Here is a 57,671-nt window from a genome sequence, read left to right as displayed (position 1 = left end):
CGCTTTTCGCCTTGTTGGCACTGGCCTGCCAGCGATTCCAGCCTTTTTTGCCTGTTCCTCTGCCTGTACCGCTTTTCCCTTTTGCTTTACTCATAAATTCACTCCGTTATTCTTTGTATCTGTTTTATCAATCCATACCACTTATTCGCCTTGTATAATCCCTAGCTACTATTTATTTAATCGCCTTGCTTACCTTCAGCTTTTTGCCTTTAATCGTTGTATTCTCCATAGCCTGCAGTACCAGTGAGCCTTTTCCATTCAAAATATCCACATAAGACATAGTGTCATGAATGGTTATGATGCCAATGTCATCAGCTGATACACCTGGAATATTCGAGATTGTTCCGACAAAATCTACTGCCCGTATCTTCTTCTTTTTGCCGCCGCTGAAATGGAGCTTCATAATATCTTGGTTGATCCGTGCTGTTTTGTTATTTCTTACGACTCGTCGGCCGCTGATTTTTTCATCAAAAGCTGCTTTTTCTCTTGTTACTTCCTCTTGAGAAGGAGCTTCCATTTCGGGAATGTCAAACCCAATATATCTTTCAATCGATTTTATAAATTTACCTTCATACTGTGTTGCAAACGTGATTGCTTTCCCTTTATTCCCAGCACGCCCGGTTCTGCCTGTTCGGTGGACATAGCCCTCTTTTTCCATCGGAACATCATAGTTGATGACAAGGGAAACATTGTCCACATCTATTCCTCTTGCAGCCACATCGGTTGCCACTAGATAACGGAAATTGCCCATTTTAAATCCGTCCATAACCGCAAACCTATCTTCCTGTTCCAAACCGCCATGGAGTTTTTCGCAGGAATAATTGGATTCGTCCAGTTCAGTAAACACTTTGTCTACATTTTCCTTCGTTCTGCAAAAAATGATACAGCTGTCCGGGTTCTCCACAACCGTGACATCTTTTAGAAGTGGTAGCTTTACTTCCTCGCTTGCTTCTATTAAAAAATGTTCAATCGTTTCTGTCGTAATCCCCGCAGCTTCAATTTCAATGTTAACGGGATCCATCATATATTTATGGCAGAGATTTTCAACATCAGTTGGCAGAGTTGCAGAAAATACCATCGTCACCCGGTCGGCTGGAAGTTCTTTGATAATTGCTTCTACTGTGTCGATAAAACCCATATTAAGCATTTCATCTGCTTCATCTATAATGAGATATTTTACTTGGTCCAGTACCAGCGTTCCTCTTTCTATATGATCCATCATTCGTCCAGGTGTTCCGACAACAAAATGAGTTTTTTGCTTCAACTCATCCTTTTGTTTCGCGAAGGGTTCTTTGCCATAAACGGCCATCGCTTTTATCCGTTTGAACCTGCCAATATTCGTTATATCTTCCCTTACCTGAACAGCAAGCTCCCTTGTTGGTGTGAGAATTAATGCCTGCGGGTTCTTTTCCTCCCATTCCACCATTTCACAAAGGGGAATCGCATAGGCTGCTGTCTTGCCGCTGCCAGTTTGAGATTTAACTACAAGATCTTTATTTTCCAATGCTGCTGGTATTACCTCACTCTGCACCTCAGTGGGTGTTTCATACTTTAACACAGCAAGCGCTCTTTTGATGTCTTCACTTATTCGATAATCCTCAAATCTTCTTTCACTCATAAAATAGTACCTCGTTTTTCTATATTAATCCGACTTCTTTATAGGATTCTCTGGAAGAAATATCTTATGCAAAATCTGACTATTGTCCATTATACTCGATATATCGCATGAAACGGCTTTTATTATAAATGTCATAAAAATCTTGTTACTATCACAGACACAAAAAAACCTCCAGAATCATTGCAGTCACTTGATCCTAGAGGGTTTATTATTGACCTTGCAAGTCTTTTTTTCAGACTATTCTTTCTTTGCGGACGTGAAAAACAAGGATTTACGGTAATCATCATCGTTCATTTTTTCTTCGTTTGTATAACTTGTTCTTTTACCGTGGTTTGGAAGGATTTTAGTGCCTTTCGGAAAGCGTTATCGTTCATGCTGGAATCAAACCGGTTTTCAGCACTTTCCTTGTTTTCTAGTTGAGTTTCCGCTGTATTGTCCGATTTACTGGTTCCTTGCCGGTTATCTCTAGAGTCTTCCTGTTTAATGATATTTCCTTGTTGATGATCTCCAGAGTCTTCCTGTTTTATGGTATTCGCAGTTGATTATCCATGGACTCTCCCTTTAACCAATGTTCTTTTTATTCCTTCAATCCCACCGGAAATTCATTTACTAATGACTCAGCTTCAGTTTTCTTATCAGAGGAAGATGCATTCATGTTAAAGATAGCTCCTATGCAATAGCCTCCGGGACTCTTTTCACTACCTGATAATTTTTATGATTTACCACTGTTCTGTCACTTAAAAATTCTACATTATCAGGATTGCTGGTAATCACAACAATCACAGAGTTTTCATTTACCTTTTCAACTGTGCCTTTAACGGTTTTCTTAAACACTATTTCCTCACCAATATTAGCCATTTTCAGCATCACCTATATTCCTCCTGTACGAGTTAAAGTATGTATATTGCTAACTTTATTCCCCGTTTAAATGGCATTAAAACATGCAGGATATGGATTAGTATTAGATGTTTTTTTAAGTCTCGTAGATAAGGGCTAATCATGATGTCATTGTATTATTCTTCATTTATCAGAGAAATAATGCAGGCGGATTTTTCTATTTATCGTTGGTACACTTATATCATTAAAATTTCCCGAATATCTTCATCAGTAAGAGCTGTGGGCACTTTATCTTCTGAGTGAATGATTTCATCTATCAGCTGCCTCTTTTTTTCCTGCAGTTCGTTCATTTTATCCTCAATCGTCCCCCGTGCCACAAGCTTGATAACCTGTACTGCATTCTTTTGACCCATCCGGTGGGCACGGTCAGCTGCCTGCTCCTCCACCGCCGGATTCCACCAAAGATCATAAAGAATTACTGTATCAGCGCCGGTCAGATTTAGGCCTGTACCTCCTGCTTTTAAGGAAATTAGGAACAAATCCCGTTCACCGCTGTTGAATCGATTGCAGAGCTCTAATCGTTCTTCTGATGCCGTTTGTCCATCAAGGTAGAAAAAAGGCAGGCCTTGAACTGCTAATTCCCTGCCAATCAGTGCAAGCATTTTTGTAAATTGCGAAAAAATCAGTACTCTCCTTCCAGAAAGTCTTGATTCTTCAATAATCTGTTTTAGCTGTTCAAATTTTGCTGAACTTCCCTTGTACCCGTCCACAAACAGTGCCGGATGGCAGCATATCTGCCTCAGTCGGGTTAGACCCGCAAGAATCTTAATCTTATTTTTTCGCAGGGTATCTTTATCAAGATGTTTCAGCGTATCATGCCGCAGTTTGGCCAAATAGGCAGCGTACAGCTTCTTTTGATCAGGCAGAAGCTCCGCGGATTCTATCACTTCAACTTTTTCCGGAATCTCACCCAGGACATCCTCTTTTAATCTTCGCAACAAAAATGGCCGGGTCCTCCGGGCAATTGATTCCCTGGAAAGGAAGCTATATTCTCTTAAACCCTGGAAAAGTTCAGGAAAAACTACGTGGAAAATGGACCACAGTTCCTCTATCGAATTTTCCACAGGTGTCCCGGTAAGGGCAAACCGGTGACTTGCCTGGATTTTCTTCACAGCGCGTGCTGTTTGTGTGACTGGATTTTTAAACGCCTGTGCCTCATCAAAAAATACCGTATGGAATTCCTGCTTTTCATACCACTTAATATCTTTCCGCAGCAGCGGATACGAGGTAATCAGTACATCCATTTCCTTGATATCACGCAGCAGCTTTGTTCTCTCTGGTTTAACTCCATCGACGACTACAGCTTGTACATCAGGCGCAAATTTCATCATTTCACTAAGCCAGTTGTAGGTTAAGGATGATGGGGAAACAATCAGTACGGGCAGCTTCTTTTTTCGAATGTCTGTTAGTACTGAAAGGACATAAGCTATGCTCTGCAGTGTTTTGCCAAGTCCCATATCATCTGCCAGAATACCTCCAAAGCCATAGCTGGCAAGGGATCTCATCCAATTAAAGCCGTGTATTTGATAGTCTCGCAAAATCGTCCCAAGGCTCGACGGTATTTCAAACTTCAAGCTGCTTGGATTACGGATTTCTTCAAGAAACTGACGGAACGATTCCTCTAAAGTGAGGACATCGCTGCCTTCAATTGAATCTAGGACTTGCAGACCGCGAACGATTGGCATATTTAAGCCGCTCTCCAGATCTTCCTTTTGATCTGGCACGGCATTCAGGAAACGCTGGATTTCTTTAAACTCCCTTGTCTCCAGTGATAGCAGGGAACCATTCCTCAGCCGAAAATACTTCCGCTTTTCTTCCAGTGCCGATAAAATCTCACGAATTGATTTGTCGGGAATCCCGTCCATTTCAAACTTGAATTCAAGCCAGTTTGTTCGCTCTCTTTTAATCTTCACTCTTATTTGCGGCTTGGCGTTTTCTCTAAAAATCCGGTTTCTCACTGCTGTAGTAGCATAAACTTGTACAAGCTTTTGGAGTTTCGGAACTATATAAGCCAAAAATTCATACTCCAGCTCTTCATTTTGCAGAACATATCCCCCGTCCGTCTTGGCAAACGAACCTTCCTCCATCAACTCCAGAATTATATCCTCTTTAGCCGCATCTCTTATAAGCATAAAGCCTGCCTTAGGTTCCCTGCCTTCAAGAGGATTAATTACAATCTGCTCATAGTGAAACTCCAGCCCGGCAAGAAGCCGGTCTTTCACACGGTCCAGGTAGAGCTTTGCCACCAATGGTGTGTTTAAATATTGCTCGGTAATAGACCTGGAAATGTGGACAGTGCCAAGTTTCTTCAAACCAGGAATTACTTTCTCCATGAAAAAATCTAATTGATCATGATGAATCGGAATTTGATCTGTCCCTGAAGAATCAAGCATCTGCTTTAATTCGGAAAGGCGTTTGAAATCTTCCTTTTTCAGCTGGGCTATTTTTCCATCGGATAGAACAAAACCATATCCCTCCATGACAATCATACCGCTTAACCCTTTGATCCTTAGGTTATAGCCATTTCCATCCCTCACTGTAAAATCAAATTGCAAAGGAAGAGTCTGTTCAGACAAATGAAGACCAGTAAAGCTGCGGCCGTTATACTCCAGCTTAACTAAAGGCGTTCTTGTGAGGTTAGGTAAAAGCTTTTCCCACGAAGAAGGCGGGATCAGTATAATGTCTTTGCCGATGTTTTGCTTGTCCTGCAGCGAATCAGCATACAGTTTTTCATCTTCAATCACCTGAATCAGCTGCTGAATGACATGATCAGCTTTTTTTTCAAAACAATGCAGTTTTGGGTCATATGTAAATGATATGGAAATCCTGCTAGTCTTCCTATCCTTCACATTCTCCAAAAACTCCCGGATGTTTTGGACTGGGATGGAGTCAATCTGCAGCTGGATACCGAACATATAATCCATATTGCCTGAGAGGAACGGTTTACAGATAAAAGCTGCCTCCAACACTTTTCTGTTCTCAAAATGCAGCTGATGGCCGCTCGACCTTTTTGGCTGATCAGTGAAAATTGTCAAAAGACCTTCAGTAAGGTCGTCATTTGCTGAAAAATTTGATGTAACCGGAACGTTTCCCTGGCGCTGCTGCTCATAAATAGCCAAAAGCACTGCTGCAATGTGCTGGCAATCATTTGGAACCGAAGCTAGCTTCGGACAGCTGCATTGTGAGCGTAATTTACCGCTTTCATCCTTTTCGATTATTACATGGAAATCCTCCGAAGCAGCAACGGCGGCTTCACAAAAAACATTATTATATGTTTTAATTGTTACTTTTTTGGAACGATTAAAAGCATCTCCCCTCTTGAACGAGACCGTGCCGCACATTTCTTTAATCATTTTATGATTTAAACCTATATCCAACTGCCCTCCTCCTTCCTGGTGAGATTCCGCTTCCATTATCAAGTCTTTATTAATAATTTTTTCCGTATATGATTACCATACTATAAATCGATTTAGCAGGATTGTAAATAATGATGTCGGCTGGACGGTAATTAAAGTAGAATTCAATTAACATGATCTATAACAAGGAGAAAATGATGGAGAATCAAATAGAACTTTTCATGAAGAAGATCTTTGAAAAATATTGTGAATTAAAAATTCCAAACAGGTACACTCTGGACGAAGCAGATTCCACTTTAAAAGAGAAGTATTTGGCATATGAAGAGGATATTAATCGAGCAGATGCAGAAACTGAGAACTTAGCTGCTGTTCGTAAATATTATGTTATTGAAAACCCTTTAGTCTTGCAGAGGATTTTTACAGATACCGAGAAAATAGACTTATATAATATGATTCAACTTCTAAAAGAGGAACTATATGATTTCCAAAATGAGCTCGAAAAAATGTGGAATGGTATTCAGACCGGCCAAAGGATAAACATAATCTTAGAAAGCGAAAATCTCAAGCATATCAGTGGCTTTACACTACAAGGAATAAGCGAAAAACTATTTAACGAATTGTGCATATTTGAAGGAATAGATTCTATGAAGTGCCATTTGGGGAATGAGGAGTTTCATGAATACCTTAAAAGACTGGTAAGGGCAGGGTTTATAAAGTTTTAAAAAACCTCTTAAGACCTCTGAATATCCAAAATCATTTATATTTTAATCAACAAATTATAATGTTCATATAATGTTAAAGAATAGTTCCATTTGGACAGGTCAGGTTACTTAGAGAAGGAAAAAATTGATTTTTTGAGAATGTCTTATTAATAGAGTGTGTGCGGAAATGAAGAAATTATTCCGATGGCAACTGCAATATAATAATTCCAGATATTTTCATTGGTTATTGAGATAACCATCATGAATTTATTTTACAGTTAAATTTAGTGATTCCCTGCTTTCTTTTCTCTTTTTCTTGTATTAAAGCTGCTTGATGAGATATCCAGAAAGCTCCTCGGCATCATAATAAGGAAATAAGTAAAGGGTATTATTCAATTTTTATAACAATAATGGCTTGATAATCTAAAGAAACCTTCGGTCGGGTCAATTCGAAGGTTTACATTTCTTCCATTCGCTCTTATTGAGACTGTTATGATTTTTTATTTGTTTATGATCTGAGAGCGAATTATATATTCTAGCGAGGTTTCCGGTTAAATAAAAAATTCCATTTAGCTGCAAAAAACCTATCAGATTAGCTGATAGGTCAATTGTCCAGTATGAATGGCGTTGATTTTTCCATATATTTACACAGCTTAACAAAGGAAGCGATTTGATTTTTTGGTAGGAGCAATAGTCTTCTACATCATTTATACGTTTTCATTTCTCATAAGTATCATTTGCACCTAATAAATTTGGGAAAAACCAATAATTACAATGATCGAGTTTGGATGGCTATGACTTATTATTTTTCAAAATAAAGCCTCCTCGATCTTGCTAATTGCATCTGCTGTTGAGCCTTGTATTGTTCCAGCGATATCAGCTGTTCTGAAAGATGTTTGTTCAAGTTAATCTGTCTTATATTTACTTGCTCAGAATTCCTTTGAGGATATTGGCAAAAAGAGTTTTACTCCGCGCTTATTGAATGGCAAAATACGCAAATCAGCTGCAAGATGGCTGATGTAACCTGCCATGCAGGCAGAAAAGACCCCATTTACTCCGACTGCATCCTGAAATTGTGCAGAAATGACGCCGAAAAAGATAATTCCTATTATGGAATGTGTGTAGCTTCGATGAGGAACAAATGAAGCTATGATAATAAAAATAGCTAATAGCAATAACCAGTTTTCCTCCAGTGACAGTCCTCCGGCCAAAACTCCAATTCCTGTTACGGTCAGCATGCGTCTTTGTGTAATATACATTGAAATTGCGATAATCCCTATACCTGCACCAATCCCAAGCCATTTTTCCGCCCCATCGCCTGAAAAATAGCTATAGACCATCATCAAAAGGCCAATTACCTGGGCGATGGAACGAATGACTTTATGAGAAAATGTAATTTTATTGCTTAATTTGCCATCTATATCTATATCAGGCATCAGGCCTGTGACAGCCCCTATTATAATCAACAAGCCTGTCGAAGCAGGATCAGACTGAACTGCATTTGCGACAATATATCCTGATCCTGCTCCGATGGCTAAATGTGCTGAACCATTCAACCGTATTCCCTGCTTTCCGTTGTTTAATTCAGTAAACAATTATTAGGTATGTAAGTTTGAGAATTCCATCATAATCTATTAATCTGCCAGGGTTTTACGGAAATCACTTATTTTTCCTTCTCTAGCATAAACTTAATTATCCAGTCATACCGCGTTGCTCATTAATTGTCGAAATATCATCATACCAAACCGCTGACATAGCATGCAATAAGAAAAAAGCCTGCATTCCTAATAAAAATTGAGTTTGATGCTTGAATTATTCGGCTCCCTTCTCTGCAGAGAACTATCTTTTATTACAGCAGTATTATTAATTCGCTATAACATAAAGCTTAATTCGCTATAACATAAAGCTGATTTATCCGCTGGATTATGGGTATGAAAATTATAAAAAAAACTCTTTTGTTCTTCTCCCATAATAATCCACTTTGAAACAGGGAATAATGAAAGGACTACTTCGGAGATGGAGGATATAAAAATGAGTACTAATAATGCGTTATCCATTTTTGCCTTAGGCGGCATAAATGAAATCGGCAAAAATATGTATGTGCTCCAATATGCAGATGACATCTTTATCATTGACTGCGGCGGCAAATTCCCTGATGAAAGTTTGCTGGGAATTGATTTGATTATTCCAGATATGAGATACCTCGAAGAAAATAAGGATAAAATCCGGGCTTTAATTGTAACACATGGTCACGAGGACCATATAGGCGGAGTTCCTTACCTGTTAAGAGAGATGAATGTGCCGATCTATGCAACTAATTTTACACTTGGGCTAATAGAATTAAAATTAGACGAGCATCGGCTTAGAGCGGAAACAAAACTTCATTCCATTGACTCTGAATCCAAGTTGGATTTTGGAGATGTGAAGCTTTCTTTTTTCAAAGTCAGCCACAGCATTCCAGATTGCCTTGGCATTGTTTTTGAGACCCCTGAAGGAAAAGTAGTCCATACTGGAGACTTCAAATTTGACTTAACTCCTGCACATGACCAAGCTTCGGATATTCATAAAATGGCTCAAATCGGCAGCGAGGGAGTTTTGGTTTTGATATCCGAAAGTACCAATGCAGAACGTACCGGCCTAACACCGTCCGAACAAATGGTGGGCGGACATATGGATGAGGCCTTCATGAAAGCACAGGGGAAAATCTTCGTTTCTACCTTCGCTTCTAACGTAAACCGTGTACAGCAAGTTGTGGAAGCAGCGATCAAGACTAATCGAAAGCTGTTATTGCTTGGCCGAAGTATGGTCAATGTAGTTTCAGTTGCGATCGAGCGCGGTTACTTAAATGTACCGGAGGGCATGCTGATTGACGCCCGCACAGCCGATCGGCTGGCACCTGAAAAGGTCGCAATATTATGTACCGGTAGCCAGGGAGAACCAATGGCTGCCCTTGCCCGCCTTGCAAGCGGAAATTATCGGGATGTTTCCATTTATCCTGGAGATACTGTTATTCTGGCAGCTTCCCCAATACCAGGGAATGAACGGGATGTTTCCAAAATCATCGACAACCTGTTCCAGCAGGGTGCCAAAGTGATTTACGGTTCGGGAAGCACAACAGGAATGCATGTTTCCGGGCATGGATATCAGGAAGACTTAAAGCTGATGCTGACATTAATGAAACCTACCTATTTCATTCCAATCCACGGGGAATACCGAATGCTCCACCATCACCGTTTGCTGGCCGAATCCGTCGGCGTTGAAAAAGGTAACACGTTTATCATTAAAAATGGTGATGTTGTTGATATTGAAAACAAGATTGCCCGGCAGACCCGAACTGTTCCTTCTGGGGTTACCTATGTGGACGGCATGGGTGTTGGCGATGTTGGTGACGTCGTGCTTCGCGACCGAAAACAGCTTTCCGAAGACGGGATGCTCGTCGTTGTAATAACAATCAGTAAATCGGAACGTAAAATCATTTCCGGCCCCGACACCATTTCACGAGGTTTCGTCTATGCAAGGAACTCAGAAGATCTTCTTAGGGAGGTCAACCGGCTTGTCAAAAAAACCGTCGATGAACTGCAGGAGGCTAATATCCATCAGTGGAATGTCATGAAGCAAAACATCAGAAAATCAGTAGGCCAATACTTATTCTCCCAAACAAAAAGAAGGCCGATGATTCTCCCGGTTATTATTGAAATTTAAAACGGGTTTTATTATGGTTAAGCCGAAGTTGCATTTGTGTTAAATTTAATTATCTGGATCATCAGCTGTTGCTTCATATTTAATTGCTTTTTATTTTCGTTTTTTTAATTAGCAGCTTTTTCTTTATATTAGATTGCAATTTAGATGCATTTGTTCTAATTTAATTAGTTGTTAAATGGCTATTGCCTCATAATAAATTGCGGTTTAGTTGCATTTGATCTAATTAGATTTGATGTTAAATAGCTGTTACTTCAAAATAGTCGCCGAAGATCTAATAATTAGCGCCCTTCCATAAAATTACCGAAAAAATAGGCTGCCGCGGCAGCCTATTTCATATATCTGGGGGGGTATATAGGAGATTTAGCTAAGTTTATCGAAAAATATCGCTGTGTTCAGTTTGAAAAGAAGATTTTTTTCTGCTTTTAACCCGCAAATAGAGCAATTTTGCTTTAATTCCTGGCTAAACAGTAAAACTTAAAGATTTTTTCAGTGGTGCATCCAGTTATAGATCCATTTTTGCATAAATATACCCTACCCCTGTACCTAAAAAATGCTGTTTGTTCAGATTTTAGCAATTTTATTTAACAACTTTTGAATATTATAGTGCAACCTTCGAAATTTATCATATAACTTTCAAATTTTATCATCCACATTTCAAAAAGTATCGATTTTTCGACAAAACTTGACAAGCTAACCGAACAATTAGCCTCAAATTCTTGAGAAAACAAGATTAGACCCTCAAAAAAGAAATGAATTCTCTCCTAAAAAATATAGAAATGCTGCATGCCACTGTCTCGTTCCTATTCATCATCCTGTGACTTTATTGGAGCTGGCTCCATTCGCTCCGCTTCCTTTTTTGAAACACTTTCTAAACCATAGCCAGTATCACTGATGACTAAAACATCTTCCTCTTTTGATGTAAGATTTTTAAGCGTTTCTTTGTTCAAGAATCTTCACCCCATTCAACTTTTCCCTAGTTTTACACTTGGCACATTTTTTATGTGCGGGGAGCCATTAAATAGCCATCAAAAGGACAGTATAAAAAACCAGGCCTCCGAAGAAAGCCAAAAAGTTGCTTTCCCTTTCCTCTGGAAGTTCTTCTTTCATTACATTTAGCAAGATTCCTCCCGCAAGAAAAGCAAATAACATTGCCATTGCTTTTTCGTTAACTTCAACGGCCACACTTATTCCCCAGCCAAGCAGAATCGAAAAAGCCAGCAGCCAGCGCCCCACCTTATCATATGTCTGTTTATGCAGCAGACGCAGGCTATGATCATTTGAAATAAAATGAAAAGAAATCGCCAAAAAGTAAAGGAACATTGAGACTAAATCTTTGCTGTATTCCCCTCTTAGCAAGAGATATCCAATGACTGCATTGTACACCGCAAATGACAGGATGTGTATCCAGAAAATGCCTGCCTTCTCATTTTTTCCTGATTGTTCATGCTTTCTCTTTGAAGTCTTCACCATTCTATCCAATCCATAAAAGACAGCAAGTCCTATCATTGCAAAAAGATAGATATAATTATCAGACAAATTAAAAACATCTGCAGGAAGCTCGGACGAACCTAATTTTTCCTGATGTTTATTTAATTCTGGCAGCAAATGAATGAAAACATAAGCAACAGATATTCCCCCTGCAACAGAAAGCAGCTTGCTCCTTGGGTTATAATGTAAAAACTTAAGATATCTTGAAGATAAATGAATTAATATAAATCCAATAGCAAACAGCAAGCTTTTCACTATTAACAACTTCATTCCCCCTTTCCTTTCCTTATTATATCCATCAAAGAGTTCCGGATGCTTTTTAAGAAAGGATAATTGCCTGCTTAGGAAATATGAATGGTGAAGTTTATTTTATAATGATAGGGAAATCCGATTCACCACCGATTTTTGATAAACGTACCATAATATGTTTTCTTTCTTGAATAAAAAAACGGCACCCGATGATAAGTGCCGTTCTCATTTTCATGGCAATCCAGTGAGTTTTTTATTACTTGATCACTCTCTTAGCGCCCATATATTTAGTTTTCCAATAATTGTCGCTCATCTTAATTACTGATACACCTTTTGAAGTTGTGCCGATGAACTTTCCGTTGGAATGATAAATTCCAACATACGAAACTTTCCCTTTTGCGCCAGTAGCGTAGAACACTAAATCACCTTGCTTCAATTCGCTTTGTTTTACAGCTTTACCAAGATTGAATTGAGATCCACTTGTCCTCGGGAGAGACAATTTTGTGGCTGCATGTTTGTATACATATTGAGTAAAGCCGCTTGCATCAAATGCCTTTGGAGTAGTGCCTCCATACTTATAAGGAGTGCCAACATACAGCTTTGCTGTCTCCGCCGCTTCTTCTCCATAGTTAATGGATGCAGATGCATTCGAAGCTGTACCAAAAATAAAAGCAACCGCTATAGCTAAACTTGCCAGGAGTGATAAACTCCATCTTGAAACTGGTAAACTCATGTTCATTTTCTATTCCCCCTGAAAATATATTAACCACGATTTTAAATATATTGCGTTGAATGCTTTTCATTCCTGAATAAAAAGTTTATTAATTATTTTTTGATATGATGTAACTTTTCTTTCTTTGAATCGTCAAATGTAAAATGGCTATTTACATACAAAAGCGGCACTCTCTTAAAAACTGAGTGTATTATGTATTTATTCAAACAAGTAAATTGGATACCTGCTCGATTACTATATTTTTTTCAATTCCCTTTTCCCGGCCGCCTGTTCCTTTGATTTTAATCGTTTTGGACATTTACTTATTAAACTATTGAACTCTGCCTGGCGAAAGAAACATCCGCATTGATGATGAGGATGAAAGGTTAATATATTTCATAGAAGCTCTTTTAGACAAAGGAATGGACGAGGACCTATTAGAAGAGTGGATTATACACATGAATTATGCACTTATTAATATGAAAAACCGGGAAGGATTCTCGTTAACCTTTTTTAGAAAAAAGATAAACTTAACTAACTTCCTAAAAGTTTTATATTTCCGGTTGAGGTTTAAAAACGCAGGCGATAAAATGAGAAATACTATTGAAGAAATATTAAAAAAAGTGGCATCGGCATTAATATTGCTGAAAAGACCATGAATATGGCAGCTTTTAAACTCCCGAAGTGTACAATTCATATGGCTGTTTCAAAATATTTTTCCCTGAAATTAATTTAATTAAGCGGAATCGGCACTTAAATTAGCGGTTTTTCTTTTATTCAAGCCAAATGGAAAAAGCGGCTGATGCACCCTGCTTGGTTCCGCCGCATTCCCTTTTCTTCAGCCAGATTAAAAAAGGGCACGGATACTGCACCGTGCCCTTTCAAATTAAAATGTTTGGGCCATATCCTTTGCCCGTGCAATTCCGTTTTCTTTAATTTCCTGCGCTTTATCAGGCATTGCTGCATGTCCTTCGATAAATAAACCTTCAAATGAAGGAACTCCAAAAAATTGCATGATGATATTGAGGTAACGGTGGCCCATCTCCATTTCAGCTGCTGGACCTTCTGAGTAAATTCCGCCGCGAGCTTGAATATGCAGTCCCTTTTTATCGGTTAACAGACCTACAGGCCCCTGTTCTGTGTACTTAAATGTTTTACCTGCAACCGCAACCGCATCAATATATGCTTTCATGACTGGCGGGAAGGAGAAATTCCATAATGGAGTAACAAATACATATTTATCTGCTGCAATAAATTGCTCACACAGCTCAGACAATCGGCTAACTTTTGCCTTCTCTTCTCCAGAAAGCGATTCAAAATCCTGACCGGAACGAAGTTTTCCCCAGCCGCTGAAAACATCTACATCTATAGCAGGAATATTTTCTTTGTATAAATCAACATTAACGATTTCATGATCTTGATTTTTCTCCTTGTATGTGTCAATAAATGCCTTACCGGCTGCCATACTAAAGGACTGTGTATCATCATGCGGATGTGCTGTAATGTAAAGTAACCTGGTCATTTTCTATCTTTCCTTTCCTTTTTCATCTCGGTTTCCTATCTTAGTTTGTGCAACAAAAAAAATTTCATTATGTAATAAATAATTTTCTTCTCGTTTACCCATCTTTTCAATAAACATTCCTAATTTTTTTATTTTTTCCCATTCATCTGAAAGAGTGCATTATTTTTTCAGCATGAGAAAAGGATGAAATTCAGCAATGCAATATGACAATTTCATACACATTTACAATAAAAAAAGGATTTGTCTTAGTTAAGACAACCCTTTTTCAGTAGAGTTTAATCAATTTTTTCAAAAGTGTAAGGATTTCCGCCTATGCTTTTTCTCATTTCATCTGTTAACACAAATTCTTTTACATTTGTTTCACTTCCTGAGGCTTCGTAGTTCTGGGTACTTCCATCATAATGAATTGGTTTTCCATCCATATGGTAATTCACCTCCATAGCACTAGTATATACCCTAATCTCCCTATTTATTTATTTTTTTTAGTTGAATAATCCCAAAATTCTAAAAATAAACTTCATACTTTTGTCCTTATAAAAAAAACCGCCATGGGAGGCGGTTTTCAACCTAACTTTTTTTGCTCAAAAGTATCTTCAATAGCTTTCATTATTTGAAATGCACCTGATGATTTATTGGATGCTATTGTAACTTTCAGATCCCGCTCAGGATATACAGCAGAATGAAAGCTGACGCCAGGATCATAGCCCATTATATGATATTTTAAAAAATTATTTTCTTTTTTATTCATCCAGACGCCATATCCGTAGTAAACCCCATCTTTTACCTGAACATGGGGTCTGAGCAGAATATCTGTATATTTTTTAGATAATAGCACATTACTAAATAATGCTTCCCAAAGCTTATTGATATCATTAGCAGTGATATAGGCACCGCCATCCGGTCCTCCAATAATAGGAATCGAGTAGGCATTTGTTTTCCAGGCACCATCCTCATTGTCAATATATCCATTTGCTGTGTTTTTAGGAAGCTGATCTAATGAGAAGTAGCCTGAATCGTTCATTTTACAGGGTTCGAATATATTCGTTCCCACATAATCAGTAAAAGAAAGTCCCGAATGCTTTTCCACGATCAATCCTAAAACAATGAATGCGGCATTATTATAATGAAACTTTTCTCCGGGTGAGAATTTCATTATTCCATTTTGAAATAATGGAAGAAAGTCTGCTGTCTTCCTTACTAAATACATCGGTGTATTTTTCCAAATTTCTTCAAAATCATCCATCACGTCTTCATCAAAATAATCTGGAATTCCAGAGGTGTGGGTTAACAAATGATGAATGGTTACAGTTTCATTAAAATATGGAAACTCGGTATCGAGACAATCCTTGAGTCTCATATTAAATGAAATGATGCCCTTTTCTGCAAGCTGGCAAATAGCAATGGCTGTGAACAGCTTGCACCCCGAAGCGATCCCAAAACGGGTATTCACCCTATTCAGCCGTGCCTCAGTCCTGTCGGCAAAACCTGCCGCCCCTTCATATATCACTTCAGTTCCTTCTTTAACAAAAGCAATACCCGAAAACTCTACATTCTCAATAGCTTTTTCAATTGATTCCATAATGTTTATATCTATTTTACTCATGCCCCGAACCATCCATTTTCTTTAGCATTCTTCAATTAATCTTCCAATACAGCCTCTGCTTTCGGCTTTTAGTAACTATATTTTTGCCAGCACTTAATAACGAATATTGCTTCGGCGACTATTCCTAAACGTTGCCACTGCAAAATAAATCATCACTAGACTGTCTCTATTGATCAAGCACCTGCTTATTTTTATCCTATTAACTTTTGACCATAAATACATCCTCAATAAAGGATGCCTTGGGAGGCTACATTTTATTTTGGATGTTTCTAACCGCTTGATGAAGGCTTCCAAAGGTTGAAATATCACCCAGATTTATTCCCAGATTGACCATGGTTTGAGCAATTTCAGGCCGAATGCCGGTTAATATCACTTGTATCCCAACTAGCTTAAGTGCTTCAATTACTTGAAAAATATAATTAGCTACCATAGTGTCAATAATAGGAACCCCAGATAAGTCAATAATGAGATGGCTTAAACCTAATTCAGTTCCATTTTGAAGTGCCTTTTCCATCAGCTCCTGGGATCTTTTCGTATCAAGGTCACCAACTAAAGGAATAATACCTATTTCTTCTGTAACTCTGACTATTGGTATAGAAAGCTCTAAAGCTGTTATTTCTGCGGCATACATTCGTGCAGCGTATGTTTTCGAATAAGATAAACTAAGCCAATGTACAGCGCGATCAACAATCGAATCAAAACGGGTAATAATTTCATAAAATTCCTGAAGGGAAAACTTATAATTTATCGATTCATCTTTTATTATTTCTCCAATAGTATTTCGGTAAAAACGAATTTCTTCAATTGCCACGTCTAAAGGCAGATCCAGATTTACTAATAAATTAACCCCTTCTGAACCCCATTCTTTTAATGTACTGTACGTTTCTTCCAAATTATCAAAGATTGAATTAGCAAAGATGTAAATAAGATTCTCTCTCCATTTACGCAAGACAGCATCAGCCTTACCTGAATAACTATTATGATCAGCAAGAAATCTTTGGTGGGCCAGCTCTTCTTTTTGGCTGATTACTTTACTGGATATAGCTCTAAGCGGAGTATTAATCGATGTATTCAATGGCGGTCTTCCTCCTCAAAAAAATTACCCTAAACAGTTATATTATATCTTCATACTGTTGTATAAGGAAATAACTGGTTTAAGAATTCCGAAGAAATTTTTGGGAAATCAGAAGGTAATTAATCTGATTATCGACCGTTCGAGCCATAGCGGAAAGAAATAGGATAATATAAGAAGAGTTTACATGATGTCCAGATAATGTTGCAGAACCCGTGGAGGAAAGTAATGTAGGGGCAAAGGTCTATGGGATAAGATAATTTGATTTGACATTAAAGAATCTTTTTGAGCTTCCAGCAAATAAGTATACATGGCCTTACCGCTGACTGAATTGGCAGAATGAATAGTAATGCGATTGGCAAACAGCTTTTCTCTTACCATAATTTGAACAAGCAAGGATCCATTTCTATATTTATCTACTAAATCGTGGTCCAGGGAAAGGTGTTCAATTTGAAAATTATTCAACAAATGAATACAATCGTCAATTGTTAATGCGAGAACATATCCTTCCGGCGGATCCCGATAATCATCCAGGAAAACACTAATCTTCTCCAAGTTCATTCCTCCCTTTTAAAGGGTTGACTAAGTAAAGTCGAATTGCCCCAGATAATGTACTTTATCATCAGTTTAACACATAAAGAATGGAATAAATATGAAAATATCAGATAATTCATTAAATTATTGGACAAAAAGTTTTTCTACACTCTTTAAGGGCAAATCTGCTCATAGCGTGTAAGGAAAAAGTATGAATAAGGGCTTGTCCAAAAGTTTCAGCCATTAAGCTCCATTATTTCCCCAATAATATTGTTTTAGAAAAACTAACTTCTAAACTATACAGAAATTAATTTAAATAGAAAGAGTGCTCCTCGTTTTAAAATCGGGAGTTTTTTTGTTATACTTCTCCACAAAACGAGTATACTTACAAACTTCTTTTTCCCTATGGTCATGTTGTAAACAAAACTGCTACAATAGCTATATATAACTATTTCTATCTATATTAAATAGGAGTGAATAATTGTGAAATTAGTCATGGATAAGGAATATATAGAGTATTTCGAAGAAACAAGAATGAAATTTCAAGAGGAACTATTAAGGGAAGCTGTTAATGTACGGACAAAGATAAATGATATCCTTGTGATCGGAAATATTAACCTTCTGGAAAACGCCCACAAGCTGGTCATGTTTACTATTGGCGAAGAAAAGGGTCAATTGGAAGACTTTGCAAGAGTGGAGGGTATTTCCTGGGCTTCTCATAACTTAACGTTAGCATTCAAGCTGGAATGGGTCCAGGCAATCCGCAGAACGCTGTGGCGATTTTTAAAGATTTATGATGAAAATAAAGAGTTTCAACATCCCTTTGAGTTTTTCTACCAGCTTGAAAGACAAGTAAACGACCGGATCGACCAGTTTCTAAACGTCTTTTTCCTGAGTTATTCAGATTATAAAGACCAATTAATCGAAGCGCAGCGGCAGCTGGTTGAAAATCTGTCTGTTCCCGTTATACCGATTACCCAAAAAATATGCGTTCTTCCGCTGATCGGGGAAATTGATATGATACGGGTACATACGATTGAAGAAAAAACTTTAATGGAAATTGGAAGGCTGAGGATACAATCATTAATTATGGACCTTTCCGGCATTGCCCAAATGGAAACAGAAGTCATTGACCATATGATGAAGATTATCGATGGAGCTAATATGATGGGCTGTGAGTGTGTCATCACGGGGCTTCGTCCTGAATTGGTACGAAAAATTACAAGATTGGGATTGTCGTTTGAAAATAAAGCTTTAACAAAAGCCAGCCTGCAGCAGGCGCTGGAGGATTTCCTCGTTTCCAGATAAAACAACTCTGCTAAATAACTAAGATAAACCGTATACCATGAAAGGTATGCGGTTTATCTTAGTTACTCTATATTCCCTCTGCCAAGTGCCATTGTTGCAAGAACGATTCCCTCATCATCTCTTTCAAGCGTTACAGTAAACTTACCAGGTTCATCTTGCCTGAAGCTGTACTCACTTGCTTCCTTTTCCAGAATATCACTCTCATATTCAATAATTTCCTGTGAAGCATTTTTTTCATCCTTATATCTGTCCACTTCCTGCGAATCCTTCGGAATTCGTTCCTTAATATAGGAAAGAACCTCCTCTTCACTTGGCCGTTTATCACTTTTTGATTCATATTGAAGCTGGACGTTAACGGCACGGTGATTCTCAAACGTGACAATCAGAAAGTCATCTTGAAATCGGGCTATTTCTGCATCGCCCTTGTTTTCTCCATATGCTGTTTCTATTGCTGATCTTGTATCACCCAATCCGCCTTTTTCGGTAATTTGTTTGTTATCCTTCGGTTCCTCTTCAGACTTTGCTTTGATTTTCTCCGTGGAAGGGTTATGTTTGTCTCCTTCATTTACGATTTTCTCCTCATCCGGTGAGCATGCTGCCAGTCCAAGCATAATCATCAATACTGCGGCAGTAAATTTAATTTTTTTCATTTTAGTAATGCCATCCTCCTTTTTTATCTGATGACTATATTTCTGGATATCAAAATTATACCCATCTGAATAGGGGCTAATCAGAAAAATGGAAGGAATGGATTTAAAAAGATAATACACTTTGTATATACTATAAAATCTTAGCCTGGAAAGCACTAAATGTTGGAGGTATTTTTCAATCATTGTGGAATTTTTAAAATAGTTACATGAAAGGAGGAGATTACAATGGCCAGAGTTATTGGCTTTGAATTAAGCAGCCAAGATCCTGAGAAAGCGGCGGAATTTTATTCTGCAGTTTTTGGCTGGGGAATTGCTGAACCACATTGGGATTATTGGGCTGTTACAACCGGAGAAAACGAAAAACATGGAATAAACGGCGGAATCGGAAAAGGACCAAATGATTATCCGCATGGAACCCGTATTCAACTGGAAGTCGATTCAATCGATGAGGCTATTTCTAAGGCTAAACACCATGGTGCCATGATTGTTAGAGATAAAATGGAGTTTGATGAATTTTATCTTGCATACCTGGTAGACCCCGTCGGTATTGGTTTCGGGCTTATTCAAAAAAAATAATTCCAAATATCCAATCCCTCAAGGTAATATGGGGGATTGGATAAATAATATACATGCTTTTCCACCCTCAAATCCATTATTTTACGTTACTTGCTGCCTCCCTCTTACCTTCCCTTTAGGTGAATAGACCCCAGCCAACACTCTATGAATCTCTTTTTTGAATTTCAATCTTTCCCTTATATTTCCTCCTGAAATGTGTATTTATTTAACCATTTCGGGTTTGAAACCACAGAATTTTGTCTATAAATATACTATATCTATAAATATCCCTATGATTTTTACAAAAACAAATTTGGCTGAAACAGGGTGTCTATTATTTATTCAAGGCACCCGTTTTTTAAATTATTTTTTTAGGGAGGTATTAGTATGGGGGAAGCAGCATTTCCAATTCAAGTTTTAGATGATCAGCAAAATGTCACTATTCGTCCTTCACATTCCATAACAGATATATATGGAAAGGATTTCGCTTACACTCCAAAGCTGTACGCAGAAGATTATCAGCATTTTTCTAGTGATCTGCTAAGCCTGGAAGCCTTGACTGGCAGGGAAATTAGTGCTGTCGGAGATGTTCCTGTCGTTTGCCATGAAGGAACAGCCACAGAACCGGCGTTAGCGCTGCTTCGAAAAGCCGGACTGCACGTACCTCCAGTTCGTTATACCTATCGAAATGATGCTGAATATATTGATGTTCTCAATTATCTTGCTCTTCAAAATAAAAAGCTTATTTTCCAGTATCCGCATCCTGCGGATAAGGTATCTCCTGAAACATCCTGGGTTAAACCGGAGGTTCTGGCCTATTTATGTGATAAGCGCAGTATTCCTGAGCTTGTTCCTCCCCAGCACGTTCCCCCAAGGAGAATGATGAGTTTAGAACAAATTCTTGAAGAAAAGCCGACGCTCCCGATCGTTTTAAAAACAGGAGATGGACGGCCTACTTCAGGCGGCTGTGGCGTTTTGCTCGTACAAGAGGATAAGCAGCTTTATGAAATTGATGAAACCTTTGGTGACTTATCAAAAATTATTGTAGAAGAGTTTATCCAATATGATCAAAACATTTCTGTTCATTATGCTGTAACCGAAAAGGGTGAAATCCACTTTCTGGGCAAATCCATCCAGCTTGTCAATAAAGATGGATGTTTCCGCGGCAGCTGGATTACAGTGGATATCGATGAAACGATCACAGATATTGTTGACACCGGCTATGAAGTAATGAAAAATATAGCCGCCACAGGATATGTCGGCATTGCAGGCTTCGATGTGCTCATCCGCGATGACCAATATTATTTTATTGATTTAAACGTAAGATTTAACGGATCGACATGCGGACTTTTGCTTTATAATGACATCCGTAAAACATATGGAAAAGAAACCGTGCGGCTCTGTACTCTCGAATGGAATCAAAGCTTTGACCGCCTAGTTCCTATAGTGGAAAAATATATGGACCAGGAACAGTTTGTGCCATTAAGCTTTTTAGACGCCTCCTACCTTCCTGAAGAAAAACAGGTATCTAAAGTGATCGGCCTTATACTTGGACACTCCGCACCTGAAGTAGAGGGTGTGCTGATGGAAATGGCAAAGGATGGTCTGTATCCAAGAGAATAATAGTAATAAATTTACCAGGCCAGTCAGTTCACATGACTGGCCTTTGGTATGTAAAGGCAGATGATAATCCCTTATGACAACTTGAAGAGAGGATTGTGTTTTTACATCTTTTGTGTTATAATTTTTAATGTCATTGATACAATATTCGCGGTTGTGGCGGAATGGCAGACGCGCTAGATTCAGGTTCTAGTGGGGGCAACCCCGTGGAGGTTCAAGTCCTCTCAGCCGCATCAAAACAAATAGAAAAAGCAATTTGCGATTCGCAGCAGGTTGCTTTTTTTATTATCGAATGTTTAGGAAACAGGATCATTTTCGAGCTTTTATACAAAGCCAGCCCCTCTTAGTGTTTTCGAGAAATTCATAGTTGCAAATCCGATGGTTTTTAGCAGGTGCTCCACCTCTTCCCTCTTTTTAAACAGCTTCATATGATAGTTGATTTTATAATTTTCTGCAACGATTACTAAGCACCCAATATCTTTTAATTTTCTAAGTCCAGCCAAAAATAATGGGTCTGATAAGCTGTTATTTTATCAAAGGATGCTTCAGGAATTGGTATAGCTGAAACACTTGCCTGCTGGTTATGTACTTGTCCTTTTTTAACAGCTGCCTTATTTGCTTTGATAGAATCCAAAAACAATGCCGACTATTATCCCATCTCTATTTAGCATGAATAAAACATGTATCGCTTTTCCCCCGCCGCAGCCTATATCCAGAATAACCTCATTGTCTTTTATTTTTACCAGCTGTAAAGCCCATTTGCTCATTCTGGCATGGGCATTGTTCATGATGTTCAGCATGACGGATCCTGTTAATCAATTCGGGTTTTTCGCTTGCTCGATTAATCTATTTAGTATTTTCATACTAGCACCATATTTGCTTATCTCTCCCCCGCCGATGGCTACAATTGTTCCCATTTATCCTGCCTCCCTTCTGAGATTCTGGCTGCCGTTCAAATCTGGAAAATAATATTTATTCCGCAAAGCTGGTCAGCTTATTTACTCGGATACTTTTCTCTTAAAAATACAACCGATTCCCTGATTAGCTTTTTTAAGACATCAAGATCTATATCAGAAACTTTATTGATATAAACACAGGCTTTGCCGGTTGTATGCTTGCCAAATTGATTTAGTAATTCCTCCCGTTTTGTTTCACCAGGCGCAAAATATAAACTGTGCTTTGCTTTGCGCGGTGAAAAACCGACTAGTGGTGCATCACCCTCATGGCCGGAATCATATTTATAATGGTAGGAACCAAAACCGATAATGCTCGGCCCCCACATTTTTGCCTCATATCCGGTCGTTTCGGTGAAAATATCCAATAATTTATATGCATCTTCCCGCTTTTTAGGATTTTCAACGGCTTCGATAAATTCAATTACGCTGCGGTCCGTTTCCTTTGTTTTTTGTTTGTACATAAAAAGAGACCTCCAAATCATTGATTTTTAAGCAAACAGAATTTGGAACAGTTTGGCATCGCCCAGCAGCAGCCATTATTTGCAATAACCGGCTGCAAAATTCACCAAACTACCTCTAAGCAATGCCGGCTGTTATATAGTATATTATACATCAGGGAATTTTTGTTAACAGCAATATCACCGCTGTCTAATTAACGTGCTTTTCCTTGCCCTGCTGAAAGGCTGCCGTGTTTCTTCTTTTTATAAAAGTGAAACCTGTAAAACTGCATAAAAGTACAAAGCCAATACTTTGTTCATATAAATCGGCAAAGCTGCCATCAAGAGTTTCTTTTTGAAACGGTATATATAACTGTCAAGTTCAAAATTTCTCTTTTTTACCATTACTGTTTTTATGAGCCAATTTATTTTTTTATATGAAAATTCTGATAAATGTTTTTTAAAACCAGCCGATACATAAAATTAAAAAACAGACAGAATGTTAAGGGTGAAGGAAATGTTGTGCATATGCGAGGAATTGGATCAGGCAAAGTATGGTTTGGCCGGAAAAGTAGCGATTGTGGAGGACAAGAAAGCGATTTTGAAGCACACTGGTCTGAGGAGCGAGGATTGGCTGTATTTTTGGGATATTGATTGCCGCTTACTAACGGGCTGCTTTCATTCTGCACACGCAGAATATGAAAAAATCATCGTAGTATATGACTATGAGGTTTTCTGTTCAGAACCCGACATAAGAGAAGCCATCCTTTTTCATGAGCTTGGGCATCTGGCATACCCGGTAGCCAGCGGTGAACAGAATCTTGAAGCTGAATTAAACTGTGACCTGCATGCAGTTAATAATGGCTATAAAAACGGATTGGCGATAGTGCTTGAATTACTTTTAAAAATGTCAGAGTCATTAAGAAATACGCTGTTGGCAGATATGACAAAAAAGAGGCTGGAAATGCTGTATACCGCCTAAGTAATTAAATCATCCTCAGAGGGTGATTTTTTCTTTCCTGCAAATTCTAATCGTTTGAATAACAGATCCCCCTTCCCTGAACAAAAAAAAATCCCCGCTTAAAAACGGGGACCCTAACTTCAATTGTCCTTGGATATAGCGTGAAATCACTTTTGCACACGCCTGGCAAATGAAAGCAGGGTAAGCAGCAGTAAAATGGCCAGGCAAACGGCGGTTCCAATCAGATTATCTTTTCTGAAGACAAATGAGATAAAGATAATCGTTAAGGAAGCTATTGCCAGAATAGTCGTGAATGGGAACCCTTTTACCTGGAAGAACGGTTTCTGCTTATATTGAGGACGGAGCTTTAATTGAGCAAGACAGATGCTTGTCCATATAACAAGAACGCTGAATCCGGGAATTGTCATCAAATAGCTGATAATTTGTTCCGGAGCCATATAGGCTAGAAAAAGCCCTACCACGATACAAGCCGCCGTAATCATAATCCCGTTTAAAGGTATACCCTGCCGTGAAATTTTTAATAGCCTTTTAGGCGCTTCACCGCTTTGCGCCATTGAATATAAAGTCCTGGAGGTTGCATATATCCCAGAGTTAGCGGCTGATAACACAGCAGTTAATAGAACAAAATTCATAATATGTGCAGCACCTGGCAAACCTGTGATATCGAATACCTGCACAAATGGACTGTCTTCACCTGATACCTTATTCCAAGGCATAATTCCGCAGATAAGCAGAATCGGAATCACATAAAAAATGATGACTCTCCAAACCGTGTTTTTAATGATTTTAGGCAGCACTTTATGGGAGTCTTTTGTTTCTGTGACAGCAACGCCAATCAGCTCTGCTCCTCCATAAGAAAACATTACGATCAGCAAAGCACTCATCATCCCGCTGATTCCGTTAGGAAAAAATCCGCCATGCGCCGTGTAGTTTGAAAAGGAGCCTGCCGAGCTCGGAATAACGTCAAATAAAATGGCTATCCCTAAAGCAATAAATGCTATTAAGGTGATAATTTTTATCCCGGCAAACCAAAACTCAATTTCGCCGTAGTATTTTACCTGAAAAAGGTTCATGGCTATTATTAACACAGCACAGAAAAAGGCCAGCAGCCATAACGGCTGTGCAGGGAACCAGTATTTCAGAAAGCTACCCGCTGCCAATATTTCAACAATCGTAACAATAACCCAGTTAACCCAATAGAGCCATCCAATAATGAATGAAACTCTGTTGCCAAATGCTTTATGAACAAGATGCTGTACGTTCAAGTTAGGATAGGCAATGGCCATCTCAGCCAGGGCCGTCATAACAATCAATAATAATAACCCGCCTGCTAAATATGCCAATGCAACACTTGGCCCTGCAAAATTAAGTGTATCCGAGCTTCCTTTAAAAATGCCTGTTCCAATCATGCCCGCAAGAGCAATGAATTGGACATGTCTTGGCAGTAAACCTTTTTGTAGATCCTGATGGCTTTTACCCAAAATAGCTCCAACCTTTCTATGTGCACTGCTGCCTATCCCACTGGTTTCCAAATAATCAGGTTTAATGGGCATTAGGATAATATAGTAAAACCTTTTATCCTATAAAAAAATGCTCTCTTGCTGTGACGCTTTTATGCAGTTGAGTAATATTTTATTAGTATAATATTATCTGCTGTTTCAGTCAAATAAAATTATGTATTTGCTGCATCCTCGTTCTTCTCCTAAAATGCGCCTCCGTCTCCTTTAAAATGGAAACGGATACGCCTTATTCCAAGTTCGAAAAACCACTCATTTGTTCCGGCATTTTTTGCAGACTTGGACTAGCTGATTATCTTCTAATCTATGCGGATACAATAGCTTAATTCTAGATGTACCGCACAATGGGCAGTTCCCCCGCCCTCTTGAAGGCAGGCTGTTTAATGTCTTTCCTCGATATCTCTTCGCCATTCCCATCCATCCTCATTTATCATTCATTTCTATCTCTTTATATAATGATGAAATGAAATAAAAATTGATGGGTACTCGCCTATTTTTCTGTTGAAAAGATGGGGTTCTGCGCCTATTGTTCGGAGTAATGAAAATTAATTAATTAAAATGTAATCTCTTAGGAAGTTGTATGGTTAGCTTCGCTAACACCGCCTTTACTCTTTAATATGTGTTACTATATATGCTTATTTCCATTCATAGGCTGGGAGATAAAAATCATCAATAATAAATACTGCATTCCTTCCTAGCGTTATGAAAAAAACCCCAATAACATGAAAAAAGCCTTTACCGAATTTGGTATAGGCTTTTCTCATGTTTAGGAGAAGATCTGCCCTATTTAACAGCCATCACTGCCATTTCTGCAGCACCGTTAAATATCATCATTGACAAAGATTTTCTTTGTCGATAAAGCAAATCTTGCTTCCGCAGTAGTCAATACAAAGATTCTTCTGCCTGTTCAGCCATAAGCTCCAGTGCATTCACATTTGTATCGCTACATTATTTTTTTACCCGTATATATAGAAGTTAAACTTTAATTGCGCGACTTTTTCGAAAATTACCACATATTGCCCGCTACCTATTTTTCATCAAATAAGCGAGCCAAAAAAGCAGCATAGGCAGCAGAATCGGCAGTTTTAACCAACCTTCAGCACCGCCAAAATAAAGCGATAGGGCTGGAAGCAGCAAAGCATAACCGCTTATCATTATCGCTTTCCATGATTTTTTCCAAAATCCCCATATCACGCAGACACCTGAAAAAACTAACAACGTCCAATAAACAATACCGACTATAAAAAAAGCCATGTTTATTCACCCTTTAAACACGCATTTATGACTAACACATTATATGTCTTGCTTGTGTTTTAGGTCCCTTTTCAATTTAAACCTCCAAAAAAGGCTGTGATAGTTTTTGATTCCGACAGTATAAAAGCCAAAACGCAGCAATAAACACGTCTTGGCTAATTTAAGCTAATTATTGTTTTTTTGGTTCGGGGTAGTCATATCCTTTTGTATCTACTTCAACTGTTTTCATCTTTTGATCCTTGAGCGGTTTATCTGAAGGGTCACGTTCAGCCGCTACGATAGCATCAACAACTTCCATTCCCTCGAGCACTTTTCCAAATGCAGCGTATGATCCATCAAGTGATGGAGCATCAGCTACCATAATAAAGAATTGGGAACCAGCAGAATTAGGTTCTTGGGTCCTGGCCATGGATAGTATACCTCTTGTGTGTTTTAATGTATTTTCATAACCGTTTGCACTAAATTCACCCGCAATGGAATAATCCGGTCCGCCAGTCCCATTCCCGGCTGGGTCGCCGCCTTGGATCATGAACTCGGGAATTACACGGTGGAAAATTACCCCGTTATAATAGTCTTTCTCAATTAGTGAAACAAAGTTGGCGACTGTATTAGGGGCAATTTTAGGGTATAGCTCAAGCTTAATTTTTCCTCCGTTTTCCATTGTTATTGTTACTGTTGGATTATTTTTTACATCTTTAGGATATACTGCTCCCTCGCTTGTTTGTTTATCTGCCTGCTTATTTTCTTCTCTTCCTCTATCAGAATCTGTCCCGCAGCCAGATAATAAGAATAGAAAAGCTGTAAATATCGTCAGCAGCATCTTTGGTTTTCCTGGGAACTTTTTCATTGTAAACCTCCTAAATTGCTTATGTAACTGATTCATTATTATAGCATGGAAGAAGTTAATCTTCCTCTATATATTTCCTTTTTCAGCATAGTTTGCTAATATTTTCGATTGTTTATTCCTGCATCTTTTTCACTATAAAAATAATACATGGAAAACATTAGCCTCTTTTCGCCTAGTGCGAAAGATTTAATGCTAATACATTTGTACCTTTTATAATTATTTGAAAATTAAATCTTTTCAAACTCTCTCATTAGTTGTAAAATGGAACAGAACTCACCTCTTAGGAATCCCAAAGGTGGTGTTCATGACCTGTAAGATCGGGTCCACAAACGTTGCCACAGAACACAGGAAGCTTTTGAAGCAGTATGTTGAACAAATTGAAAAGGTTTTAGCAATTCTGGCACAATTGGTCTATGTTCTGCAAAATGTGGGTGGAGTATATTTTTACATACCTATCCGCTGGAAAAATCAAAAAGTATCCAACCGAGGAGGCATGCAAGATGAAAATTATGAGTAATGAGCTGTTGGTGGTTTCCTATCGGGATGCAGTGTCGAAAGTGGATAAGGATTTGATCAAATTTTTCAAACAAGAAATGCAAAAACGCGGATTAACGACAAAGTGATAACAAACCCACCGTTCCTAAGAGAGCGGTGGGATTTTATTTTTCAATATTTCTTTATTTAACAAGTTATGCCGCTTTTATTCCCGAGTAAGCTGCCCCCTTCATAGCGGAAAAGTATGGCTGCTTTCACCGTTTTAATTCTCCCAAATAGAGGTCACACCCTTAACACCAGCTGCCTTTATCATCTGCTCTAATATGAATTTTCTCTTACCATTTAAATATTTTTTTAAAGATCTTGGCACGTGTAATTGCCGATATATCGATGAAATCCTGATTCGATATATAACCCTTTTTCAGCAAAAGAAGGTGTTCTCCCGCCAGCAATCTTTTCTCATTCCAATAATAGGACAGATCTTCCTTTTTAGGTCAGTTCGAGGCCGCATGTAAGGCCCTCAAGACCTCCGCAAACAGCAATCACATCAAATTCCTTCACTGGTCCCCCCGCATTTACAAATTGAATACCTTTGTTTTTCAATTTGTAATTCTGTCATTCAAAATAGCTGAGAACGTTTAATAAATGGTGATAAATCTGTTTCAGCCAATTAACCGGCCTTTTTATTCTTCAAAAACACATGGAAAATTCGTTTAACACCATGCATATATATCAAAAAAGGAGGGGTTTTTATTGGCTTATTTATGGGTGGTAACTATAGGTTATGTGATAATCCTCGGATTGGTTGGCGGCTTATTTTTCTATTTTATAAGATCGGCAGTTTCCCCTGAAGATGCAATAAGGATTGACCCGCCTAAAACGCCCTAAAGTGTACAAAACGGAAATGCTCTTTATCTTTTTTAATATGCAAAGAAAAAAACAGTGTGATGTCGATAGAATCACACTGTTTTTGCATTACTAGTTAATAAAATAGCGGAATAAACAACAGCTGCATGGAAATATGTGTAAACATATGAGCCACGATGCTATATTCAAATCCCTTTTTCCAATACAGCCATCCAAAGAAAATTCCGCCAATACCGTTCAGCAAGAAGGAGCGAAAGATAATTTCTCCCGTTAATTCACCAAACAGACCTTTAGTGGCCGGGAGATGCAGTGCTGCAAACACGAGGGCCGCAATTATGATGGCAGCCCAGAAAAAGGCCGGTGAGGCATTATCTTTGGTCCGTCTGGCTGCTTTAAGGAACAGCCACACAAGCAGGCTCATAAAAAACAGCCTCAATAGAACTTCCTCCATAACCCCCCCATATAATACACCGGTAACCAATCCCATCAAAGAAAACTCAGGCATGGCTTCTCCGATTGCTTTGATCCTTTGCTGATAGTAAAAACGGTCAGCACCGACAATGATGAGGCCAGTGATTACTCCAAACAGTATGGATAATAGCAGCGGCTTTTTCTCAATAAGCACTTTTTTGCCTTTTCTAAAAATGGAATCCAAAATATCGAGTGAAAATCCTGTTTTCCTTGCCAATTTAATTCCGATAAATCCTAAGAGCAGACTCATTAAAAAAATCTGAAAGCTTGCAATTAAACTCACAAATTCCATTGGAATCGGTGTTGCCTCAATAAATGCCTGGTAACTTTCAGTACTCATAGTCTTCTTCAATGATTCTAGCTGATATGGGACCAGGCATAACCCAGCCACAAAACAGATCAGCGCTAGCAGCAGTGCGATTTTAAAATCATTTTTTTTCATCTCATTTTCCCCTTTTCCCCATTTTCAGGACATCTCCATGAACCATTGGCTTCATACTGTGGTGATTAGGCTTACCAAGATTCGTTTGGTCCTTTATTTTTTTTTCTCACCGGTAACGGTTTGTTTACCTTTGCTTTTTGCCTAAGAGTTCCGATGCCTCCCATCAGCTTGATTCCAGCGTCTGATTAATTCAGGCTCGCAACACGATACATTCATAATGTTTGACGAAATCATCATCGTTTTCGTTCAGTTAATTTTTAAATAAACCTGCTAATTGATCCACATTCTGCTCATAAACAGCCAACAAATGGATAAATGTTAAATTTCAGGGGATTTTAATCTTAATTCAAAAAATCCAAGGGAGCAATAAACATGAATGTGAATAACGATATGGTATTTGAAATCAAAAGCAACTTTATGCCGAACATTACTAATTCAGATACTTTGAGGATCATTGAAAGCAAAAAAGGAAGTGTTGTTATTCAAATGAATAATTCCAATTCCAGAGGCGTCTTCCCGCTGGACAATTTTTATTACTGGATTAAAAAAGGTGCACTAATTCCTATTCAGGGGCATAAGTAAAAAACATCTTAAGTTTTTCTTTTCCGCACAACAGTCTAGATCTCCCCTTCCCACATATAAAAAAATGCTCAGATAATTTTCTGAGCATTTTTACTTTACCTTCATGTTAAATTTTCAGTGTTTGATACCCTTACGCTCCTTTTTGATTTGCTGAATTGTTAGCATTAAACCCGTTAACCCAGCAGTCATTGAAGCAGGAATACTAAATAACAGGTAATTCCATTGCCCTGCAGCCATAGAAACAATGAAAAAAAATATTGGAAAACCGGCTAAAACAAACAGAGACACAGCTAAAGCAACTTGCGTATTGCTTCTCACGGGCCTTCCCTCCTGGAAAAAAATGCATGTATAGGAATTTAATTTTATCCCACTGCCTATTTTAACATAAAATTCCTTTTTAAATACTTAAACTTATGTATGATAACAGCATTTGTGTGTGATATTAGGGCCTGATATTTCATAAGAATAATAACTTTCATATAAAGGCTGCACGTTTATTATCCCCTTCCCTTTCTAAGTAAAGGGTTTATTATTTTTTCAGAAGCTAAGTTTCAGCACCTGACAAAGCGATCAATTTTTCAACAGCCCCTTTTCCGAAGAAAAAAGGCTGGTGCGGTGAAGAGAAAAGCACTAAATTGTCGTAGGTTTTTAAATAAAAACCATATTGTTCTGACCATTCTGCATAAAACACCTGCTTTACCTGCAGTTTTTTATTTGAAAGTTCAGCCATCAGCCAATCCTGGGATTTACCCATACGTCTTAATCCTTTACTGCTTGCTGAAGCCTTCCTTGACCTGTGAATCGGGGCTTTATTTTCCTGTGTTGTGTGTTGGTGCCCATCCTACTTCTGTTGTCCACAACTCTGAAATCTTAAAATAATTTCATAAACAATACAAAAACGATTCCCGGACAGTAACGGGAATCGTTTTTCTCATTAATTTAGTTTTTTCTTATCCTTGCTGTCGATGACGATTTCATACGGGTCGTCTTTTACCATTTGCTGTATTTCGTCCGTTTTGATAAATTCTTCAATCATGGTGTTCAGATCGGTTGCCAGCTCAGCTGCTTTTGGGTCAGAAGCAGGCAGTTTGATTCGGATCAGTACTCTTAACACACCGTTCCTGCTTTGATAGCCGACACTGGATACCTGATATTTTTTGTACGTCTTCAGTTCCTCAGCGATTGCTGAAATAGCTGGACCCCAGCGATTATACTGGTCTTGCCTTACTTGGTCAAAAATGCGAATTTTAACTTTAGCGGAATCCTTGCCGGCTGTTTTCAGTGCGTTCTCAACAGCCAGCTTTATTTCTGCCACCCTTTCCTTCTTTTCCAGGTTGGAGAAATCCAGTTCGACTCCTTCCGGTCCAAAACCATAGCTGTTTTGAAAGTTAAAAGAGCTCAGAACCGGATTTATGATATTGAAAACTTCTTCCGTCTCTTTTTCAAGTCTTGCATTTTCCGCTTCAATTTTCTTCGAAGGTTCGACTTTCATTCTTACTCTTACATAATAATCCTCATATTTTGTTCCCGTACGTTTTTTCAAAATACCATAGGCTATCTTTTTCACACCTGTGTCCATCTTCTTAACATTTTCTTTAGTGTCGTCGAGGAAAACGTACATGCCCTCTTCTTTTCCGCCACCATGCTCCAAGACCTGTTCTACAGGATACCCTTCTTTCTTTAGCGCTTTTGTGATTGTTTCGTGTAATTGTTCATCATCGTATTTTTCGTACAGCGAGCTAAGAGGCGGGATTTTCGATACCATTTTTGCCATGGTTGGTGAAACAAAGCCTGAGCCGACGAATAAAAGGATACTTGCGGCAGAGGCTATGGCATAAATGGCTGCTTTCTTTCCAAAAGAGCTCTGCTTTTTTAATTGCTTTTGAAAGCCCGTCCATTCGCGTTCTATCCGTTCGCTCCTAGTTTCGTCCATTTGATCTTTTGTAATCTTTTGTGGAAGCTCCCTAGCAAAACGTTCGAGGGACAAGAGTGCATCTTGATCCTGGATGGAATCATTGACTTTTTCATTTTTATATCCCATGGGTATTAACCTCCAGCAAAAAATTTTTATTCTGTTTCATTAAACTCCCAAGTTTGACTCTTCCCCGCTTCAGCCTGGTTTTCACAGTGTTCACATTTTCATCAAGGGCGAGGGAAATATCTTTTACCGACATATCTTCAAAATAGTAAAGCAACAATGGTATTCTCTGATCCTTTTCAAGCTGTGCGATCAGCGCCATTACTTCATTCTTATTCTCACGTCCGATTGCTAGGTTTTGGGCAGAATCTGATTTTAGCTTCAACTCTGCTTCCGGGTTTTCACCTAATCCGATTATTGGCTGTCGGGCATTTTTGCGGTACAAGTCGACAGAGCGATTATGCACCAGCCGAAAAAACCAAGCCCTAAAATTACGGATATCCATTTGATTAATGATGCTGAGATATGCATCTTCTAAAGCATTTTGGACTGCATCCTCTGCTCCTTCCCTTGAACGCAGCACCATATATGCAGTTTTATAGGCGGTAGCAAGATAAGGTTTAACCAGTGCACTGAAAGCGTCGGCGTTACCGTCCCTTATTTTTTTAATTAATTGGTTTTCTTGGTTCAACTAAGGTACCTCCTCTTCAGTATTTCATACAGTATGTCGTTTTAACTGTCCTGTTTGGTTTCAATTTTAGTAAAAGTTTTTAAATATTTTTTAAGAATATGTTTTTTGTCCCCATAAACTATGTAACTGCCATTTAACCCATAAAAAAAGAGCTGTTCCAGTAACAACTCTTTTCATTCCTATGTATATATTTTTACATTTTATAGCAATTTTAAATATCCGGCAATCAATCTTAATATTTAACATTTGTAATTAATAATTAACTAAAGTCGCCAAGGGTATTAAAAGTCAGCACTGCTGCCCCTATAGCTAAGGCATTCGAAGAACATTTTTCCGACATAAATAGAAACAAACCCGAATAACGGACATAAATTATCCACCGTATTCGGGACATTCTCTTAATCCTTCACTGATAGTGCTTCAAGGTAATCAACGTATGATAAACAAACGGCAATGATTGCTGCGATTAAAGATAGAATAACCGATCCCAATCCCAACAGACTGCCTATGAGGCCCCATTTTTCCTGTTCCACTTCATTAAGAATCACTCTAAACGCCCCTTTTGCGATGTCTAGGCATTATATGTAAAATATGGGCTAAGTGTTCACCTAAACGGAGGAAGCATTTGAAATGATTGAAAAAACAAATACTTAGTACAGAAAGAGGGTTGTGTTCTATCCTCCAAAAAAGATGTAAGCTTCTGCTTACATCTTTTTTCCCAACAGTTTAGATTCTAATTTCACAGATGTATTATATAGCTCTTTGTTTTCTTCTGACAAAACATCCAGTTTGTCCAGCAGTTCCTTGTTTTCAGGGTCTTTTTCAAGTATCTGGCTAACCTCTAATCTGTTCTGTGCATTGTCCCTTTGATCAATAGAAACCTGGTTCATTTTCTCTAAAATTTCGTCTTTTTCATTCTGTTCCATTTTTTTCACCCTTCCCTTATTATTTTTTTATAGGGTCAATACTTTTATAATATCCGTACTCTGTTCCCCTAAACATATCTTATGCTTTACGTTGCTGTACTCCCGTATCAGGTTTTTCTTTGATAAAGAAAGTAATAATCAGAAGAATTATAAGGAAGATGATCGGGAGATTAAATCCGTATTCAGGACCAAATTTTTCTGAAACGGCACCCACAAGCCAGCCTGCAAAAGCGCCGCCAATCCCGGATGCTACATAAACAAGGCCAAGTGCAGAGCCGCTCGTTTCTGACAGCTTCGTTCCAATCGCTGTTGCAGTCGGAAATAATACAGATAAAAACAAACCGGCAGCTGCAAATGAATACACCCATTCTTCTGCAAAAAACTTACTGAAGGTCACATTGGCGACCGCTAATAAAGAGAAGATGAGAATCGTCTTTTTCTCTCCTAATTTTTGAGTTATGAATGCCCCGCCTAATCGGCCTAACGTAAATAATAGAGAAAAAACGGATAGAATCGCGGCTACCATTGCATTCTTTTCACCTGGGCTGGCACCGCCAAGCTCCAGTGTTTTTAAAAAGCTTGGAAAGAAATTAAGGAATGATACTTCTGTTGCTACATAGAAGATCAGGAAAATCATGACGAACACGAACTGTGCGTTTTTCAGCATTTCCTTAAATGCTGCCAAGCTTGCTCTTTCAGCTTTCCCTTTAGGCAGCTTAGTAAATAGAAGCAATATGATAAAAGCAATCATTAATACTCCGATACCGATATAAAAGACTCTCCAGGAGATATTTGCATCGAACATCCACCTTAGCAGAAGCGGAGTGACGAACATCCCAAGCCCGTAAACACCCATGGTAATGTTAAACATCATGCCTTGCCTGTTTGGATAGACAGCTGGAACAATTGCATTGGAAGCAACTGTCATTGCGCCAATTCCGAATCCTACTATGAGATAAAAACCAAGAAAGAACAGTACAGTTTGGGCAGCCCCAGTTCCAAACAAGCCTGCAGCCATAATGGCCGCACCCGCCAAAGTCATATATTTAAGGCCCTTTTTATCAACAAGATAACCGCTGACCACACCGGCAATTGTAAATCCCCACTGGAATATAAAAACAACCATACCCATTGTATTAAGGTCAAGGCCAATACTCTTTTTGACTTCATCGAGTACAATCCCTTTTGTACTGCCAATCCCTCCTAATAAAAACATGGTAAAGGCCATGATAATCAAAGCCGCTATATTTCTACTCTTCTTGCTCATTTATGTGTCACTTCCCCAAGTTGTCTTACCGTTAGAGTTCCCTTTGTGGAAGTTGCTAAACGTCTTGCTTTGTTATACTAAAATAATTTAAAGCGTTTTCTTTTTGAGAGCAATACGGTTGTAAGCCTTTACGAAAATATTTTTTTCGTAAAAGAATTACATCGAAATAGGAATTAACATTGTATGCTCTTGTTGATAAAATTGCCGAACACCTCTCGTGGACTAATGGTGGTTCTAAAAAAAGAGGATAAATAATGCTGCTCCCCTGACCTTTTGCCATATCAGGGAGAGCAGCGGCTATTTTTTTTTAAAAGTTTCAGAAGAACCATCATATAATCTGTAAAAGTACTGAACCTGTTCAGGGAAGTGTTCCAGTTCTTTTTTGCCTAAACTGCTTATTGTATACGTTCCTCTTTTAATTTTGTCAAACCAGCGGTAATAGTTTTTATTCAGAATGGATAATGTTTTATCGCCTGTACCCATCTCTCTTAAAGCCTTTGGTGATAAGGGTCCAAATCGTTCCAGCAGGCATGCGATTTGAATGCATGTTTCCTTATAGGCCGTGATGATTTTTGTTTTGCTGCTGCCGCCGATATTATAGTCACCATTCCTGCCATCGATTTCAGCAATAATAAAGTCCCTTTTTTTTCTGTTGTATTGCATGCTTTTTAGCCGGTCAAAGGGTCCCGGAGAAATGGCAATCTCCATACTAATACCGCTCTTTTGGAAGGATACGAGAATCAGACCAAGCTCCAGGCGCCGTATCAGATGGCAAATATCATTCCATTTTTTTGAACCAAGCCTGTATTTTGGCCTGGGGATAGCAATATAGACGAGGTCGGTGATACGCTGCCGTTTAGCTGCCTGAACCAGCAGGTCAACTGTTAAATTCAGCTTCATTTCCACAATGATTAGTTCATTTTCCTTCACTGCGGTAATATCACAATGTTTTACCTCCGCATAAACATCGTAGCCTTTTTCGGTAAAATAGTTACGGATTGGTTCGTACAAGTCAGTCTCTAATATTTTCGCTGTTTTGCTATTCATGTAATCCCCTCTAGTAAATCTTTAAATAAAAAACTCTGATAAACTTGACTGTTGATTTCCGCTTAAATGGCGGTCGGGGAGCCTCCTAAGGAGAATGCAGTTAAATATGAGTCAAATATCTTTTGATAAACTTCTATTTGAAGATCAAATAAGTAATGAACAATCACCCTCCTTTTGGAAAGCGCCATTGTCATGCTTGTTTCTCAAAGGTATGGGCAGTGCCCGACAAAAAGCGAATAGCTTAAATATGGAAGTGGGCGATTTTCCCATTGCTATGTTTTCATTAATAATGGTTATGTCCTTCATATTCCTCTTTTAATGTGCCACGGACATCCCCCTTGTCCAATCGATTATAACCTTTAAAGTAAATAATTGACAGTTATAAATAACTCTTTTAAGATATAACCACCTAAACCCTTTTTAGGTGGTTAATTTTTTTAGGAAGGTTGTGTTGATGTCAGTAATTGAAAAGTCCAAAGCGGAAATCCCATTATCTTTTCCGCAGAATCCTGATTTTGCAAAACTTTGGTTAGGTGAGACTATTTCCTTTTTTGGTACCCAAATCTCCAGTGTAGCTTTCCCTTTGGCAGCGATTACTCTATTGGAAGCTTTCTCCACACAAGTTGGGATATTAAACGCATCGGCATACGTACCCTTCCTAATTTTTACATTTGCTGGAGTTTATGTTGACCGCTCAAAGAAACGGCCGATCCTTATCGTTTCGAATATTGGCAGGAGTACAATGATATTATTGTTTCCTTTTGCGATATATTTCGATTTTCTTAGCATTGAACTGATGTACATTATTGTGTTTATCTTGGGTTTTTTTACAGTGTTCTTCGATGTGACCTTTCAGACGTACATCCCCTTTCTTGTGGATAGAGATCACCTTGTCAAAGCGAATGCACGAATCACTGCAAGTTCATCTACTGCCTGGATTATTGGACCCGGCATCGGTGGGTTTTTTGTCTAATTATTTGGAGCTGCCGGAGCCATTTTTATTGATGCCGTATCCTATTTTCTAGCAGGACTTTGCCTTTACACCATTAAGAAACCGGAAGGTGCGCCTATTTCAAAAAACTCAAAACTAAATTTGGCAAACGAGATTACAATAGGAGTGAAATTTGTATTCGGAAACCGCTGCATTAATGCGTTAATGGGTGAATCCGCAACATATAATTTGTTTTCCCAAATCCTAATGTCGGTGTTCTTGTTGCACTGCGCAAATGAATTACATTTAAGCGCAGGTATGATTGGTTTGATATTCTCGATGGGAGGAATTGGTTCCATCATTGGATCCCTCCTTGCTGAAAAAGTTTCAAAGCGCACTGGCATTGGGCCGGCAACTATCTGGTCGATGATACTGGCATGCGGTGTCTTAGTTCTTGTTCCAATTGCAGAGGAGTTTCCCGATAATATGATAGGTTTCATTTTTACAGGGTTTTTCCTGAACGGTATTGGCCTAAGCTTGTCGAATATCACCGCAACATCTATCCGGCAGTCTGTTATTCCAGAGTATATGCTGGCTCGGGCACTATCCGCATCAAGGCTCATAACCTGGGGTGCCACTCCAATTGGTGCATTAACGGGTGGATTATTAGGAGAAATGATTGGTCTGCGTGAGACAATGTTTATCGGAGGTATTGGACTATTTCTTGCTCCTTTATGGGTAATCTTTTCTCCGCTTAGAAAGATGAAGGGAACTATTTTGAGAATAAGAATTAGTTTCTGACCCTTCTTTTTTGGGGAACAAGATTTGCCACGTATGTTAAAATGGAATTTTCAGAGAGAAGTATGGGCATAAAAACACCGAAGTGCGGAATCACTTCGGTGAGTAACTTTTCACCTTGTCAAAATTTTTTCCTAGAAGGACTACCCTTTTAGCTCAAAGTTTTGGTCTTTTATTATCCTGTTATGACAACTTGTAAATCCTCTAAACTGTAGTAGTGGCTGGCTGTATGACCCCTTCATTTTGAAAAAAAGTTGTACTCATTTCGTTTCCTAAACGACTTTGTAATATAATTCATGAGCACCATTCTTGTCATCAGGTGCAAATTGGATTTTAAAGTCCTCTGGATCAATTGTATGGTTATTTTCCTTAGCCCACTTAATCATATTTTCAAATGTATGTATCATCTCCATTTCCGTTCCTGTATGCCGCGTATGAACATAGTTCTGTTCTGGAATAGAAATGCCCTCAAACCCATCAGGTACCTCAGTAATCTTTGATACTTCTACGCCTACTAATTGGGTGAAAATGCCGTCCTTCAGTTGAAGACAAATGTCAAGGGTGTAAGGTGATACTTTATTCGAAATTTCATGCTTTCTGCGTGTCACTTCAGCCCACGCCTTTGGCATTTCGATCCCCAGCTGCTCCCAAGGACAGGAAACTTTCTTGCCAACTACATAAAAACCTGGTTTTTTAATAATTTGCATATAGCAATTCCTCCTGATTGTCAGTAATACTGTTCTCTTCTATAATACAAGTTAATGTGGACAATAATTGTCATATTCTTTTGAAAAGCGAGAGATTTTTATGAGTAAAACTCAACGTCTATTAGAATTAATGGAATTGGTAAAGCAAAAGCGAATCTTTACGGTAAAAGAGTTGGCGGACGAATTTCAAGTTTCATATCGTACAATGTGGCGTTATCTGCAGGAACTTAGTACATATGGGATAGCCCTATATTCAGAGCCGGGGTCACATGGCGGATATAGAATTTTGGATAGTAACCAAGGTATCCATAAAATAGAAGCAGTTTATAAAACCAGGTCCACCTATATTGGATACAGCTTTGATGCTCCATACATAGCAAAAGCTGAAACAGAAATTCTGGCACCAAGACTTTGGTTAAAATTGCTGTCACAGGTCAAAGAACTGAGAGGAATCCAGCATCCGCTAAAGAAAACAGCACTGTCCTATTTTCGAAATGAGAACTTCACTTACTTTATTGCGGTGGAGGCAGATATTAATAAAACAATAAAAGATATTCCTCAAGAAATGACCGCCATATCCATCCCTGAGATGTATTACGTTAGAAAAACACATTTGAGTAACCTGGATCTGAATCAGGTAATTGACACTTACGAAGACATCTATCGATGGATTTCAAAGAATGGCTGGAGGCAGCTGGATGCATTTCATTTAGAATACTACGGTGACCAGTTCAAGCCATATGCCCAACAGCCTCAATTCGATGTATATGTTCCGGTAATCAAAGCTTAGTGTCTCTCGAATTCTAGATGGATTTATGACAAAAGGTCTGAAAGTAATATCGATTCTATTGATTGAGTCGGACAGATGATCCATCGATTGGATCATTTCCGCTCTTTGCAGCCACACCAGTTGCTTCGTACAATATCTGTTTACATGTGAAGGAATCCCATTTGTCACATATTAAAATTTATTTGCTAATTGTTTTGAGGATTATAGTCTGGACTTCTCAACAAATGGTAACCTAACCATTTTGTGTTTTAAATTAAATCAAATACCCTCTTATCGGAAACTCAAATAAGAGGGTGTTGTTAGAAACTTCATAGTGTTTGGCCATTATCAATTGTAAAAACCTGGCCTGTGATAGATTCTTGGGACAATTGAAAAAGAATGGCCTCCGCAATATCGTTAGGTGTTGATATTCTCTCCAGTGGCAGGTTGCCCGCAAGTTGATACATTTTTTCTTCATTACCCGACCACCATCTTGTATCAACTGCACCAGGAGAAACACTATTCACCCTGATATAAGGTGCTAAAGCAATAGCTAACGACCTGGTCATTGTGTGAATTGCTGATTTTGTTGCTGCATACGGGATGGATGACCCTATTCCTGTTATACCTGCCACGCTGCCCAAATTAACTATTACACCCGATTGTTGCAGCTTCATATGCGGGACAACCGCTTTTACGCAATGAAACATTCCTTTTACATTTACACTAAAAAGGGAATCCCACACCTCATCTGTTACTGAATCCAAGTCAACCATGGCTATTTGGGCAGTAATGCTGGCATTGTTTACTAAACCATCAACCCTCCCAAATTGTGCCACAGTTTGGGATACCATATCATTCACTTCTTTTTCAATAGCTACATTTGCTCTAAAAGCGATTGCTGTTCCTCCTAGCTGTGTAATCTCATTGATTACTTCCACAGCTTCTTTTTCCGATCGGCTATAATTAATAACCACCTTTGCACCTGCACCTGCTAATTTCAAAGCCGTCGCTTTTCCAATACCAGTGCCACCGCCTGTTACAATGATAACTTTATCTCTTAATTCCATTTTAAATCATCCTTACTTTGTTTTATTTCCTATGTTTTATTATACTTTTAGGCTGTTAAAGGGTATAATTCTCAATAATGAAGGCGGTATCATTTTCAATGATATCAGGGAGGAATGAGTTCATGGAGAGTCATGATCTGTGGATTTTCAAGACTGTTGCGAAACTACAATCAGTATCTAAAGCTGCGGAAAAATTGGGGTATGTACAGTCCAACGTCAGTCAAAGGATTAAGTGTTTGGAAGAAGAATTGGGAACCAGATTGTTCATCCGAAATAACAGAGGCGTAACACTGACAAATGAGGGAAATGTTTTATTAGACTATGCAAATCAAATAATACTGTTGATGGACGAAGCAAAGTCTATCATTAACCCTAAAAAATGGAGGGAATCCTTAACAATTGGCGCACCCCAAACCATTTCTGCAGTTAGAATTCCAAATTTGCTTGCTTCTTTTTTGCTGGAAAATAAAAATATTGATGTAAAAGTAAGAACGAGTGACAAGCAAAAGCTGCATGAAATGTTGGCCTACGGAGAACTTGACGGTCTTTTTATAAATGGTACATCTATACAATCACAGTTTGATAACGTTTATAGTTATTTTGAGAAAATCGTATTAATATCTCCTAAACAATGTCAAATGAAAAAAGCACAAAATCCGACTTTAATTGTTAACAGTGATACAAATTGCGCATATAGAAATAAATTACTGGATTTTGCCAACAAAAATAACTTTCATGATCCAACTATCCTTGAGTTTGATTCACTTGAAGCTATTCTGCAAGGTGTTCATGACGGACTTGGCATCAGTATGTTGCCGGCAGACATCGTCTATAATCGAAAAGATTTGAGTTCAGTTCAATATCAAGAACAGAATGAAACAATAAAGATAGATTTTGTGATTCAGCATAGAAAACAGCACCCTCAGAGCCTGAAAAAATTCGTTCGATTTTTGCAGAAAACATAACATGAAATATATTCTCTGAAACCTGGTACTTTTATTTAGAATTCTCTGCAATTGTTTATGAATACAAATGTCAAATAGAGTAAAGAGAACGTCGTTTATTTTGTTATAGAGTATGTTTAGCAATTTCGTTAGCTACCTAACATGCAAACCATAGAAATAAGTGAAAATTGAAAATCTTATTGTCTCCATAGTACTCAATCAAAAGTCAGGGTTAAGTCACTTCCTCATTGTCTAACCACACTCAACAATTCTCTCTATCAAACTACTAAATAATCGTTTTTATCGGCAATCACTAGGTACACTAGACAAAGGGCTCATTGTATCGTTTTCTAATTGATTAGCTTCTGCCTTGGCACCCATCAAGGAAAATACTAATGGTATTAGAAGTGCACTGGATATAAATAAATATCCATAATTTAAGTTTTGTTCCGCTATAAAGGCAATGAAGACTGACATAAAGATAGATAATGCCAGGCTTACAAAAGTAATGGATGTCATTACTCTGCCAATGAATCGCTCTTCTACATTTTCAAACACCAAAAGTCTTGTTAGCACCTTTACATTACCTATGAACAATCCGATCATCAGATACATGACAAATGCAACCACTGTACTTACGGTTTGACTGAATAGGAATGTAGAAAAAGCTGTTAAGAATATAGAAGCGAGTATCAACCGTAAAACATTTTTGCTTTTCGTTATTACAGTACAGATGACCGCTGAAATTAAGCTTCCGATTCCTGCCCCACTATCAATTATTCCCAGTGAAATTCCATCGCCATTCAGTACCTGGTAGTTAAATGGGGCGATTAACGTATTGATTGCGTAAAAGAAAGGCAATACCATGCTTGTGGTTAGCGCAAAGTACATGACTTTTTTGTTTTCATATATATAAATCCAGCCTTCCATTAAATCTGCTCTATACTGAATGAAACTGGATTTGGTGTGCCTTTTTTCTTCAATACTTCTCTCATTAATGGTAATGAAAAAGAAAGCTGCAACAATATACACAGAACTGGAAACAAGGATCGCCACATTTGTGCTCAATTCATCAATCAGCAACCCGGCGATTAGTGCTGAGGAAAATAACCCCAACTGCCACGCACCTTGCACTAGTGAAATTCCTTGTTTATATTGCTCACGATTTAATACTTCCTTCAGTATGCTTTCTTTAACAGGTTCCAATACGAACCAGAAGAGATAACTTAGAAAAATAGAAATATAGAAAATTGAGACATGAAAAAAACCTAAATAGAAACTGCCAGGAATAATTGCGATTGACAAAAAGCGTAAAATGTTACATGTAACCGCTATCTTAACCTTATTAAATTTATCTATATAAACACCCAAAAAGGGCGTAAGGACAACAGATGGCAATAAAGTTAAGACCAGCATCTTACCAATTTCAACTATTGAATCAGTGTTTTCGAGCACCAAAACAATCGCTGTCAATCCATAAATCCCCTCGCCCATAACACCCAATAATGCAGCAAAAAAAAAGTATATAAAATTCTTGTTACCGAACAATGCCAGATTTTTATTCATTCCCAGCCACTCCTAAACAAACTTTTTCTTAGGATACTATTTACCGCCATAGAATGGTAATACATAAAACGGATAGATCATAACCAAAAGTTATAAAAATTCTATTCATTTTAGGAAAGAAATAATATAAACTATGACTAAAAATTATAAGGATCTGATAATGGATGTTTAAATTGGTTCAACTAAAATACTTCATTACCATCGTTGAAACTGGAAGCATTACTCATGCTGCAAAAAATCTTTTTATCTCTCAACCTGCACTATCTAAGCAATTGTCCTTATTAGAGAAGGACCTAAATTGTGAACTGTTTCAACGGAAAACAACAGGCCTGGAATTGACTGAAGCAGGCAAGTTCTTTTATGAAAACGCAGCAGAGCTTATTCAGGCGGCAGAAAATCTATCTTCACATATGGCTACTTATTCTCAGAAAAGTACCATTAGAATCGGAGCACTTCCAAGTATAGGGAGTTACTTCCTTCCAAATGTTATCAATAAAATCGGAACAGCGTATAAGGTGGAATTAACAATAAAAGAAACCACACAGGAATTGATAAACTTATTGGAATCTAATTTTATAGATTTTGCATTTGCACAAGACACAATTAAAAATCCTAGAAATGTTTACGTTAAAAATTTATTTTGGGAGCCTTATGACGCTATAGTCCCGGTTTCTGACAGGACTCCGTTAACCATCACACTTAAAGAATTCCTTAAAAAGAATTTGATATTACACAAAAACCCATGTGATATCCGAATGTATTTCGAAAGTTATTGCAGGGACCGTAATCTTTCTTTTACCGTATCCATTGACCTTGAATCAAATGAAACCATCATTCCTTTTGTCACAAGTGGAGTGGGATCATCTATTCTGCCTCGTATGGCATCGCGACACGTCAACAATAGTTCAACCAATGTCTTGATACTTGAAGAGGAAAAATTGAAAAGAAGTGTGGACTTTCTTTACAAGCCCTTACAAAAAAAGTTAGCAAAGGAACTAATTGCCTTTGCCGAGGAATCAATCCAAGAGAACATGTAAAAGCGGTTATTATCTTTTTTTATAAATGCAAAAGGAAAACGATTACGACGAACTAGTCTTGATTTCGAGAAACTGGCTTTTTTATACATCTTTGGCTCAAACTCTAAAAAGTTTTCATTTCATTAACTTATCAGGTGAATTGAGCTGACGTAACGCAGTAACAAATGAAGTCAAGATTCCCTTTTCAGTGTAAATGTTAAACAAATCATTGCATAAAATCTGTTATTTTATTTAAACTAAATAACTTATAATTGTATGATTTATTCTTTTTGTTGGGTAGGATGGTTTAAAAGTATTGTAAGATAATGCGAAAATAACGTCCCTCCCTCTTGAAAAAGAATATGGATGAAAAATGTCCCACAACTGTCAAACTTGTGCTATGGCTGTGTGAGAAGGGTCGCTTCGAGCGTTTGAACCCATCCGTTATTGCGGTTCTAAAAAAAAGAGCATCCAGTAAAAGGATGCATCTTTATATAGTCTGTAAATTTAAATGTGGAATTTAGCGGGAAATTTTATAATCAGTTTTTTTACCTTATGTGATTATTCTTGCAATCAAATTTTCATTTCTAAAATGAAGGCTTTCATTATCTTCTAATTTGTAGTTTGGTTCAAGTGATTTTGTAGAAAGCCATTTATCATATGCTTTTCTTCGAAATTCGTTATTGTAGTGAGGACAAAATGATCCTTGTACGAACCCTAACCCTTTAAATTCTTCAAAAATTCCATCCTCTCGTTCACTGTAGCAAGTATCAAACCAGCACATTGCACCAGCACTTATGCCCGCTAAAATTATTCCATTTTCGTAAGCTTCTCTTAAGATCTTATCAAACTCTATTTCACGCCATTTTGTAAGCATATATTGTGTATTTCCTCCACCTACATATAAAACATCCTGTTTCATTACAAATTCTTTAATATTTTCTTTTAGAAAATCATCTTGAATTAGGTGACTCGCTTCAAAATTTGAAAAAGCTTTATAGAACTGGTCGATATAACCTTGTGCGTCATTACTTGCTGTCGAGATAAAACATATTTTTAATGACGTTGAAAGTCTCTTTTGATTTACAATGTATTCATCAATATATGACGGAATTGAATAAGAAAATCCCCCACCCGAAATAGCAATTATATTTCGTAACATTAATAACAACCTCCTGGCTTACTTTAGTACCTAATTTCATTCCTGATCCTTCTTACCGGTTTCATCAAGGCCAGTCTTTTTCCCTATAATATAAATTTATAATGTCTTAAGCCAAATTCTGTGTCAATATTCTGCCAATTTACAACCTTTTTTCGGACAAATCACTTAATATTTCACCTATTCCCTCACCGATAAATAGCGCGTCCGCTATATATTTATACTAAAAATATCCATCCTTTCAATAAAGCAAGATTATAAAGTTAAAATGAGTTATTGTTAATTTTTAATTGAAGGCACAGACAACTTTTATTTTCTCTTTTGCCTTCTTGGAATTAAACAAAGATTATATTGGTCATAATGATGTGCTTTTGATGGATAAACCATCCATAAAATCAGGATATCATATCGATGAAAGAATCTTCCAATGTAAGTTGAGATTTTAAACTCTTGTTCCTTCCCTTTTTCAATATCGAGAGTAAATTCTCTCCTTAAAAAACCCAACCTTTCTATCACTTCAGATAGGTTGACATCTTGTATTTTCTTATGAGCGAATCATCTATTAATCCAATTAATGCCTAGCATTCCTAATTAATTTTCCACCATTAAAGTATCTGCCAAACTCTTTCACAATTACTGTCGCCTCCTCAGATGCAGGTATGGTTTTTCCCTTACTATATATTTGCATTAATTAATGTCCATTCGATTTGCCATTTTGTTATAATAGTAGATGTCTTTTTTCATATTAAAGCACTGTAACAACGTTCATTTATCGATTTTCTCTTTTCTAACTTTAAAAATATAAGGATAATCAAATAATTTAAAGTCAATATTCTCCTTACCTGAAACACTAATTTCTGTAGCGTGTATAACAGAACTTTTTTTTGTAGGATACCAGTGTCTCCCCTCTTTCACTAACACTAGATATCCTGATGAATCGCCATAAAAGGCGAAGGTATCGTCATCCATATTTTGTACATCAATTAAATGTGTTGATAGAAACAGCTGTGTCTCCTTAATATTAAAGACCGGCATCCCGATCTCACAAACATCAAACCATCCTATAGGTTCTTTATCTTTCCATTGGTACTTTCGTTCTAACATTTCTAATATGTTCCCGTCAGGGTCAGTGAAATATGCTTGTTTACCTTCCCAATACATTCTTTTCCGGCCACTTTCATTTTTAACTAACCTATTTTGTTCGTCTAAATTCATAAAGATATGTTCAAAATATTGACCACTAGTTCTAAAGCAAAGGTGGTAAAAAGGAAGTGTTTCTGCTTTTTTAAACATTATTTCAGTCGAGCCGGCTATTACAGAGAATGAATTCGATGTATTTGTTCTAAGTTCCATATCTAGTTCTTGAGTGTAGAAATGTCGCATTTCTTCTAGGTTATATGATTCTAAACACACATGGTATATTTTCATAATAAAAAGACCCCCTTTTAAAATCATTGATATGGTTATGATATGAAATGCAACAGAAAATGTATTGGTTAGAAAGATTGAGTTTTCCCTGAGACTTTTGTTGTAGACTATTGAATGCAAAATAAGTTGTTATGATACAAAGATAAAAAGGCCCCACTTAAACAAGAGCAGCCTATATCCTTACATCTTGATAAGTTTACAAACTTTTACCAATCCTATTGGCTTAAGGTGTCAGTTTTATAAATACGCATAAATTTGTGAACTACTGAGTGCTTTCTCCCATGATAGAATTCAACCTGGACCATGAAATATTACGACCGGTAACCAAAACTACTACTTTTCTTCCCTTCATTTCATCTCCGATCTTGTTTAACGAAGCTATTCCAGCAGCTCCTGAGGGTTCTACAATGTATTGAAAATTGAGCATGGCTTTCATTGCATCAATGATCTCTTTTTCTGTAACTGTTATGATTCGATTAATATGCTGCTGGATAATTGGAAAAGTAATTGTCTCAGGTTCAATAGGGCCGCTTAGCCCTTCTGCTATCGATGTCTGTAAACTTACCGGGCCCACTTTCCCATTCTTATGCCAAACAGCAAAAGTAGGGCTTTTTTTCGTTGTCACACCCCAAACTTCAATATTTGGATTTACCGCTTTAAGTGCTAAACAGATACCTGCTGTTAGTCCTCCGCCACCCAAACAGGTAATGACAGTGTCTACTTGGGATAAATCTTCTAAAATCTCTAATCCTACCGTACCCCCTGCAGCTATTACAGCAGGATCATTATAAGCTGAAAGAAAAGTGTAGCCTTTTTCTTTTGCATCCTTCATTGCAGATAGCCGTGCATCCTCAATTGAATCAAAGAAGGTTATGGAGGCACGATATTCTTCTAATGCCTTTACTTTACTCTGATCCGCGTCGTCAGGTAAATAAACATAGGCAGGAACATTCAATTGTTTGGCAGCATAAGCCAATCCTATTCCATGATTACCCGCGGAAGGTGCAATAACTCCTAGCTCCCGTTTGGTTTTTTCTAAAGTTAAAAGTTTATTTAAAGCCCCCCTTGGCTTAAAACTTCCGGTGACCTGGAGATTTTCCAGCTTTAAATAAACATCAGCACCAGATAAACGGCTAAATTCCCTGTTATACTCCAAGGGTATATGTCGAATAAATTCGTCTATTCGATCCTTGGCTTCCTTTATATCTTGCAAAGTGATATTAAATTGACTCAAAACAGATCAACTCCCTTAGATAACGTTATAAAATATGTTACATCTTACTTTGAGTTGGTCATAATACCCATTTGTTATAAGGTTATAACTAGTTGTTATTAATCCTGAATTGACCCCCTTAATGCAAATAAAAAGGACACCAAACGACGGCCTAAACCGTTCATTCAGTATCCTCCAGAGGGCTGGTAGAACTAATTTTTTTCTATTTCTGCTAAGATTGCCAAATCAAGCTCCATGTTGAAAAACTTTTTCTCTGGAGAAATGCTATTTTAAATATTTTCAATAACGCTTGAATAAATATGTACATATTTGCTTTCATTTTACTTACTAGTCATGGGGTGACTAGCTATGTATCTATCATTAAAGATTGATATTGATTTTGAGATTAAGAGTCTTTTTGGCCTACCAAAGTTAAAGCAGTTAATGGAGCATATGAAAATGTAAATTAATAAGAGTAAATTGGCAGAGGAATTAGGGGTTTACCGGTGAACAGTTGATAAATATTTAAATGGGTATGTCCCTAAGAGGACGAGAAAGAAATCCTCAAAGATTGATGAATACTATGAAGTAATCGCAGCCCTTCTATCAAAGGATTCCAAGCAGGTGTTTTATTATCGCCGAGTCCTTTGGCAGTACTTATAGGATAACCATGAGCTGGAGTGCGGTGCTTCCACCTTCCGTGTCTATATTGCACGTATTCCTGAATTTAATGCCTACTTTGTGGAGGACAAGCGCATAGCTTCTCCAAAGGGGACGATCCGTTATGAAACTCCACCAGGCAAACAGGCTCAATTAGATTGGAAGGAAAACATTCTGTATGAGACAAAAGATGGGGAAAAGGTCGAGATAAATGTGGCGGCACTCATTTTTTCTGCCTCAAGAATACGAACCTTTTTTATGAGCATATCCAAATCTCAAAGTACTCTATTTTCCTTTTTAACAGAAGCTTTTGAAGCATTTGGAGGTGTTCCTGAGGAACTCCTTACGGATAATATGAAAACTGTGCTGGATGAAGCAAGAACGGAACATTTTCCAGGCAAAGTGAATGCAAAGTTTGAGCAGTTTGCCAAAGATTTTGGATTTAAAGTAAGAGCCTGTATTGCCGGACGTCCAAGAACAAAAGGGAAAATAGAGATGACAATGAAGCTGTTAGATGAAATACATGCCTACCAGGTCCAATTCATATTAGAGGAGCTGCATCAGTTTATACAGGATTTAGTCAACCGGGTGAATCATCAGATCCATCACGGGACGGGGGAAATTCCGATTATGTAATTTAAAAAAGAAAGGAACACCTTACTTCAGCTACCAACTGAAAAAGTAAGAGATTCCTACCGAATCAAGCATACACTTGTAAAAGTCAATGCATCCAACATGATTTCCTACAAATCAAACCAGTACTCTGTACCGCCAGAATACCAGGGAAAGAAAGTAAACTTACAGGTGTATGATGAACATTTATGGATTTATTATAACATGAAACTCATTGCCAGAATTGCTTGGTTCCCTGACAGGAATCCAATCGTGCATTACGTATGTAATATGGTGAGTTGCTAATGCTCTCACCCCCCCCTGCTACATAAACCTCGCCTATTCCACTTCTGATAGCTAAAAAGGCATTATAGATTGCCTGCATGCCTGAACCGCACTGACGATGCACAGTATATGCTGGAATGGACTCTGGAAGGTCTGCCTTCAGAAGCGCCATGCGGGCAATATTGGACTGATCCTGGCTTTGTTTTGCTTGACCAATAATTACTTCGTCTATAACTTCTTCATGAAATAAATCCTTATCTTTTAAGCTCTTTAATAGGGGGAACTTACTTTTTTTGCATAAAAACCCAAAAAACTAATAGTTCATTTAAACAAAACTTCTCCAATTATATTCGCTTTTTTTACTTTTCAAGTGTATCTCCCCTTTTAATGATCAAAACAAGAAAAAAATGACCTGAGTCAAATTCAGGCCATCTTGGTTAGTGTATTATTTTCTTATTATACAATTTTAACAAATATTTTTCTTTGCTTAATTAATATCAATGTCTAATTATTTTATATTATTAAATTTTATTTCAGGATTAACTAAATGTTCAGGTATCGTATTTTCAAGTCCAGCGATTAAATTATTGGCTGCAAGATGACCCATTTTTAACCTTGTGGCAATACTTGCACTCCCAATGTGAGGAAGAACTACTACATTAGACAATGTCAGCAGCGGATTATCTAATGAGATTGGTTCCTTCTCGAAAACATCAAGACCTGCCCCCCAAATCTGTCTATTTGTCAATGCTTCATATAAAGCCTCCTCATTAACAATCCCGCCCCTTGCAGTGTTAATTAAAATCGCATTCTCTTTCATAAGGGCAAACTGGTCTTTGTCAATAAGATTTATGGTTTCAGGGGTATAAGGAGTCATAATGCAAATATAGTCTGATTCCTTTAACAGATCGTCAAATTCGTAATATGTAATACCCAGACTTTTTTCAGCTTCAGGCTTTCTTGAACGATTGTGGTACAGAACGTTCATATCGAACCCTTTTGCCCTTTTGGCAACCGCTTCACCTATTCTCCCAAGGCCAATAATACCTAATGTAGCCCCAAAGATATCCTGGCCAGTCAATTGCATTGGAGACCAAGTCTTCCATTGACCATTGCGCAGGTAGTCCGACGACTCAACAAGCCTTCTAGCCGTTGCCAGCAGAAGGGCAAATGTGAGATCAGCTGTCGTTTCAGTTAAAACTCCAGGAGTATTTGTAATCATAATACCCCGCTTGGAAGCAACATCCACATCGATGTTATTGTATCCAACCGCCATATTACTCACAATTTTCAGGTTTGGCGCCTTTTCGAATAAGCTTTCATCTACAGATTCCGTTAGTAAACATAACAAGCCCTCTGCTTCGGCAACTTCTTTTTCCAAAACCGAACGAGGCACGGGAATGTTTTCTTCCCCCCACATACGAACTTCAAATCTATTTTCCAGCTTTTCAATGATCTGCCTTGGCAGTTTTCTGGTAATGTATATTTTTGTTTTCATCCCATCACCTCAATTTTTTTAATAAAGCTATTTTGGGCACCCAATAAAATTAAACTAATAATTGACTGGATACGCTCCTCAGCAAACTCTTCCGCTTTTCTCATTGAGTCTTCCAGGGTGCACGGTCCTGACACAAGTGAAAATCCAGCCTTAAGCCCCAGAGTCTCCATTTGCTGATTGCTCAACTCCAGCTTGCCGCAGAGAGCAATGACTGGTTTAGCCACTTTGCCTGCCTCTTTACAGACGCCTGCTATCACTTTACCTGAAAGCGTTTGTGAATCCAGCCTGCCTTCACCTGTTATTACGAGATCGGCAGACTTAACTTTTTCCCGAAAGTTTATAGCATCCATAACAACTTCAATGCCAGATTGCATTCTCGCATTTAGAAAAGCCAGCAATGCCGCTCCCATGCCCCCAGCTGCCCCACTTCCCGGCAGATCTCTGATATCAATGCGCTTTTGTTTAAATATAACAACAGCAAATTGGCCTAAGGCTTTATCGAGTTCCTTTACCATTTCGGCCGTGGCACCTTTTTGAGGTCCAAATACAGCGGAGGCACCTTGTGGTCCGCATAGCGGATTTATCACATCGCTGGCGATTGTAAACGAGGATTCTGCAATCCGCGGGTCCAATCCGGAATAATCATAACTTGCAAGTTTTAATAAAGCTATACCGCCCTCGGATAAGTGCCGGCCTTGGTTATCAAAAAATTGAATGCCTAGAGCCTTAAGCATCCCCATTCCGCCATCATTCGTCGCACTGCCTCCAAGGCAGATAATAAAGTCCCGATATCCGCCCTCTAGAGCGTTTTTTATCAGTTCCCCTGTACCATAACTAGACGTAATGAAAGGATTTTTTTCTTCATCCTTTAACAAAGGTAGGCCGGACGCCTGAGCCATCTCGATAACAGCGGTCTTCCCATTAATTATTCCATAAGAAGCAGCAATAGGCCTTCCAAGTGGATCTGAGACAGTCGTTTGTACAATTTCCCCTTGGGAGCTATACACCAGGTTCTCCATTGTCCCCTCTCCACCGTCAGCCAACGGCAGCTCAACAACTCTAGCATCAGGTACAATCCTTGTTATTCCTCGTTTTAGTACAGAGCACAAGTCTTTGGCTGATATTGATCCTTTAAAAGAATCAGGTGCAATAACAATATTCATCTTCAATACCACCTTATCAATTTGTCCCTATTTTAGAAGCCAAAGTGATATCTGCGGCAAATAGGTTATTAAAGCCATATCAACAAGCAGTACAATGTAGAACGGGATCAGAGTTTTAATAATATGGTCAATCCGTATACCTGCTATTTGACATGCAACGAAAAGGTTTACTCCAACTGGAGGTGTTAACATCCCTATAGCCAGGTTTATGATAATGATGATGCCAAAGTGTACCGGGTCAATGCCAAACATTACTGCAACAGGCGTCAATATTGGTGCTATGATTACAATTGCAGCCCCTGTTTCGAGGAACATGCCCATAAATAATAGCAAAATGTTTACAAGTAATAAGAAAACAAACGGACTATCAGAAATGGAAACAAACCATTCAGCTACGATTTTTGGTATTCTCTCTGCTGTTAAGACCCATCCAAACAGTCCGGCATTTCCAATGATGAACATAATTACAGTAGTACCAATTACCGAATTCTTCAACGCAACCATAATGTTTTTCAGGTTTAGCGTACGGTATATCACACCGCCCAATAACAATGCATATCCAACCGCAACGGCTGCTGCCTCTGTTGGAGTAAAGATCCCTCCATAGATTCCTCCAAGGATAATAACTGGCATCATCATTGGAAGCAAAGCACTTTTAAATGCACTCAAACCATTCGTTACAGTAAATGTTTCTGAAGTTGCAGCGGTTTCAGCTTCTGCCAATTTGCTATTGCTTTTAATACCATAACCTTTTACTTTACTTATTACATATATCGTTAACATTAATGAACCTGCAATTAAGATACCAGGGAATATTCCCGCAATAAAAAGATCTCCAATTGATACTGATACACCTGCAGTTAGTGCAAAAATAATCATAGGAATCGAAGGCGGGATAATAACTCCCAGTTCCCCTGACGCAGCCTGTACTGATGTTGCAAAATTAATAGGATATTTCTGCTTTACCATGGCTGGAATCAGGATCGATCCAATTGCGGCAGTTGTAGCTGCACTGGATCCAGATATTGCTGCAAAAAACATGGCAGTCATAACAGTTACAATTCCCAATCCTCCTGTGATTCGCCCTACCAGAACATTTGCAAAATTAATCAGCCGCTGGGAAATTCCGCTGAACTCCATTAAACTTCCAGCCAGGATAAAAAAAGGAATAGCCATTAATGGAAAGGAATCCATTGATGAGAAGACTTTTTGTACTGCAACCTGCAATGAAATGCCTTTATCCATCATTGCCAGCATGGAGGATAGCCCCATCGAAAAGGAAACAGGAACACCTATAAAAAGGAGCAGAAATAAACTAAAGAATAGGAGCACTGCCATCTGTTTCTTCCTCCTTTTTAATATTGAAAATGACTTCAATCAATACAACCACACAATTAATAATCCCTAATGTTGCCCCAACTGGTATGGCAGCATATGTCCATGCAACTGGTATATCCAGTGCACCTGCTTTCTGGGAACTTAAGACTTCCATTATTGTGAATCCGTAACGGACCAAAATAAACAAGAATACCATATTAACCAAAATTATGATTATCTCCATTGCCTTCCTAACCTTTTGAGGAACAATATGAAGGATTGTTTCCACTGAAATCAGCAATCCCTTCCGGAGGACTATAGCCGTTCCAAGCATAACAATCCAAATCATCAAATAGCGTATTACTTCTTCTGACCAAACCAGAGGGGATTTTAAAACATATCGGGCAAACACCTGATAAAGAGTTAATAATCCCAGACCCCCGAAAATTATTGCTAATATAGTTAAGATTCCATTATTTACTTTATCCATAATTCCTATAAATTGCTTCACTGAGATACCTCCCTTATTAGCTTTAGTGGCAGTTCTGAGTACAATATATCCTTGTATTCAGAACTGCCACCAAGGCATCCTGCTTTTCAAAAAGAAAGTGCTTCTTAGAAAAGCAGGAGACTTTTTTATATTTACTTAGCTGCACGAACTTTTTCATAGAATTCTGTTATGCCTGGAAACTCTTTTTCAATGAAACCGTCAAGTTTTTTCTGGAATGCCCCAAGATCTGGTTCTACTACTTTCATTCCTGCTTCTTCAAGCCCTTTTAAGTATGTAGAATCTCCCTTTTCAACTTCATCAGCTGCAAAAGTTTTCCCTTCACCATTAGCTGCATCTTCCAAAACCTTTTGAAGCTCAGGACTTAACGAATCAAATTTGCTTCCTGAGATGACAACTGCAATAGGCTCCCTCACATGCTCAGTTTTAACTAAATAATCAACTACTTCATTGAACTTAGAGTTATAGATTAAAGAAAGCGGATTTTCCTGCCCATCTATTACGCCTTGCTGCATGGAAGTAAATACTTCTCCAAATGCCATCGGTGTAGGGGAAGCACCTAACTGTTCAAATGATTTTACAAACATCGGGCTGTCAGGAACGCGTACTTTCAGGCCTTTAAGATCTTCAGGAGTTTTAACTTCCTTGTTAACTGTCAGCCAGCGAGCACCCCGAGTCCAATAGGAGAGAACTTTATATTGTGACTCTTCTAGAATCTTATCTGATATATCCTTGCCAACTTCCCCATCGAAAACTTTATTGAAATGATCCTGGTTTTCAAACATGAATGGTACTGTGAAAATGTTGGCTGTTTCTGAGGCTGAAGATAACACCCCTGCTCCCCCTGCCCAGATATCAGCTGTACCAACCTTTAACCCTTCAAGAAGATCTTTATCGTCCCCGAGAGTACCATCACCGAAAATTTCAATTTTTAACTTTCCGGCTGATTTTTCTTCTACTTCCTTAGCAAATTCTTCCGCTGCTTTAGCGTGAATCTCGGACTCTGGCCAAACATGTCCCAGTTTAAGAACGGTTGCCTCTCCACTCTTCGCCTTTGCTTCTCCGCCACTGCTTGACTTTTCAGAAGAACATCCAACCAATAATGCACCTGCCATAATAATTGCTGCTGAAGATGATAGCCACTTTTTCATGAAATATCCCCCTTGTAAGATCCTATTTTTTTAATATTGGAAGTATAATACCTTCTGTTCGGTGTAAAATTCTGAGTTTGAGCTTCCGATCGAGAATGCTCCATGACCTGAATTTTTTACGCCTCCGAAAGGCATATGTGCAGCACTTGCTGTTCCGTGATTAACATGAACCATTCCGCTTTGGATTTGCTCAGCAAAACGATAGGCAGAAGACAGGTTATTTGTAAAAATGGAAGCTGCCAAACCATATGCAGAATTATTCGCTGCTGCAAAAGCCTCTTCTTCACTTTCTACAGCTAACACACTTAAGACTGGCCCGAATATTTCTTCCTGAGAAATTCTCATGCTTGTTTCGACTCCGTCAAATAATGCAGGAACCATGTAATGGCCTTCTGCATATTCACCAGAGTCAAGAACTTCTCCTCCATACCGCAGGCGGGCCCCTTCCTGTATTCCAATCTGTACATATTCTCGCACTGTGTTAAGATGTTCCTCGCTTACAAGCGGACCCATTGTCACTCCTGGTTCCCATGAAGGGCCAACCTTTATTTTCTTCATTTCCTCAATAATTGCTAACGTTAGCTCTTCAGCCTTCTCTTTAGTGACAATAATACGGCTGATTGCCGTACATCTCTGACCGCTGCAGGTAAATGCTGCTCCAGTAATTTGTTTTGCAACTTCCGTTACATTGTCATAATCGAGTACAACAGCTGGATTTTTTCCGCCAAGCTCCAGCTGAGTTCTGACCAATCTTTTGGCAGCGGTTTCATTTATGGAAGTTCCCATCCCAGTTGAACCTGTAAAGCTAATACCTTTTACTAAAGGATGGTTTACCAGTGGATTACCCACCTTAGAGCCTCCACCGATCACAAGGTTTACCACACCATCCGGAACACCTGCCTCAGCAAATAGTTCCATTAGTTTTACTGAAGTCCAAGGAGTATCTGATGCTGGCTTAAATACTACTGTACAGCCATATGCAAGTGCGGGAGCAATTTTACGCACCGGGGTTACCACCGGGAAATTCCAGGGAGCTATAGCTGCTATTACTCCAATTGGATAACGGACAGTAGAACTCATAACATTGCTTCTTTCCCCTGGAAGAGTTTTGCCCTCTATTCGTAAAGCTTCTCCGGCGGCAAAGCGAGTTTCTGTCGCTGCTCGCTTTACTTCTCCTCTTGATTCAGCCAAGGCTTTTCCCTGTTCTGCTGAAAGCATAAAAGCTAATTCCTCCGCATTTTCCTCAAGCAGGTCAGCAAATCTGATTAAAATCATGCTTCTTTCCGGTGCAGATACCTTCGACCAGGAAGTAAAAGCTTTTGAAGCTGCCTCAACTGCTTCATTCACATCAGTTTCTTCTGAATTTGGAAAATATCCAAGAACCTGTTCTTTTATTGCAGGGTTGTAAACAGGATATGTCTCGCCGCTCACGCTCTCTTTCCAAGACCCGCCAATAAAATTTTTATATTCTCTGCCGACATTTGTATCCAGCCACTCCACCATTTCACTTTTATGTGTGATCAATGTTCTCCCTCCAGGTTTTCAATTAATTAAGACAGGGCTTTTTACTTCCTCTTTGTTCATTGCTGCTCTGCATATATTCTTTAAATCTTCCAATGTAGGCTTACGGGGATTTACTGCAACGTTTCCTGATAACATTGCTTCTTCTACAATAAAATCAAGATGCTCTTCTTTTAATCCAAAGTCTGATAATGTCTGAGTAATCCCTACATCGTGATTTAGCTTGCGAATAGCTTCAACTGAACGCTCAGCGGCTTCCCTTTTGCTTAAACCTTCTACATTTTCTCCAAAAATCTCAGCGATTTCCGCAAACTTGTCAACATTTCCGATTACATTAAAAGCCATTACTTCCGGCAGCAGAATTGCATTTACAACTCCATGGGGAATTTTAAAATGTGCACCAAGCGGGAGGGCCAAGGCGTGTGCCAAGCCTAACCGAGTAGAATTGAAAGCCATAGCAGCTATCAGGCTGGCAAGAATCATTTCAGAACGGGCTTCCACATTTTCTCCCTGAACCACTGCCAGTCTCAGGCTTTTGGAAATCATTTTCATAGCTTGAATGGATAGCCCTTCCGAGATCGGCTGGGTTGCCTTATTTACATAGGATTCAAGGGCATGAGTCAGAGCGTCCATTCCTGTGGCAGCAGTAATATGCGGCGGGAGAGACATAGTTAGTTCAGGATCAATTAATGCTACTGTCGGGCAATTGTAGACACTGCCTACACTTAGTTTTACTTTTGCTTTTTTATCGGAGAGTACAGACCAAATGGTCATTTCACTTCCTGTTCCTGCAGTTGTTGGTACTGCAATTACAGGGGCTGCAGGGTTAGGTACAAGATTAATGCCTACATAGTCACGTATGTTTCCAGGGTTTGTCAGCATAAGTCCAATAGCCTTAGCTGTATCCAGGGAGCTCCCTCCTCCTACACCTACTACTATGTCACAGCCTTCAGCAGCTGCAATCTCAATACCTTTATCAATAGAATCAATTGCTGGATCAGCTTCAATTTCGGAAAAAACAATATAAGGAATGCCAGCTTGATCCAATGGGTCTGCGAGTCTATCAACT

General features: G+C 38.4%; 56 protein-coding genes, 1 tRNA gene and 3 pseudogenes (2 of these 60 cut by a window edge). 18 read left to right on the top strand and 42 right to left on the bottom strand.

The window, feature by feature from the left end:
• From CVD28_RS12590 to CVD28_RS12575, 4 genes are all read right to left on the bottom strand, one after another.
• Nucleotides 1-94, bottom strand: the 5' portion of a protein-coding gene (locus CVD28_RS12590) for a DUF3934 domain-containing protein (protein WP_101592721.1). It extends 47 nt beyond the left edge of the window; the window shows 94 of its 141 coding nt (coding positions 1-94); the start codon lies at nucleotides 92-94; its stop codon lies beyond the left edge, outside the window.
• Between the two features lie 78 nt (nucleotides 95-172).
• Nucleotides 173-1,618: a DEAD/DEAH box helicase gene (locus CVD28_RS12585; protein ID WP_101592720.1), complete on the bottom strand. Its 1,446-nt coding sequence runs from the start codon at nucleotides 1,616-1,618 to the stop codon at nucleotides 173-175.
• Nucleotides 1,619-2,287: 669 nt separating this feature from the next.
• Complete coding sequence (locus CVD28_RS12580) at nucleotides 2,288-2,482, bottom strand: DUF2187 family protein (RefSeq protein ID WP_101592825.1); 195 nt, start codon at nucleotides 2,480-2,482, stop codon at nucleotides 2,288-2,290.
• A 209-nt stretch (nucleotides 2,483-2,691) separates the two neighbouring features.
• A complete protein-coding gene (locus CVD28_RS12575) occupies nucleotides 2,692-5,892 on the bottom strand; it encodes a DEAD/DEAH box helicase (RefSeq protein WP_101592719.1) in 3,201 nt (1,066 codons plus the stop codon).
• 176 nt (nucleotides 5,893-6,068) lie between these two features.
• Here CVD28_RS12575 and CVD28_RS12570 point away from each other — a divergent pair, with 176 nt between their 5' ends.
• Nucleotides 6,069-6,593, top strand: a complete 525-nt coding sequence (locus tag CVD28_RS12570) for a hypothetical protein (protein ID WP_101592718.1) — start codon at nucleotides 6,069-6,071, stop codon at nucleotides 6,591-6,593.
• A 908-nt stretch (nucleotides 6,594-7,501) separates the two neighbouring features.
• On the opposite strand, the gene CVD28_RS12565 is transcribed toward CVD28_RS12570, so the two are convergent.
• The gene (locus tag CVD28_RS12565) at nucleotides 7,502-8,128 is read right to left on the bottom strand and encodes a metal-dependent hydrolase (protein WP_101592717.1); all 627 of its coding nucleotides are present in this window, start codon (nucleotides 8,126-8,128) and stop codon (nucleotides 7,502-7,504) included.
• Between the two features lie 475 nt (nucleotides 8,129-8,603).
• On the opposite strand from CVD28_RS12565, the gene CVD28_RS12560 reads away from it, so the two are divergent.
• Entirely contained in the window at nucleotides 8,604-10,274 is a 1,671-nt protein-coding gene (locus tag CVD28_RS12560) for a ribonuclease J (protein ID WP_101592716.1), read from the top strand.
• Between the two features lie 800 nt (nucleotides 10,275-11,074).
• Here CVD28_RS12560 and CVD28_RS28085 read toward each other — a convergent pair.
• From CVD28_RS28085 to CVD28_RS12550, 3 genes are all read right to left on the bottom strand, one after another.
• Nucleotides 11,075-11,221: a hypothetical protein gene (locus tag CVD28_RS28085; protein ID WP_180954145.1), complete on the bottom strand. Its 147-nt coding sequence runs from the start codon at nucleotides 11,219-11,221 to the stop codon at nucleotides 11,075-11,077.
• Nucleotides 11,222-11,288: 67 nt separating this feature from the next.
• The gene (locus CVD28_RS12555; protein WP_101592715.1) at nucleotides 11,289-12,032 is read right to left on the bottom strand and encodes a hypothetical protein; all 744 of its coding nucleotides are present in this window, start codon (nucleotides 12,030-12,032) and stop codon (nucleotides 11,289-11,291) included.
• Nucleotides 12,033-12,267: 235 nt separating this feature from the next.
• Nucleotides 12,268-12,750 carry a C40 family peptidase gene (locus CVD28_RS12550; RefSeq protein WP_101592714.1) on the bottom strand — a complete coding sequence of 161 codons (483 nt, stop codon included), beginning with the start codon at nucleotides 12,748-12,750 and terminating at the stop codon, nucleotides 12,268-12,270.
• A 314-nt stretch (nucleotides 12,751-13,064) separates the two neighbouring features.
• Here CVD28_RS12550 and CVD28_RS29280 point away from each other — a divergent pair, with 314 nt between their 5' ends.
• A complete protein-coding gene (locus CVD28_RS29280) occupies nucleotides 13,065-13,382 on the top strand; it encodes a DUF2785 domain-containing protein (RefSeq protein WP_142384775.1) in 318 nt (105 codons plus the stop codon).
• A gap of 227 nt (nucleotides 13,383-13,609) precedes the next feature.
• On the opposite strand, the gene CVD28_RS12540 is transcribed toward CVD28_RS29280, so the two are convergent.
• The 5 genes from CVD28_RS12540 to CVD28_RS12525 form a co-directional block, all read right to left on the bottom strand.
• Nucleotides 13,610-14,245, bottom strand: a complete 636-nt coding sequence (locus CVD28_RS12540) for an FMN-dependent NADH-azoreductase (RefSeq protein WP_101592712.1) — start codon at nucleotides 14,243-14,245, stop codon at nucleotides 13,610-13,612.
• A gap of 275 nt (nucleotides 14,246-14,520) precedes the next feature.
• A complete protein-coding gene (locus tag CVD28_RS28080; RefSeq protein ID WP_180954144.1) occupies nucleotides 14,521-14,667 on the bottom strand; it encodes a hypothetical protein in 147 nt (48 codons plus the stop codon).
• A 140-nt stretch (nucleotides 14,668-14,807) separates the two neighbouring features.
• Nucleotides 14,808-15,848: a serine hydrolase domain-containing protein gene (locus tag CVD28_RS12535; protein WP_374702522.1), complete on the bottom strand. Its 1,041-nt coding sequence runs from the start codon at nucleotides 15,846-15,848 to the stop codon at nucleotides 14,808-14,810.
• Nucleotides 15,849-16,095: 247 nt separating this feature from the next.
• Entirely contained in the window at nucleotides 16,096-16,923 is an 828-nt protein-coding gene (locus CVD28_RS28785) for an STAS domain-containing protein (RefSeq protein ID WP_257985850.1), read from the bottom strand.
• Between the two features lie 180 nt (nucleotides 16,924-17,103).
• Nucleotides 17,104-17,475: a cyclic-phosphate processing receiver domain-containing protein gene (locus CVD28_RS12525; protein ID WP_101592710.1), complete on the bottom strand. Its 372-nt coding sequence runs from the start codon at nucleotides 17,473-17,475 to the stop codon at nucleotides 17,104-17,106.
• A gap of 474 nt (nucleotides 17,476-17,949) precedes the next feature.
• Between CVD28_RS12525 and CVD28_RS12520 the strand changes: the two genes are divergently transcribed.
• Complete coding sequence (locus CVD28_RS12520) at nucleotides 17,950-18,762, top strand: STAS domain-containing protein (protein ID WP_374702527.1); 813 nt, start codon at nucleotides 17,950-17,952, stop codon at nucleotides 18,760-18,762.
• A 62-nt stretch (nucleotides 18,763-18,824) separates the two neighbouring features.
• Here the strand turns inward: CVD28_RS12520 and CVD28_RS12515 are convergent, their stop codons facing one another.
• Nucleotides 18,825-19,412: a hypothetical protein gene (locus CVD28_RS12515; RefSeq protein ID WP_101592708.1), complete on the bottom strand. Its 588-nt coding sequence runs from the start codon at nucleotides 19,410-19,412 to the stop codon at nucleotides 18,825-18,827.
• A gap of 225 nt (nucleotides 19,413-19,637) precedes the next feature.
• Between CVD28_RS12515 and CVD28_RS12510 the strand changes: the two genes are divergently transcribed.
• The 3 genes from CVD28_RS12510 (at nucleotide 19,638) to CVD28_RS12500 (ending at nucleotide 21,820) form a co-directional block, all read left to right on the top strand.
• A complete protein-coding gene (locus tag CVD28_RS12510) occupies nucleotides 19,638-19,988 on the top strand; it encodes a VOC family protein (protein WP_101592707.1) in 351 nt (116 codons plus the stop codon).
• Between the two features lie 366 nt (nucleotides 19,989-20,354).
• Nucleotides 20,355-21,590, top strand: coding sequence for an ATP-grasp domain-containing protein (locus tag CVD28_RS12505; protein WP_101592706.1), 1,236 nt, complete (start codon nucleotides 20,355-20,357; stop codon nucleotides 21,588-21,590).
• Nucleotides 21,591-21,737: 147 nt separating this feature from the next.
• A tRNA-Leu gene (locus CVD28_RS12500) sits at nucleotides 21,738-21,820 on the top strand.
• Nucleotides 21,821-21,896: 76 nt separating this feature from the next.
• Here the strand turns inward: CVD28_RS12500 and CVD28_RS29100 are convergent.
• Nucleotides 21,897-22,450 (bottom strand): annotated as a pseudogene (locus tag CVD28_RS29100) (class I SAM-dependent methyltransferase).
• A gap of 131 nt (nucleotides 22,451-22,581) precedes the next feature.
• Nucleotides 22,582-23,004, bottom strand: coding sequence for a DUF1801 domain-containing protein (locus tag CVD28_RS12490; protein WP_101592705.1), 423 nt, complete (start codon nucleotides 23,002-23,004; stop codon nucleotides 22,582-22,584).
• Between the two features lie 493 nt (nucleotides 23,005-23,497).
• Here CVD28_RS12490 and CVD28_RS12485 point away from each other — a divergent pair, with 493 nt between their 5' ends.
• On the top strand, nucleotides 23,498-23,962 hold the full coding sequence (locus tag CVD28_RS12485; protein WP_101592704.1) for a hypothetical protein: 465 nt from the start codon (nucleotides 23,498-23,500) through the stop codon (nucleotides 23,960-23,962).
• Between the two features lie 146 nt (nucleotides 23,963-24,108).
• Here CVD28_RS12485 and CVD28_RS12480 read toward each other — a convergent pair whose 3' ends face one another.
• From CVD28_RS12480 to CVD28_RS12470, 3 genes are all read right to left on the bottom strand, one after another.
• The gene (locus tag CVD28_RS12480) at nucleotides 24,109-25,443 is read right to left on the bottom strand and encodes an amino acid permease (protein ID WP_101592823.1); all 1,335 of its coding nucleotides are present in this window, start codon (nucleotides 25,441-25,443) and stop codon (nucleotides 24,109-24,111) included.
• 1,059 nt (nucleotides 25,444-26,502) lie between these two features.
• Nucleotides 26,503-26,733 carry a hypothetical protein gene (locus tag CVD28_RS12475; RefSeq protein ID WP_101592703.1) on the bottom strand — a complete coding sequence of 77 codons (231 nt, stop codon included), beginning with the start codon at nucleotides 26,731-26,733 and terminating at the stop codon, nucleotides 26,503-26,505.
• A 169-nt stretch (nucleotides 26,734-26,902) separates the two neighbouring features.
• The gene (locus CVD28_RS12470) at nucleotides 26,903-27,580 is read right to left on the bottom strand and encodes a peptidylprolyl isomerase (protein WP_257985848.1); all 678 of its coding nucleotides are present in this window, start codon (nucleotides 27,578-27,580) and stop codon (nucleotides 26,903-26,905) included.
• A 304-nt stretch (nucleotides 27,581-27,884) separates the two neighbouring features.
• Between CVD28_RS12470 and CVD28_RS12465 the strand changes: the two genes are divergently transcribed.
• The 3 genes from CVD28_RS12465 to CVD28_RS28775 all read left to right on the top strand — a co-directional run bounded on the left by CVD28_RS12465 (nucleotide 27,885) and on the right by CVD28_RS28775 (nucleotide 28,963).
• Nucleotides 27,885-28,097 carry a hypothetical protein gene (locus CVD28_RS12465; protein WP_101592702.1) on the top strand — a complete coding sequence of 71 codons (213 nt, stop codon included), beginning with the start codon at nucleotides 27,885-27,887 and terminating at the stop codon, nucleotides 28,095-28,097.
• Nucleotides 28,081-28,203, top strand: coding sequence for a sporulation histidine kinase inhibitor Sda (gene sda, locus CVD28_RS12460; protein ID WP_101592701.1), 123 nt, complete (start codon nucleotides 28,081-28,083; stop codon nucleotides 28,201-28,203). Before CVD28_RS12465 ends, sda begins: the two co-directional genes overlap by 17 nt.
• Nucleotides 28,204-28,828: 625 nt before the next feature.
• The gene (locus CVD28_RS28775) at nucleotides 28,829-28,963 is read left to right on the top strand and encodes a hypothetical protein (RefSeq protein WP_257985847.1); all 135 of its coding nucleotides are present in this window, start codon (nucleotides 28,829-28,831) and stop codon (nucleotides 28,961-28,963) included.
• Between the two features lie 94 nt (nucleotides 28,964-29,057).
• Here the strand turns inward: CVD28_RS28775 and CVD28_RS12455 are convergent, their stop codons facing one another.
• Nucleotides 29,058-29,855, bottom strand: coding sequence for a CPBP family intramembrane glutamic endopeptidase (locus CVD28_RS12455; RefSeq protein ID WP_101592700.1), 798 nt, complete (start codon nucleotides 29,853-29,855; stop codon nucleotides 29,058-29,060).
• Nucleotides 29,856-30,227: 372 nt separating this feature from the next.
• On the opposite strand from CVD28_RS12455, the gene CVD28_RS12450 reads away from it, so the two are divergent.
• Nucleotides 30,228-30,437, top strand: coding sequence for a hypothetical protein (locus CVD28_RS12450; RefSeq protein ID WP_101592699.1), 210 nt, complete (start codon nucleotides 30,228-30,230; stop codon nucleotides 30,435-30,437).
• A 114-nt stretch (nucleotides 30,438-30,551) separates the two neighbouring features.
• Here CVD28_RS12450 and CVD28_RS12445 read toward each other — a convergent pair whose 3' ends face one another.
• The 8 genes from CVD28_RS12445 to CVD28_RS12415 all read right to left on the bottom strand — a co-directional run bounded on the left by CVD28_RS12445 (nucleotide 30,552) and on the right by CVD28_RS12415 (nucleotide 36,286).
• Complete coding sequence (locus tag CVD28_RS12445) at nucleotides 30,552-30,755, bottom strand: hypothetical protein (RefSeq protein WP_101592698.1); 204 nt, start codon at nucleotides 30,753-30,755, stop codon at nucleotides 30,552-30,554.
• Between the two features lie 226 nt (nucleotides 30,756-30,981).
• A complete protein-coding gene (locus CVD28_RS12440; protein ID WP_374702526.1) occupies nucleotides 30,982-31,239 on the bottom strand; it encodes a YetF domain-containing protein in 258 nt (85 codons plus the stop codon).
• Between the two features lie 132 nt (nucleotides 31,240-31,371).
• Complete coding sequence (locus CVD28_RS12435) at nucleotides 31,372-32,478, bottom strand: DUF4179 domain-containing protein (RefSeq protein ID WP_101592696.1); 1,107 nt, start codon at nucleotides 32,476-32,478, stop codon at nucleotides 31,372-31,374.
• Nucleotides 32,468-33,046, bottom strand: a complete 579-nt coding sequence (locus tag CVD28_RS12430; protein WP_101592695.1) for an RNA polymerase sigma factor — start codon at nucleotides 33,044-33,046, stop codon at nucleotides 32,468-32,470. Before CVD28_RS12430 ends, CVD28_RS12435 begins: the two co-directional genes overlap by 11 nt.
• 398 nt (nucleotides 33,047-33,444) lie before the next feature.
• Complete coding sequence (locus CVD28_RS28075) at nucleotides 33,445-33,594, bottom strand: hypothetical protein (RefSeq protein WP_180954143.1); 150 nt, start codon at nucleotides 33,592-33,594, stop codon at nucleotides 33,445-33,447.
• A gap of 156 nt (nucleotides 33,595-33,750) precedes the next feature.
• On the bottom strand, nucleotides 33,751-33,972 hold the full coding sequence (locus CVD28_RS12425; protein WP_101592694.1) for a hypothetical protein: 222 nt from the start codon (nucleotides 33,970-33,972) through the stop codon (nucleotides 33,751-33,753).
• Nucleotides 33,973-34,051: 79 nt separating this feature from the next.
• Nucleotides 34,052-35,239, bottom strand: a complete 1,188-nt coding sequence (locus tag CVD28_RS12420; protein ID WP_101592693.1) for an MFS transporter — start codon at nucleotides 35,237-35,239, stop codon at nucleotides 34,052-34,054.
• A gap of 297 nt (nucleotides 35,240-35,536) precedes the next feature.
• The gene (locus CVD28_RS12415) at nucleotides 35,537-36,286 is read right to left on the bottom strand and encodes a DUF2161 domain-containing phosphodiesterase (protein WP_101592692.1); all 750 of its coding nucleotides are present in this window, start codon (nucleotides 36,284-36,286) and stop codon (nucleotides 35,537-35,539) included.
• A 106-nt stretch (nucleotides 36,287-36,392) separates the two neighbouring features.
• Between CVD28_RS12415 and CVD28_RS12410 the strand changes: the two genes are divergently transcribed.
• Together CVD28_RS12410 and CVD28_RS28770 are read left to right on the top strand one after the other, a co-directional pair.
• Nucleotides 36,393-36,605 carry a hypothetical protein gene (locus tag CVD28_RS12410; RefSeq protein ID WP_101592691.1) on the top strand — a complete coding sequence of 71 codons (213 nt, stop codon included), beginning with the start codon at nucleotides 36,393-36,395 and terminating at the stop codon, nucleotides 36,603-36,605.
• 135 nt (nucleotides 36,606-36,740) lie between these two features.
• Nucleotides 36,741-38,018: pseudogene (locus CVD28_RS28770) on the top strand (MFS transporter).
• Nucleotides 38,019-38,287: 269 nt separating this feature from the next.
• Here the strand turns inward: CVD28_RS28770 and CVD28_RS12395 are convergent.
• Nucleotides 38,288-38,722, bottom strand: a complete 435-nt coding sequence (locus tag CVD28_RS12395; RefSeq protein ID WP_101592688.1) for a GyrI-like domain-containing protein — start codon at nucleotides 38,720-38,722, stop codon at nucleotides 38,288-38,290.
• A 100-nt stretch (nucleotides 38,723-38,822) separates the two neighbouring features.
• On the opposite strand from CVD28_RS12395, the gene CVD28_RS12390 reads away from it, so the two are divergent.
• The gene (locus CVD28_RS12390) at nucleotides 38,823-39,512 is read left to right on the top strand and encodes an HTH domain-containing protein (RefSeq protein ID WP_142384769.1); all 690 of its coding nucleotides are present in this window, start codon (nucleotides 38,823-38,825) and stop codon (nucleotides 39,510-39,512) included.
• Between the two features lie 308 nt (nucleotides 39,513-39,820).
• Here CVD28_RS12390 and CVD28_RS12385 read toward each other — a convergent pair whose 3' ends face one another.
• Nucleotides 39,821-40,561 carry an SDR family NAD(P)-dependent oxidoreductase gene (locus CVD28_RS12385; protein WP_101592686.1) on the bottom strand — a complete coding sequence of 247 codons (741 nt, stop codon included), beginning with the start codon at nucleotides 40,559-40,561 and terminating at the stop codon, nucleotides 39,821-39,823.
• Nucleotides 40,562-40,683: 122 nt separating this feature from the next.
• On the opposite strand from CVD28_RS12385, the gene CVD28_RS12380 reads away from it, so the two are divergent.
• Nucleotides 40,684-41,526 carry a LysR family transcriptional regulator gene (locus CVD28_RS12380; RefSeq protein WP_101592685.1) on the top strand — a complete coding sequence of 281 codons (843 nt, stop codon included), beginning with the start codon at nucleotides 40,684-40,686 and terminating at the stop codon, nucleotides 41,524-41,526.
• A gap of 279 nt (nucleotides 41,527-41,805) precedes the next feature.
• Here CVD28_RS12380 and CVD28_RS12375 read toward each other — a convergent pair whose 3' ends face one another.
• Entirely contained in the window at nucleotides 41,806-43,071 is a 1,266-nt protein-coding gene (locus CVD28_RS12375) for an MFS transporter (protein WP_101592684.1), read from the bottom strand.
• Between the two features lie 173 nt (nucleotides 43,072-43,244).
• On the opposite strand from CVD28_RS12375, the gene CVD28_RS12370 reads away from it, so the two are divergent.
• Entirely contained in the window at nucleotides 43,245-44,108 is an 864-nt protein-coding gene (locus CVD28_RS12370; protein ID WP_180954142.1) for a LysR family transcriptional regulator, read from the top strand.
• 532 nt (nucleotides 44,109-44,640) lie between these two features.
• Here CVD28_RS12370 and CVD28_RS12365 read toward each other — a convergent pair.
• From CVD28_RS12365 to CVD28_RS12355, 3 genes are all read right to left on the bottom strand, one after another.
• Nucleotides 44,641-45,249 carry a peptidase E gene (locus CVD28_RS12365; RefSeq protein ID WP_101592682.1) on the bottom strand — a complete coding sequence of 203 codons (609 nt, stop codon included), beginning with the start codon at nucleotides 45,247-45,249 and terminating at the stop codon, nucleotides 44,641-44,643.
• A 762-nt stretch (nucleotides 45,250-46,011) separates the two neighbouring features.
• Nucleotides 46,012-46,674: a VOC family protein gene (locus CVD28_RS12360; protein WP_101592681.1), complete on the bottom strand. Its 663-nt coding sequence runs from the start codon at nucleotides 46,672-46,674 to the stop codon at nucleotides 46,012-46,014.
• Nucleotides 46,675-46,936: 262 nt separating this feature from the next.
• A complete protein-coding gene (locus tag CVD28_RS12355) occupies nucleotides 46,937-47,908 on the bottom strand; it encodes a threonine ammonia-lyase (RefSeq protein ID WP_101592680.1) in 972 nt (323 codons plus the stop codon).
• 348 nt (nucleotides 47,909-48,256) lie between these two features.
• Here CVD28_RS12355 and istA point away from each other — a divergent pair.
• A pseudogene (istA, locus tag CVD28_RS12350) lies at nucleotides 48,257-49,402 on the top strand (IS21 family transposase); the annotation flags it as partial.
• Here istA and CVD28_RS12345 read toward each other — a convergent pair.
• From CVD28_RS12345 to CVD28_RS12310, 8 genes are all read right to left on the bottom strand, one after another.
• Nucleotides 49,392-49,661 (bottom strand): hypothetical protein, encoded by a 270-nt coding sequence (locus CVD28_RS12345; protein WP_374702525.1) that lies wholly within the window; start codon nucleotides 49,659-49,661, stop codon nucleotides 49,392-49,394. The pseudogene istA and the gene CVD28_RS12345 overlap by 11 nt on opposite strands.
• Before the next feature lie 291 nt (nucleotides 49,662-49,952).
• Nucleotides 49,953-50,942 carry a 2-hydroxyacid dehydrogenase gene (locus tag CVD28_RS12340; protein ID WP_101592678.1) on the bottom strand — a complete coding sequence of 330 codons (990 nt, stop codon included), beginning with the start codon at nucleotides 50,940-50,942 and terminating at the stop codon, nucleotides 49,953-49,955.
• Entirely contained in the window at nucleotides 50,939-52,105 is a 1,167-nt protein-coding gene (locus CVD28_RS12335; RefSeq protein ID WP_101592677.1) for a glycerate kinase, read from the bottom strand. The genes CVD28_RS12340 and CVD28_RS12335 overlap by 4 nt, the downstream gene beginning before the upstream one ends.
• Nucleotides 52,106-52,132: 27 nt before the next feature.
• Nucleotides 52,133-53,443 (bottom strand): TRAP transporter large permease, encoded by a 1,311-nt coding sequence (locus tag CVD28_RS12330; RefSeq protein ID WP_101592676.1) that lies wholly within the window; start codon nucleotides 53,441-53,443, stop codon nucleotides 52,133-52,135.
• On the bottom strand, nucleotides 53,421-53,933 hold the full coding sequence (locus CVD28_RS12325; RefSeq protein ID WP_101592675.1) for a TRAP transporter small permease: 513 nt from the start codon (nucleotides 53,931-53,933) through the stop codon (nucleotides 53,421-53,423). Before CVD28_RS12325 ends, CVD28_RS12330 begins: the two co-directional genes overlap by 23 nt.
• A 131-nt stretch (nucleotides 53,934-54,064) precedes the next feature.
• Nucleotides 54,065-55,081 (bottom strand): TRAP transporter substrate-binding protein, encoded by a 1,017-nt coding sequence (locus CVD28_RS12320; protein WP_101592674.1) that lies wholly within the window; start codon nucleotides 55,079-55,081, stop codon nucleotides 54,065-54,067.
• A gap of 30 nt (nucleotides 55,082-55,111) precedes the next feature.
• The gene (locus CVD28_RS12315; protein WP_257985846.1) at nucleotides 55,112-56,605 is read right to left on the bottom strand and encodes an aldehyde dehydrogenase family protein; all 1,494 of its coding nucleotides are present in this window, start codon (nucleotides 56,603-56,605) and stop codon (nucleotides 55,112-55,114) included.
• Nucleotides 56,606-56,623: 18 nt separating this feature from the next.
• A protein-coding gene (locus tag CVD28_RS12310) for an iron-containing alcohol dehydrogenase (protein ID WP_101592673.1) crosses the window boundary here: on the bottom strand, nucleotides 56,624-57,671 show its 3' portion. Its footprint extends 149 nt past the window's final position; the window shows 1,048 of its 1,197 coding nt (coding positions 150-1,197); its start codon lies beyond the right edge, outside the window — the gene reads right to left on this strand; it ends in the stop codon at nucleotides 56,624-56,626.

Origin of the sequence: Bacillus sp. M6-12 (genome assembly GCF_002860285.1) — a bacterium.
In the GTDB taxonomy this organism is placed as follows: Bacteria; Bacillota; Bacilli; order Bacillales; family DSM-1321; genus Peribacillus.
Note: the sequence above shows the minus strand (reverse complement) of the source record. Positions and strands in the feature narration are given on the sequence as shown.

Excerpts from the sequence above, each read along its gene's own strand:
- CVD28_RS12335 (WP_101592677.1), bottom strand. The coding sequence starts at position 52,105 with ATGAATATTGTTATTGCACCTGATTCTTTTAAAGGATCAATATCAGCC.
- CVD28_RS12455 (WP_101592700.1), bottom strand. The coding sequence starts at position 29,855 with ATGAAAAAAAATGATTTTAAAATCGCACTGCTGCTAGCGCTGATCTGT.
- CVD28_RS12390 (WP_142384769.1), top strand. The coding sequence starts at position 38,823 with ATGAGTAAAACTCAACGTCTATTAGAATTAATGGAATTGGTAAAGCAA.
- CVD28_RS12560 (WP_101592716.1), top strand. The coding sequence starts at position 8,604 with ATGAGTACTAATAATGCGTTATCCATTTTTGCCTTAGGCGGCATAAAT.
- CVD28_RS12380 (WP_101592685.1), top strand. The coding sequence starts at position 40,684 with ATGGAGAGTCATGATCTGTGGATTTTCAAGACTGTTGCGAAACTACAA.
- CVD28_RS12490 (WP_101592705.1), bottom strand. The coding sequence starts at position 23,004 with ATGTACAAACAAAAAACAAAGGAAACGGACCGCAGCGTAATTGAATTT.
- CVD28_RS12550 (WP_101592714.1), bottom strand. The coding sequence starts at position 12,750 with ATGAACATGAGTTTACCAGTTTCAAGATGGAGTTTATCACTCCTGGCA.
- CVD28_RS12365 (WP_101592682.1), bottom strand. The coding sequence starts at position 45,249 with ATGTTACGAAATATAATTGCTATTTCGGGTGGGGGATTTTCTTATTCA.
- CVD28_RS12505 (WP_101592706.1), top strand. The coding sequence starts at position 20,355 with ATGGGGGAAGCAGCATTTCCAATTCAAGTTTTAGATGATCAGCAAAAT.
- CVD28_RS12470 (WP_257985848.1), bottom strand. The coding sequence starts at position 27,580 with ATGAAAAAGTTCCCAGGAAAACCAAAGATGCTGCTGACGATATTTACA.
- CVD28_RS12465 (WP_101592702.1), top strand. The coding sequence starts at position 27,885 with ATGACCTGTAAGATCGGGTCCACAAACGTTGCCACAGAACACAGGAAG.
- CVD28_RS12510 (WP_101592707.1), top strand. The coding sequence starts at position 19,638 with ATGGCCAGAGTTATTGGCTTTGAATTAAGCAGCCAAGATCCTGAGAAA.
- CVD28_RS12535 (WP_374702522.1), bottom strand. The coding sequence starts at position 15,848 with ATGAGTAAAATAGATATAAACATTATGGAATCAATTGAAAAAGCTATT.
- CVD28_RS12420 (WP_101592693.1), bottom strand. The coding sequence starts at position 35,239 with ATGAGCAAGAAGAGTAGAAATATAGCGGCTTTGATTATCATGGCCTTT.
- CVD28_RS12555 (WP_101592715.1), bottom strand. The coding sequence starts at position 12,032 with ATGAAGTTGTTAATAGTGAAAAGCTTGCTGTTTGCTATTGGATTTATA.
- CVD28_RS12395 (WP_101592688.1), bottom strand. The coding sequence starts at position 38,722 with ATGCAAATTATTAAAAAACCAGGTTTTTATGTAGTTGGCAAGAAAGTT.
- CVD28_RS12340 (WP_101592678.1), bottom strand. The coding sequence starts at position 50,942 with ATGAAAACAAAAATATACATTACCAGAAAACTGCCAAGGCAGATCATT.
- CVD28_RS12360 (WP_101592681.1), bottom strand. The coding sequence starts at position 46,674 with ATGAAAATATACCATGTGTGTTTAGAATCATATAACCTAGAAGAAATG.
- sda (WP_101592701.1), top strand. The coding sequence starts at position 28,081 with ATGAAAATTATGAGTAATGAGCTGTTGGTGGTTTCCTATCGGGATGCA.
- CVD28_RS12520 (WP_374702527.1), top strand. The coding sequence starts at position 17,950 with ATGGATAAGGAATATATAGAGTATTTCGAAGAAACAAGAATGAAATTT.
- CVD28_RS12415 (WP_101592692.1), bottom strand. The coding sequence starts at position 36,286 with ATGAATAGCAAAACAGCGAAAATATTAGAGACTGACTTGTACGAACCA.
- CVD28_RS12570 (WP_101592718.1), top strand. The coding sequence starts at position 6,069 with ATGGAGAATCAAATAGAACTTTTCATGAAGAAGATCTTTGAAAAATAT.
- CVD28_RS12475 (WP_101592703.1), bottom strand. The coding sequence starts at position 26,733 with ATGGCTTTTTTTATAGTCGGTATTGTTTATTGGACGTTGTTAGTTTTT.
- CVD28_RS12410 (WP_101592691.1), top strand. The coding sequence starts at position 36,393 with ATGAGTCAAATATCTTTTGATAAACTTCTATTTGAAGATCAAATAAGT.
- CVD28_RS12435 (WP_101592696.1), bottom strand. The coding sequence starts at position 32,478 with ATGGGATATAAAAATGAAAAAGTCAATGATTCCATCCAGGATCAAGAT.
- CVD28_RS12515 (WP_101592708.1), bottom strand. The coding sequence starts at position 19,412 with ATGAAAAAAATTAAATTTACTGCCGCAGTATTGATGATTATGCTTGGA.
- CVD28_RS12330 (WP_101592676.1), bottom strand. The coding sequence starts at position 53,443 with ATGGCAGTGCTCCTATTCTTTAGTTTATTTCTGCTCCTTTTTATAGGT.
- CVD28_RS12385 (WP_101592686.1), bottom strand. The coding sequence starts at position 40,561 with ATGGAATTAAGAGATAAAGTTATCATTGTAACAGGCGGTGGCACTGGT.
- CVD28_RS12450 (WP_101592699.1), top strand. The coding sequence starts at position 30,228 with ATGAATGTGAATAACGATATGGTATTTGAAATCAAAAGCAACTTTATG.
- CVD28_RS12485 (WP_101592704.1), top strand. The coding sequence starts at position 23,498 with ATGTTGTGCATATGCGAGGAATTGGATCAGGCAAAGTATGGTTTGGCC.
- CVD28_RS28080 (WP_180954144.1), bottom strand. The coding sequence starts at position 14,667 with ATGGATGGAAAACCAATTCATTATGATGGAAGTACCCAGAACTACGAA.
- CVD28_RS12425 (WP_101592694.1), bottom strand. The coding sequence starts at position 33,972 with ATGGAACAGAATGAAAAAGACGAAATTTTAGAGAAAATGAACCAGGTT.
- CVD28_RS12375 (WP_101592684.1), bottom strand. The coding sequence starts at position 43,071 with ATGAATAAAAATCTGGCATTGTTCGGTAACAAGAATTTTATATACTTT.
- CVD28_RS12540 (WP_101592712.1), bottom strand. The coding sequence starts at position 14,245 with ATGACCAGGTTACTTTACATTACAGCACATCCGCATGATGATACACAG.
- CVD28_RS12585 (WP_101592720.1), bottom strand. The coding sequence starts at position 1,618 with ATGAGTGAAAGAAGATTTGAGGATTATCGAATAAGTGAAGACATCAAA.
- CVD28_RS12320 (WP_101592674.1), bottom strand. The coding sequence starts at position 55,081 with ATGAAAAAGTGGCTATCATCTTCAGCAGCAATTATTATGGCAGGTGCA.